At 61.1% G+C, this 44,309-nt stretch carries 38 protein-coding genes, 6 tRNA genes and 2 pseudogenes (1 of these 46 only partly in view); 25 read left to right on the top strand and 21 right to left on the bottom strand.

Annotated elements, in window-relative coordinates:
* Positions 1-354 precede the first annotated feature (354 nt).
* The 4 genes from BLL36_RS27930 to BLL36_RS27915 all read left to right on the top strand — a co-directional run bounded on the left by BLL36_RS27930 (position 355) and on the right by BLL36_RS27915 (position 4,061).
* On the top strand, positions 355-1,158 hold the full coding sequence (locus BLL36_RS27930) for an alpha/beta fold hydrolase (protein ID WP_076954820.1): 804 nt from the start codon (positions 355-357) through the stop codon (positions 1,156-1,158).
* Complete coding sequence (locus tag BLL36_RS27925; protein WP_076954819.1) at positions 1,155-2,009, top strand: alpha/beta hydrolase; 855 nt, start codon at positions 1,155-1,157, stop codon at positions 2,007-2,009. The genes BLL36_RS27930 and BLL36_RS27925 overlap by 4 nt, the downstream gene beginning before the upstream one ends.
* A 102-nt stretch (positions 2,010-2,111) precedes the next feature.
* Positions 2,112-2,927 carry a DUF4892 domain-containing protein gene (locus BLL36_RS27920; RefSeq protein WP_076954818.1) on the top strand — a complete coding sequence of 272 codons (816 nt, stop codon included), beginning with the start codon at positions 2,112-2,114 and terminating at the stop codon, positions 2,925-2,927.
* A gap of 72 nt (positions 2,928-2,999) precedes the next feature.
* Positions 3,000-4,061, top strand: coding sequence for an AI-2E family transporter (locus BLL36_RS27915; RefSeq protein ID WP_076954817.1), 1,062 nt, complete (start codon positions 3,000-3,002; stop codon positions 4,059-4,061).
* A gap of 714 nt (positions 4,062-4,775) precedes the next feature.
* Here the strand turns inward: BLL36_RS27915 and BLL36_RS27905 are convergent.
* Together BLL36_RS27905 and BLL36_RS27900 are read right to left on the bottom strand one after the other, a co-directional pair.
* On the bottom strand, positions 4,776-5,813 hold the full coding sequence (locus tag BLL36_RS27905) for a sensor histidine kinase (RefSeq protein WP_076954815.1): 1,038 nt from the start codon (positions 5,811-5,813) through the stop codon (positions 4,776-4,778).
* Positions 5,813-6,577, bottom strand: a complete 765-nt coding sequence (locus BLL36_RS27900; protein WP_076954825.1) for a response regulator — start codon at positions 6,575-6,577, stop codon at positions 5,813-5,815. Before BLL36_RS27900 ends, BLL36_RS27905 begins: the two co-directional genes overlap by 1 nt.
* Positions 6,578-6,835: 258 nt before the next feature.
* Between BLL36_RS27900 and pyrF the strand changes: the two genes are divergently transcribed.
* Entirely contained in the window at positions 6,836-7,534 is a 699-nt protein-coding gene (gene pyrF, locus BLL36_RS27895) for an orotidine-5'-phosphate decarboxylase (RefSeq protein ID WP_076954814.1), read from the top strand.
* 155 nt (positions 7,535-7,689) lie between these two features.
* Here the strand turns inward: pyrF and BLL36_RS27890 are convergent, their stop codons facing one another.
* Positions 7,690-8,697 carry an NADP-dependent oxidoreductase gene (locus tag BLL36_RS27890; RefSeq protein ID WP_076954813.1) on the bottom strand — a complete coding sequence of 336 codons (1,008 nt, stop codon included), beginning with the start codon at positions 8,695-8,697 and terminating at the stop codon, positions 7,690-7,692.
* A 227-nt stretch (positions 8,698-8,924) separates the two neighbouring features.
* Here BLL36_RS27890 and BLL36_RS27885 point away from each other — a divergent pair, with 227 nt between their 5' ends.
* From BLL36_RS27885 to BLL36_RS31845, 4 genes and pseudogenes are all read left to right on the top strand, one after another.
* Complete coding sequence (locus BLL36_RS27885) at positions 8,925-9,686, top strand: SDR family oxidoreductase (protein WP_076954812.1); 762 nt, start codon at positions 8,925-8,927, stop codon at positions 9,684-9,686.
* 204 nt (positions 9,687-9,890) lie between these two features.
* Positions 9,891-11,303, top strand: a complete 1,413-nt coding sequence (locus tag BLL36_RS27880) for an aminotransferase-like domain-containing protein (protein ID WP_076954811.1) — start codon at positions 9,891-9,893, stop codon at positions 11,301-11,303.
* 80 nt (positions 11,304-11,383) lie between these two features.
* A pseudogene (locus BLL36_RS31850) lies at positions 11,384-12,478 on the top strand (HAMP domain-containing protein); the annotation flags it as partial.
* The gene (locus BLL36_RS31845; RefSeq protein ID WP_394329505.1) at positions 12,467-13,384 is read left to right on the top strand and encodes a methyl-accepting chemotaxis protein; all 918 of its coding nucleotides are present in this window, start codon (positions 12,467-12,469) and stop codon (positions 13,382-13,384) included. The pseudogene BLL36_RS31850 and the gene BLL36_RS31845, both read left to right, overlap by 12 nt.
* Positions 13,385-13,420: 36 nt before the next feature.
* On the opposite strand, the gene BLL36_RS27870 is transcribed toward BLL36_RS31845, so the two are convergent.
* Together BLL36_RS27870 and BLL36_RS27865 are read right to left on the bottom strand one after the other, a co-directional pair.
* On the bottom strand, positions 13,421-14,233 hold the full coding sequence (locus tag BLL36_RS27870; RefSeq protein WP_076954809.1) for an alpha/beta fold hydrolase: 813 nt from the start codon (positions 14,231-14,233) through the stop codon (positions 13,421-13,423).
* 129 nt (positions 14,234-14,362) lie between these two features.
* Positions 14,363-15,121 carry a hypothetical protein gene (locus BLL36_RS27865; RefSeq protein ID WP_186694616.1) on the bottom strand — a complete coding sequence of 253 codons (759 nt, stop codon included), beginning with the start codon at positions 15,119-15,121 and terminating at the stop codon, positions 14,363-14,365.
* Between the two features lie 371 nt (positions 15,122-15,492).
* Here BLL36_RS27865 and BLL36_RS27860 point away from each other — a divergent pair.
* The 4 genes from BLL36_RS27860 to BLL36_RS27845 all read left to right on the top strand — a co-directional run bounded on the left by BLL36_RS27860 (position 15,493) and on the right by BLL36_RS27845 (position 15,907).
* Positions 15,493-15,568, top strand: a tRNA-Glu gene (locus BLL36_RS27860).
* 4 nt (positions 15,569-15,572) lie between these two features.
* A tRNA-Gly gene (locus BLL36_RS27855) sits at positions 15,573-15,648 on the top strand.
* A 104-nt stretch (positions 15,649-15,752) separates the two neighbouring features.
* Positions 15,753-15,828: transfer RNA gene (locus tag BLL36_RS27850), tRNA-Glu, on the top strand.
* A gap of 3 nt (positions 15,829-15,831) precedes the next feature.
* Positions 15,832-15,907, top strand: a tRNA-Gly gene (locus tag BLL36_RS27845).
* Between the two features lie 98 nt (positions 15,908-16,005).
* Here the strand turns inward: BLL36_RS27845 and BLL36_RS27840 are convergent.
* Positions 16,006-17,745 carry a dipeptidase gene (locus BLL36_RS27840; RefSeq protein WP_076954807.1) on the bottom strand — a complete coding sequence of 580 codons (1,740 nt, stop codon included), beginning with the start codon at positions 17,743-17,745 and terminating at the stop codon, positions 16,006-16,008.
* A 393-nt stretch (positions 17,746-18,138) separates the two neighbouring features.
* On the opposite strand from BLL36_RS27840, the gene BLL36_RS27835 reads away from it, so the two are divergent.
* Positions 18,139-19,524: an MATE family efflux transporter gene (locus BLL36_RS27835; protein WP_076954806.1), complete on the top strand. Its 1,386-nt coding sequence runs from the start codon at positions 18,139-18,141 to the stop codon at positions 19,522-19,524.
* Here BLL36_RS27835 and BLL36_RS27830 read toward each other — a convergent pair.
* Entirely contained in the window at positions 19,509-20,135 is a 627-nt protein-coding gene (locus tag BLL36_RS27830) for an alanyl-tRNA editing protein (protein WP_076954805.1), read from the bottom strand. The genes BLL36_RS27835 and BLL36_RS27830 overlap by 16 nt on opposite strands.
* 89 nt (positions 20,136-20,224) lie before the next feature.
* On the opposite strand from BLL36_RS27830, the gene BLL36_RS27825 reads away from it, so the two are divergent.
* The gene (locus BLL36_RS27825; RefSeq protein ID WP_076954804.1) at positions 20,225-21,157 is read left to right on the top strand and encodes a LysR family transcriptional regulator; all 933 of its coding nucleotides are present in this window, start codon (positions 20,225-20,227) and stop codon (positions 21,155-21,157) included.
* 318 nt (positions 21,158-21,475) lie between these two features.
* Here BLL36_RS27825 and BLL36_RS27820 read toward each other — a convergent pair whose 3' ends face one another.
* Entirely contained in the window at positions 21,476-21,883 is a 408-nt protein-coding gene (locus BLL36_RS27820) for a PA2817 family protein (protein WP_017846829.1), read from the bottom strand.
* Positions 21,884-21,958: 75 nt separating this feature from the next.
* Positions 21,959-24,406 carry an acyl-CoA dehydrogenase gene (locus BLL36_RS27815; RefSeq protein ID WP_076954803.1) on the bottom strand — a complete coding sequence of 816 codons (2,448 nt, stop codon included), beginning with the start codon at positions 24,404-24,406 and terminating at the stop codon, positions 21,959-21,961.
* A gap of 145 nt (positions 24,407-24,551) precedes the next feature.
* Between BLL36_RS27815 and BLL36_RS31840 the strand changes: the two are divergent.
* The 4 genes and pseudogenes from BLL36_RS31840 to BLL36_RS27795 form a co-directional block, all read left to right on the top strand.
* Positions 24,552-24,668 (top strand): annotated as a pseudogene (locus BLL36_RS31840) (cysteine protease); the annotation flags it as partial.
* Between the two features lie 92 nt (positions 24,669-24,760).
* Positions 24,761-25,378 (top strand): glutathione S-transferase family protein, encoded by a 618-nt coding sequence (locus tag BLL36_RS27805; protein WP_076954824.1) that lies wholly within the window; start codon positions 24,761-24,763, stop codon positions 25,376-25,378.
* 135 nt (positions 25,379-25,513) lie between these two features.
* Positions 25,514-26,446 (top strand): ABC transporter ATP-binding protein, encoded by a 933-nt coding sequence (locus tag BLL36_RS27800; RefSeq protein WP_076954802.1) that lies wholly within the window; start codon positions 25,514-25,516, stop codon positions 26,444-26,446.
* Positions 26,443-27,222, top strand: a complete 780-nt coding sequence (locus tag BLL36_RS27795; RefSeq protein WP_076954801.1) for an ABC transporter permease — start codon at positions 26,443-26,445, stop codon at positions 27,220-27,222. Before BLL36_RS27800 ends, BLL36_RS27795 begins: the two co-directional genes overlap by 4 nt.
* A gap of 171 nt (positions 27,223-27,393) precedes the next feature.
* On the opposite strand, the gene BLL36_RS27790 is transcribed toward BLL36_RS27795, so the two are convergent.
* Complete coding sequence (locus tag BLL36_RS27790; protein WP_076954800.1) at positions 27,394-27,933, bottom strand: TetR/AcrR family transcriptional regulator; 540 nt, start codon at positions 27,931-27,933, stop codon at positions 27,394-27,396.
* 91 nt (positions 27,934-28,024) lie between these two features.
* Here BLL36_RS27790 and BLL36_RS27785 point away from each other — a divergent pair, with 91 nt between their 5' ends.
* From BLL36_RS27785 to BLL36_RS27770, 4 genes are all read left to right on the top strand, one after another.
* Entirely contained in the window at positions 28,025-29,218 is a 1,194-nt protein-coding gene (locus BLL36_RS27785; RefSeq protein ID WP_076954799.1) for an MFS transporter, read from the top strand.
* A 42-nt stretch (positions 29,219-29,260) separates the two neighbouring features.
* Positions 29,261-29,572 carry a cupin domain-containing protein gene (locus tag BLL36_RS27780; RefSeq protein ID WP_076954798.1) on the top strand — a complete coding sequence of 104 codons (312 nt, stop codon included), beginning with the start codon at positions 29,261-29,263 and terminating at the stop codon, positions 29,570-29,572.
* A gap of 107 nt (positions 29,573-29,679) precedes the next feature.
* Positions 29,680-30,828, top strand: coding sequence for a TDT family transporter (locus BLL36_RS27775; RefSeq protein ID WP_076954797.1), 1,149 nt, complete (start codon positions 29,680-29,682; stop codon positions 30,826-30,828).
* 67 nt (positions 30,829-30,895) lie between these two features.
* Positions 30,896-32,764, top strand: a complete 1,869-nt coding sequence (locus BLL36_RS27770; RefSeq protein ID WP_076954796.1) for an MFS transporter — start codon at positions 30,896-30,898, stop codon at positions 32,762-32,764.
* 117 nt (positions 32,765-32,881) lie between these two features.
* Here the strand turns inward: BLL36_RS27770 and sugE are convergent, their stop codons facing one another.
* The 3 genes from sugE to rdgC form a co-directional block, all read right to left on the bottom strand.
* On the bottom strand, positions 32,882-33,196 hold the full coding sequence (gene sugE / locus BLL36_RS27765; RefSeq protein ID WP_076954795.1) for a quaternary ammonium compound efflux SMR transporter SugE: 315 nt from the start codon (positions 33,194-33,196) through the stop codon (positions 32,882-32,884).
* A gap of 105 nt (positions 33,197-33,301) precedes the next feature.
* The gene (locus BLL36_RS27760; RefSeq protein WP_076954794.1) at positions 33,302-34,267 is read right to left on the bottom strand and encodes a bile acid:sodium symporter family protein; all 966 of its coding nucleotides are present in this window, start codon (positions 34,265-34,267) and stop codon (positions 33,302-33,304) included.
* A gap of 184 nt (positions 34,268-34,451) precedes the next feature.
* Positions 34,452-35,372: a recombination-associated protein RdgC gene (gene rdgC / locus BLL36_RS27755; RefSeq protein ID WP_076954793.1), complete on the bottom strand. Its 921-nt coding sequence runs from the start codon at positions 35,370-35,372 to the stop codon at positions 34,452-34,454.
* Between the two features lie 159 nt (positions 35,373-35,531).
* Here rdgC and BLL36_RS27750 point away from each other — a divergent pair.
* Together BLL36_RS27750 and BLL36_RS27745 are read left to right on the top strand one after the other, a co-directional pair.
* Positions 35,532-35,607: transfer RNA gene (locus BLL36_RS27750), tRNA-Val, on the top strand.
* A 19-nt stretch (positions 35,608-35,626) separates the two neighbouring features.
* Positions 35,627-35,703: transfer RNA gene (locus tag BLL36_RS27745), tRNA-Asp, on the top strand.
* A gap of 212 nt (positions 35,704-35,915) precedes the next feature.
* Here BLL36_RS27745 and BLL36_RS27740 read toward each other — a convergent pair.
* The 8 genes from BLL36_RS27740 to BLL36_RS27705 all read right to left on the bottom strand — a co-directional run.
* Positions 35,916-36,905: an oligopeptide/dipeptide ABC transporter ATP-binding protein gene (locus tag BLL36_RS27740; protein ID WP_076954792.1), complete on the bottom strand. Its 990-nt coding sequence runs from the start codon at positions 36,903-36,905 to the stop codon at positions 35,916-35,918.
* Positions 36,902-37,933: an ABC transporter ATP-binding protein gene (locus BLL36_RS27735; protein ID WP_076954791.1), complete on the bottom strand. Its 1,032-nt coding sequence runs from the start codon at positions 37,931-37,933 to the stop codon at positions 36,902-36,904. The genes BLL36_RS27740 and BLL36_RS27735 overlap by 4 nt, the downstream gene beginning before the upstream one ends.
* Before the next feature lie 2 nt (positions 37,934-37,935).
* Positions 37,936-38,835 (bottom strand): D,D-dipeptide ABC transporter permease, encoded by a 900-nt coding sequence (gene ddpC, locus BLL36_RS27730; RefSeq protein ID WP_076954790.1) that lies wholly within the window; start codon positions 38,833-38,835, stop codon positions 37,936-37,938.
* A gap of 2 nt (positions 38,836-38,837) precedes the next feature.
* Positions 38,838-39,854: an ABC transporter permease gene (locus BLL36_RS27725; protein WP_076954789.1), complete on the bottom strand. Its 1,017-nt coding sequence runs from the start codon at positions 39,852-39,854 to the stop codon at positions 38,838-38,840.
* A gap of 106 nt (positions 39,855-39,960) precedes the next feature.
* A complete protein-coding gene (locus tag BLL36_RS27720; RefSeq protein ID WP_076954788.1) occupies positions 39,961-41,517 on the bottom strand; it encodes an ABC transporter substrate-binding protein in 1,557 nt (518 codons plus the stop codon).
* A gap of 182 nt (positions 41,518-41,699) precedes the next feature.
* Positions 41,700-42,257 (bottom strand): D-alanyl-D-alanine dipeptidase, encoded by a 558-nt coding sequence (ddpX, locus tag BLL36_RS27715; RefSeq protein ID WP_076954787.1) that lies wholly within the window; start codon positions 42,255-42,257, stop codon positions 41,700-41,702.
* Between the two features lie 43 nt (positions 42,258-42,300).
* A complete protein-coding gene (locus BLL36_RS27710; protein ID WP_076954786.1) occupies positions 42,301-43,152 on the bottom strand; it encodes a MurR/RpiR family transcriptional regulator in 852 nt (283 codons plus the stop codon).
* Positions 43,153-43,459: 307 nt separating this feature from the next.
* Positions 43,460-44,309, bottom strand: the 3' portion of a protein-coding gene (locus BLL36_RS27705) for a LysR family transcriptional regulator (protein ID WP_083735348.1). It continues 104 nt past the right edge of the window; only the last 850 of its 954 coding nucleotides appear in the window; the start codon falls outside the window, past its right edge — the gene reads right to left on this strand; the stop codon is at positions 43,460-43,462.

Genomic DNA, 44,309 nt, shown 5'->3' with positions numbered 1-44,309 from the left:
CCGAAGGTACCTAAACCCAAAGAGTGGCTTGAAGGCAAAGCTGCGAATGCCCACGTGTCGACGGATCGGGTGCTCAAGGCCGCTAAAACCAAAAGACCTTGAAAGGGCTGGCCGTAAGGGCGGAACCAATAGCCGCCATGACCCAAACAACGGATATGTACCCGGTCAACCCCAAAAGCCTGGTCGGCCCTAAGGCCGCCACGCAAGCCCCCTCGCCACTCACCGCAGAAAGTCGCATCGAGACCATGCCGCGATAGACATGGCGTGAGTGTCACCCTTCCTGGCAGTTACAGTCATTGCCGTACCCGCCGCGCATGGCGACAATCAACCCCTGCTTCTGTCGATGGATCCGGTATGTCACAGCCTGTGTTTTTCGCCCACGCCAATGGCTTCCCTTCGGCCACCTACGGCAAGTTGTTTGCCGCGCTGGCCCCGGAATACGCGGTAGCGCATCTGCCGCAGCACGGCCACGACCCCAGGTTTCCCGTGGACGATAACTGGCAGAACCTGGTGGACGAACTGATCCATCATCTGGAACAGCAACCGGAACCGGTGTGGGGCGTGGGGCATTCCCTGGGGGGCGTGTTGCATCTGCACGCGGCCATGCGGTGCCCGCAGTTGTATCGGGGTGTGGTCATGCTGGATTCTCCGGTGCTGACCCGCGCCGACCGCTGGGTGATCCGCGCGGCCAAGCGCTTGGGCTTTATCGATCGACTGACCCCGGCCGGGCGCACACTCGGCCGGCGTGAAGAATTCAGCGACCTGGATGCCGCGCGCAGTTATTTCGCCGGCAAGACCCTGTTCCGAGGCTTTGACCCGGACTGCTTCGACGCCTACCTGCAGCATGGCTTGCACCCAGTGGGCGACCGCCTGCGCCTGCGCTTCGACCCGGCCACCGAGATCAGCATCTACCGCGGCGTGCCCCACACCAGCCCCGGCCAGGTGCGCCTGTTGAACATCCCGTTGGCGGTGGTGCGCGGTCGCCAGAGCCGCGTGGTGATGCGTCACCACGCCAGTGGCGTGGGGCGCCTGCCCCTGGGGGAAATGCTCACCATGCCCGGCGGCCACATGTTCCCGCTCGAGCGCCCCCAGGACACCGCGACCTTGATCAAGCAGCTGCTCTCCCGCTGGCAGGCCCGCGAGCGCAGTTGCGCATGAGCACGCCGGTCGAAGAAGTGCGCCTGAGCCTGCCGCATATCGAATTGGCGGCACATCTGTTCGGGCCCGAGGACGGTTTGCCGGTGATCGCCCTGCATGGCTGGCTGGACAACGCCAACAGCTTTGCGCGACTGGCGCCGAAACTGCGGGGTTTGCGCATCGTTGCACTCGACATGGCGGGGCATGGGCATTCGGCGCACCGTCCCGCGGGAGCCGGCTACGCTTTGTGGGATTACGTCTACGACGTGCTGCAAGTCGCCGAACAACTGGGCTGGAAACGTTTTGCATTACTTGGTCACTCCCTTGGCGCCATCGTCTCCCTGGTGCTGGCCGGCGCGTTGCCGGAGCGTGTGACGCACCTGGGATTGATCGATGGTGTGATCCCGCCGACGGCCAGCGGTGAGAACGCCGCCGAGCGGCTGGGCATGGCCTTGCAGGCGCAATTGAACCTGCAGGACAAGCGCAAGCCGGTCTATGACACCCTGGATCGAGCCGTCGAAGCGCGCATGAAAGGCCTGGTGGCGGTCAGCCGTGAAGCCGCCGAATTGCTGGCCCGGCGCGGCCTGATGCCGGTTCCGGGCGGTTACACCTGGCGCACCGACAGCCGGCTTACCCTGGCTTCGCCGATGCGTCTTACCGATGAACAGGCCATGGCCTTCGTGCAAAGGGTGGGCTGCCCTACACAGTTGGTGGTCGCTGCCGACGGCATGCTGGCGAAACATCCCGAATTGCTTTCAAGGCTGCCCTTTACCGTCACCACGCTGCCAGGCGGCCATCATTTGCACGTGAATGATGAGTCTGGCGCGGTCCTTGTTGCAGACTGTTTCAATCGGTTCTTCCGCGCGCCTTGACTTGGGGCGGTCAACTGCCGAGGCTGGGCGGATCGAAAGGGAGTCAACCATGAACAACTTCAACATCGCTATGACCAACGTTGGCCAGGGCTCGTTGATCTTATGAGCGTGCGTAACGGATGTTTCCGTATCCTGGGCTTGAGCCTCCTGAGCCCTTTGGTATTCGCCGCCGACATACCGGGTAGCCAGGACTTGCCCGCCGTGGCCCGTCAGGTCGATTCGCAGATCGTTGATTACCGCCCCGCCGAAGACAAAGAACGCATCTACCCCATGGGCGCGATCCGCAAGATCAGCGGCCAGTTGCGCTATGAAGGCCAGGCCACCGCGCGCGGCCAAGCCACCGCCATCACCTATGAGTTGCCCGCCGAACACAGCGCCAGCGCCGCGTTTACCGCCACGCGCGAAGCGTTGCAGGAAAAGGGCGCGCAGTTGTTGTTCTGGTGCAAGGCCCGCGATTGCGGCGAAAGCAGCCTGTGGGCCAATGAGATCTTCGGCAACGCCAAGCTGGTCGGTGCCGACAGCCAGCAGGAATACCTGTTGCTGCGCCTGGCCGAGAGCGATTCCCTGGTCGCCCTCTACAGCATCACCCGCGGTAATCGCCGCGCCTATCTGCATGTGGAACAACTGGACGCGAGCGCGCCGCTGGGTGACCTGCTGCCCACCTCGGCCACCCTGTTGCGCGAGCTTAAAAGCACTGGCGAGCTGGACTTCCCCGCATTGGGCGCTGAACCGGATGACACCTGGCTGACCCTGATTTCCCGTGGGCTGAACCTCGATACCACCTTGCGCGTAAGTTTGACCGGCCCGAATGCCGAGACCTGGCGCTTGGCCCTGATCGACAAAGGCGTGCGCGCTGCTCGCCTGGAAACCGGCAACGAGGTTGACGCCAAAGGCTTGCACCTGCATCTGATACGCTAGGCGTAGCAAGGCGAGCGGCCCCGTGCCGTTCGCCTAAGCTGTGTTCCTACCGTCTTCTTCTAGAGATACCCCATGCTCAATAATGATCGCCTGCTGGTGCAAATCCTGCTGCTGGTGCTGTTTGGTGCCAGCTTCTGGGTCATGGCGCCGTTCTGGTCGGCGCTGTTCTGGGGCGCGGTGCTGGCGTTTGCCAGTTGGCCGTTGATGGTCCTGCTCACCCGTGGGCTGGGAGGGCGCGAGTCGTTGGCGGCCGGCATCCTGACCTTGGGTTGGATGCTGCTGGTGGCCGCGCCGCTGGTGTGGCTGGGCTTCAACCTCGCGGACCATGTGCGCGATGCCGTGGCGTTGATCAAGGATATCCAGGTCGATGGCTTGCCGGCGGCACCGACCTGGCTCGGTTCTATCCCCTTGGTCGGCGAGCGCCTGGTGGCGATGTGGGACAGCGTCGACCAACAGGGCGCGGCCCTCATGGTCAGCCTCAAGCCATACCTGGGGCAGGTCGGCAATTGGTTGCTGGCGCGCAGTGCGCAGATCGGTGGCGGCATCCTTGAGCTGACCCTGAGCCTGGTGTTCGTGTTCTTTTTCTATCGCGACGGGCCGCGCCTGGCGATGTTCGTGCATCGTTTGTTGGAGCGCCTGATCGGCGATCGTGCCGGTTACTACATCGAACTGGTGGCCGGCACGGTACAGCGCGTCGTCAACGGCGTGATCGGCACCGCCGCCGCCCAGGCCGTGCTGGCGCTGATCGGCTTCCTGATTGCCGGCGTACCGGGCGCGCTGGTGCTGGGCATCGTCACCTTCCTGCTCAGCCTGATCCCCATGGGCCCGCCGCTCGTGTGGATCCCGGCCACGGCATGGTTGGCGTGGAAAGGTGATTACACCTATGCGGTGTTCCTCGGTGTATGGGGCACTTTCATCATCAGTGGCGTGGACAACGTGCTCAAGCCCTACCTGATCAGCCGCGGCGGCAACCTGCCGTTGGTGATTGTGCTGCTCGGCGTGTTCGGCGGCTTGATTGCCTTTGGCTTCATCGGCCTGTTCATCGGCCCGACCTTGTTGGCGGTGGCCTATAGCCTGTTGACGGATTGGAGCGCCACCCAGGCTCAGGGGCGCCGGGAGGATAAACCGTTGTAACTGATCGGTAGAGATCATGTGGGAGCTGGCTTGCCTGCGATGGGCATGGGTATCTACACAACTTTCAACGGTGTGTGGCGAGGAGCTTGCTTGGCGGCCTTCGGGCCGACCGTTTTTTTGGGTTTGACCGAGTACATATCCGTTGCTGCGGTAACGGCGGCTTAGGGTTCCGCCCTTACGGCGGGTCACCTATGTGAATGCACTTTTTTGTAACCCATGTGGTTGTCCCGTACATCGCCCCACCACTTGGTGCCTCGCTTAGGCTCGGCATGCCCGTAATCCGACATTGATTTGGGGGGCCGCCGCCACGCGCCATCCATGGCGCGGGGCGGCTAAACCGGCGTCCTGCCGGTTTACCCCCCAAATCAACATCGAATTACGGCCAGCGTGGTTGACGGGGCGCCTCAGATCAAGATCAAAAACAAAGCGCGGCGGCCTTAGAGCCGACCGGTATTCATGTTGAACTCGGTTCAAAATGTGGGAGCTGTCGAGCCCCAGCGAGGCTGCGAAGGCGGCGGCACTGCTGGAATTTTTTTCGCCTGACCCACCGCTTTCGCAGCCTCGCTAAAGCTCGACAGCTCCCACAGGGGGATTGGTCAACTGAAAGTTGTGTAGATACCCATGCTGCGATGGGGGCCTGTCAGCTAGCCGTTTGAAAGCTGACACTGCGCTATCGCAGGCAAGCCAGCTCCCACATGGGGCAGTGTCGATCCATTAGCTACGCGGCAGCCACATGACCGCCGTCAAGCCGCCCCCTGGCGTTTCCTCAAGGTCCAACCGACCGCCGAGGCGTTCGGCCGCTTCCTTGGAAATCGTCATGCCCAGGCCCACTCCGCCGGAGTTGCGGTTGCGTGAACCTTCCAGCCGGTAGAACGGTTCGAACACCGCTTCACGCTTGTCGGCGGCGATGCCGGGGCCATGATCGATCACGCGGATGACCAGCGCCTCGCGGCTGTCCACCAGTTCGATGCGCGCCGTGCCGGCATAGCGCAAGGCGTTGTCGATGAGGTTATTGAGGCATGAACGCAACGCCATCGGTTGCACTTGCAGCGGCGCGCAGCTGCCGGAAAATTGCACATCGCAGCCCTGGTCCTGGGCGTTTTCGCTCATCGACTCCACCAGCGCCTGCACATCCAGCCAATGCCGGGTTTCGCTGGTGCGTTGTTCGTGCAGGTAGCTCAGAGTGGCATCGAGCATACCGATCATGTCGTCCAGGTCCTGGCGCATCTGGCCTTGCAGCCGGGTGTCTTCGATCTGTTCCAGGCGCAGCTTGAGGCGTGACAGCGGGGTGCGCAGGTCATGGGACACTGCGCCGAGCATGCGCGCGCGTTGGCTGACTTGCTCGCGAATGCGCCGTTGCATCAGGTTGAAGGTCGACGCCGCCCGCTGGGCCTCGCGCGGCCCGGACTCGTCGAGGGGCGGACTGTCCAGGTCCAAGCTCAAGCGCTCGGCGGCTTCACTGAGGCGCTGGATCGGCCGGCTCAGCAGCTTGGCGCCGTACCACGCAGCGATGATCAGCGAGACGAACTGAAACGTCAGCGGCACCAGCGGGCCACCGAACCAGGGGCGGCGATGTGCCTTGGGCAGGGCCGCCATGGACCCGCCCGGTTGCTCCACATAGGCTTCCTGGGGCGGTGGCGGCGGTGGGCCGTAATGGTGAAACCAGATGAATGCCAACACATGGGCCAGCACGATCGCCACCAGCAACACACCGAACAGCCGCCCGAACAGTGTGTTGAACGCGTTGCGCATCAGCCAATATCCCTGGCGTCGAACAGGTAGCCTTCGCCACGCACGGTCTTGATCAACTGCGGTGCCTTGGGGTCGTCACCGAGTTTTTGCCGCAGGCGCGACACCAGCAGGTCGATGCTGCGATCAAAGGCTTCGATGGAACGGCCACGGGCGGCATCCAGCAATTGTTCGCGGCTCAGCACCCGGCGCGGGCGTTCGATAAACACCCACAGCAGCCGGAACTCGGCGTTGGACAACGGCACCACCAGGCCACTGTCGGCCACCAGCTGGCGCAACACGCTGTTGAGCCGCCAGTTGTCGAAGCGGATATTGGCACGCTGTTCACTGCGGTCATCGCGCACGCGGCGCAGGATCGTCTGGATCCGCGCGACCAGCTCGCGGGGCTCGAATGGCTTGGACATGTAGTCGTCGGCACCCAGCTCCAGGCCGATGATGCGGTCGGTGGGTTCGCAGCGGGCGGTGAGCATCAGGATCGGGATGTCCGACTCCGCGCGCAGCCAGCGGCACAGCGACAGGCCGTCTTCGCCCGGCAGCATCAGGTCAAGCACGATCACGTCGAAGGTTTCGGCCTGCATGGCCTTGCGCATCGTGGTGCCGTCGGTAACGCCGGTGGCCAGGATGCCGAAGCGGGCCAGGTAGTCGATCAACAATTCGCGGATCGGCACATCGTCGTCGACGATCAGCGCACGGGTGTTCCAGCGCTTGTCATCGGCGATCACCGCGCCTTTTTGCGCGTCGTTCAAAGAGAAGGGAGGGGTTTGCATGATGCGATCGTCTGCCGTGGGGTTGCGGTCAGCATAGGCGCCCAGCCCCATGGCTGGAAGTGCTGGCGGGTGGGTCGTGCGGGGAGCCTAGGCGTGGTGCGTGTTGTGGGCATGTCGTGAATGTATCAGCTCTGAAACAATTGCCTGAGCGGACCGCCGGACGGCGCCTGGTCAGTATTTACCGATCATCGGATCCCGCAACGGCGCTGCTTGCGCTACAATCCGCGCCGATTTCGACTTGCCTGAGAGCCCACGCCAATGTCCGTCTGCCAGACGCCTATCATCGTCGCCCTGGATTACCCCACCCGTGACGCCGCACTGAAGCTGGCTGACCAGTTGGACCCCACGCTTTGCCGGGTCAAGGTCGGCAAGGAACTGTTCACCAGTTGCGCCGCGGAAATCGTCGGCACCCTGCGTGACAAAGGCTTCGAGGTGTTCCTCGACCTGAAATTCCACGATATCCCCAACACCACCGCCATGGCGGTCAAGGCCGCCGCCGAAATGGGCGTGTGGATGGTTAACGTGCACTGCTCCGGCGGCCTGCGCATGATGACCGCGTGCCGTGAAGTGCTGGAACAGCGCAGCGGTCCCAAGCCGTTGCTGATCGGCGTGACCGTGCTGACCAGCATGGAACGTGAAGATTTGGCCGGTATCGGCCTGGACATCGAGCCCCAGGAGCAAGTATTGCGCCTCGCCGCCCTGGCGCAAAAAGCCGGCCTCGATGGCCTGGTGTGCTCGGCGCTGGAAGCCCAGGCGCTGAAAACCGTGCATCCGTCGCTGCAACTGGTGACCCCGGGGATTCGCCCGGCGGGCAGCGCCCAAGATGACCAGCGCCGCATCCTGACCCCACGCCAGGCACTGGACGCGGGCTCGGATTACCTGGTGATCGGTCGCCCGATCAGCCAGGCGGCGGATCCGGCAGCGGCGTTGGCGGCTGTAGTCGCCGAAATCGCCTGACCGCTAAAGCGCGCACATTCAATGTGGGAGCTGGCTTGTCGGATCGCCGCACCGCTGCGATAGCATCAACCCGGTATGACAGAAAGACCGAGTCGTTTGCATCGCAGGCAAGCCAGCTCCCACAGGTACAGTGGTCACACGGGCCGTTGGGGGTGTCAGCTGACCTTGAGCACCAACTTCCCAAAGTTCTCGCCATTGAACAGCTTCATCAGCGTTTCCGGGAATGTCTCCAGCCCCTCCACGATATCTTCCTTGCTCTTGAGCTTGCCCTGCGCCATCCAGCCGGCCATTTCCTGGCCGGCGGCGGCGAAGTGAGCGGCATGATCCATCACCACAAACCCCTCCATGCGCGCGCGGTTGACCAGCAGTGACAGATAGTTGGCCGGCCCCTTCACCGCCTCCTTGTTGTTGTACTGGCTGATGGCGCCGCAAATCACCACGCGGGCCTTCAGTGCCAGGCGGCTGAGCACCGCGTCCAGAATGTCGCCGCCGACATTGTCGAAATACACATCCACGCCCTTGGGGCACTCGCGCTTGAGAGCGGCGGGCACGTCTTCGCTTTTGTAGTCGATGGCGGCATCAAAGCCCAACTCGTCCACCAGGAACTTGCACTTGTCGGCGCCGCCGGCAATACCCACCACGCGGCAGCCTTTGATCTTGGCGATCTGCCCGGCGATGCTGCCCACGGCGCCGGCCGCGCCGGAGATCACCACGGTTTCACCGGCCTTGGGCGCGCCGGTCTCCAGCAGCGCGAAATAAGCGGTCATGCCGGTCATGCCCAGGGCAGACAAGTAGCGCGGTAACGGCGCCAGTGCAGGGTCGACCTTGTAGAAACCACGCGGCTCGCCCAGGAAGTAGTCCTGAACGCCCAAGGCGCCATTGACGTAGTCACCGACCGCGAATTTCGGGTTGTTCGACGCGATCACTTTTCCCACGCCCAGCGCACGCATCACTTCCCCAATGCCGACCGGCGGAATGTAAGACTTGCCTTCATTCATCCAGCCGCGCATGGCCGGATCGAGGGACAGGTATTCATTGCGCACCAGCACCTGGCCGTCCTGAGGCGTGCCCACCGGGACTTCCTGGTAAGTGAAGGTTTCCCGGGTGGCCGCGCCGACCGGGCGCTTGGCGAGGAGGAATTGGCGGTTGGTCTGGGCGGTCATGGCAGGGACTCTTCTGGAAATGAACCTCAAGTGATAGACCTTGAACGCTTCAGGGGCAAGGTTCACCGGCGGCGCGAATGCTGGCCGATAGGTGTTGCTGATAGTCGGCCCGTGTGCCTTATCACTGCGATCCATGCAGCCATAACCGGCCTTCTGATAGTGCTGACATGTGCGGCGCGGCGTTGGCTAGACTCGGCCCCCGGTTACATTTCCCACAGGACATCCTTATGAGCATGACGTTTTCCGGCCAGGTTGCCCTGGTGACCGGCGCCGCTGCCGGTATTGGCCGTGCGACCGCGCTGGCGTTCGCCGCCGAAGGCCTGAAAGTGGTGGTCGCGGACCTGGATGCGGCGGGGGGCGAGGGCACCGTCGCCCTGATCCGGCAGGCCGGCGGCGAAGCGCTGTCTGTACGCTGCAACGTCACGCTTGAGGCCGATGTGCAGCAGTTGATGGCTCAGACTGTCGCCGCCTATGGCCGCCTGGACTACGCCTTCAATAATGCCGGGATCGAGATCGAGAAAGGCAAGCTGGCCGACGGCAGCCTGGATGAGTTCGACGCGATCATGGGCGTCAACGTCAAAGGCGTGTGGTTGTGCATGAAGTACCAGTTGCCGCTGCTGCTGGCCCAGGGCGGCGGGGCCATCGTCAACACCGCGTCGGTCGCGGGTTTGGGCGCGGCGCCGAAGATGAGCATTTATGCAGCGTCCAAGCATGCGGTGATCGGCCTGACCAAATCGGCAGCCATCGAATATGCGAAAAAGAAAATCCGCGTCAACGCGGTGTGCCCGGCCGTGATCGATACCGATATGTTCCGGCGCGCCTATGAAGCCGATCCGCGCAAAGCCGATTTTGCCGCCGCCATGCACCCGGTCGGGCGTATCGGCAAGGTCGAGGAAATCGCCAGCGCGGTGCTGTATCTGTGCAGCGATGGCGCGGCATTCACCACTGGCCAGGCCTTGGCGGTGGACGGTGGCGCAACGGCGATCTAGGACCTCGCGTCGCCCTTCATTCGAAAAGGTTTGGCAGGGCTGTGGGGCGTTTCCATGGCTGGCGGTGCGCTTTGTCGGAATGTGTATCACTAGGTAAATAACTCAATAAAATCAATAATTTAATAAAACTTGGCGACCGGTTGCCGGAGGCTTCTGTGCTTAACTGTTGAGGGTTGAATAACAAACAGTTGAAGTGAGTGGCGCATGGATTTAGGGATCGATCGACAAGCCCTTGTACCGGTGGTGCAGCAAATCATCAGCGCGGTGGCGCAATGGATTCGCAACAGTGGCGCGAGGCCCGGCACCCGCTTGCCGTCCATCCGGCAGGTGGCTCTCGATAACCTGCTGAGCCAGTCCAGCGTGATCGAGGCGTTCGAGCGGATGGTCGCCCAGGGTTTGCTGGTGTCGAAGCAGGGCGCGGGTTTCTGGGTGGCCGAGCCGCCGCCGTCGCAGGAAGGCCAGTGGTACGAAGGCGCGGAGCGGGATTGGGGAGCGTTCGTCGACAATCCGTTGGGTGAGCTGAAACTGGGCTGCGGTTGGTTGCCGGATGCCTGGCGTGAAAGCGATGACATCAGCTACGCGATTCGCGAAGTAACCCGTACCGACACCGCCGGCCTGTTCAACTACAGCACACCCTTGGGCTTGCCTGCGCTGCGCGAGCAACTGCTCAAGCGCCTGACCCAGGCCCATATCGCCACCGACCTTGATCGTATCCTCACGACCGCAGGCGCCAGCCATGCCCAGGACTTGCTGATACGCACATTACTCAAGCCCGGCGACTGCGTGGTGGTGGAAACGCCGGGGTACGGCAACCTCTACCGGCAACTGGCCTTCCATAGCGTACACCTGTTGCAAGTGCCGCGCACCCGCGGCGGCCCGGACATTGCGGCGCTCGAAGCCCTGTTGCAGCGCCATCGCCCCAAGTGTCTGTTCATCAACAGCCTGTATCACAACCCCACGGGCTCGAGCCTGTGCCGTACTGTAGCCGAGCATTTGCTGGCGCTGGCGCGGCGCGAAAACTTCCTGATCATTGAAGAGGATGTGTTCGGCGACTTGCAACACGCCAGCTGCACGCGGCTTTCGGCATTACCCCACGATGACCGGGTGATCTACGTCGCGAGCTTTTCCAAGACCCTGAGCTCTGCCCTACGCGTGGGCTACCTGAGTGCGAGCACGGCGATCATTGCGCAATTGGCCAGCCTCAAGACCATGACCGGGTTCGGCACCTCGCGGTTTGCCGAGGCGGTGGTGGCGACGCTGCTGGCCAACGGCACTTATCGCAAGTGGGTGCAGCGCCTGCGCAAGCGGCTGAATACGCAAATGGCGGCGACGTTGCAGGTGCTGGAGGATGAAGAGTGGGACGTGTTCGTCGCCCCCGCCGGCGGCATATTCCTGTGGGCGCGGCCAGGGGTGAAGGATCGTTCGCGGCTGCAAGCGTGCGCGCGGCGGCTCGGCGTTTTGTTGTCGCCGGGCGCGCTGTTCAGTCCGACGGGCGAACCCAGTGAGTGGCTGCGCATCAATGTGGCGTACGCCGACGATCAACGGGCCTTGGCGTTGTTCCGCGCAATGGGGCCCGCCAGATCGACCTCGACCATCCTGAAAACGACGGGCGTGTAGCTTTTTGCCATTATTGTGGCGCCGGTGACTTGTGTTCGAGGCCCTGTGGTTGCGAATCTGGCCTATGTAAACCGGGCTTGATGGCATCTGCCATTGCGAGAGGATACAAGGCAATGATTTCGGGCGTGCAACGACAATTCGCCAACCTCGGTATGGCAAAAAAACTGGGCTTGGGTTTTACCCTGGTGCTGCTGTTGACGGCCCTGGTCGCGGCCATCGGCGTGTGGTCCCTGCAAACCGTCGGGCAACGGTTCGAGGGGCTCAAGGCCATGTCATCGCTCAACAGTGGCTTGCTCAAGGTGCGCCTGATCGAACAGGACTATGCGCTGCATGCCGACCCCAAGGCCGTCGATGCCCTGCATGAAAGTGTCGATGCCCTGGCTGCCCTCGCGACCAGCCTCAAGGCTCAATCAGCGGCGAACGTGCCGGTGATGACCGATGTTGAACTCGCCCTGGCCGCCTACCGCAAGGCGTTCGATGAGTTCGTCGAACTGACCCAGACCAAGGACCTGGCGTTGGAAATGGCCAGTTGGTCAGTGTCCAGTGTTGCGAATAACCTCGACGTCTTGCAGGCCGGGCTGGCCGATGACGGCGCCTACGGTTTGAAGGAAAGCCAGGGCAAGGAGGGCGCCGAATTCATCGAGCAGGCAGGGCAGATCAGTCAGGTATCACGCTTGATGTTGCAAGCCATGAACGAGGCCCATGTCCGTCTGGACCAGAGCCGCAAGGTGAGCGACGAAGACGCTGCGCAGGGCAAGATCGAGCAGGCCGATCAAGCCCTGGCCCAGGTCGAGCAACTGAAAACCACGGTCAAGGACTCGGGCTACCAGACCGTGCTCAACGAAGTCTCCGGGCATATCGCCGCGTTCAGCGAAAAGCTGGGCGAGTACACCGACCTGCTGGCGCAGGAGAAGGTCGTCTACAAACAGCTGCATGAGCGTGCCGACCAAGTCGTCAGCCGGGTCAACCTGGCTTACGACGCCGAAGACCAGTCGATGCAGGCACAGTTGAAGAAAAGCGCGCTGCTGATCATTGGTTCTTCTGCCCTGGCGCTGCTGGTGGGCTTGATTGCGGCATGGTTGATTACCCGATTGATTGTCGCGCCGCTGCGCAGTGTGATTGCCGTGGCCCGGCAGATCGCCGCCGGCGACTTGAGCGGGCGCATGGATGTCAGCCGCCGCGATGAAATCGGCCAATTGATGCAGGCGATGCAGCAGATGGGCAATGGCCTGAGCCAAATGGTCAGCGGCCTGCAGGCCGGCATCGAGCAATTGGCCAGTTCGGCGCAGTCACTGTCCAGCGTCACCGAGCAGACCAATGCCGAAGTCAGCAACCAGAAAGAAGAAACCGAACAGGTTGCCACGGCGATGAACCAGATGACCGCCACCGTGCACGACGTGGCGCGCAACGCCGAAGAGGCCGCGCAAGCAGCGCAGACGGCGGACGACAAAGTCGACAGCGGCCAACAGGTGGTACGCCAGAGTTTGCAGCGCATCGAATTGCTGGCCGCCTCCAGCACCCATGCCAGCGCCAGCATCGAGAGCCTGAGCGCAGAGATCCAGCATATCGGCACCGTATTGAGCGTGATCAAAAGCGTGGCCGAACAGACCAACCTGCTGGCCCTCAATGCCGCCATCGAAGCCGCGCGTGCCGGTGAACAGGGCCGCGGTTTTGCGGTGGTGGCCGATGAGGTGCGCGCCTTGGCCAAGCGCACCCAGCAATCGACCGAAGAAATCGAGCGCCTGGTCGCTACCTTGCGCAGTGCGGCGCAGTCCTCGGTGCAGCAGATCCAGCAAAGCGGCGAGCTGGTGAAACTGGCGGTGAGCGACGCACTGGAAACCGAAAGTGCCCTGGGCAGCATCGCGGCGGCGGTGTCGTTGATCCAGCAGATGAACCAGCAGATTGCGGCGGCGGCCGAAGAGCAAAGCTCGGTGGCCGAGGAGATCAACCGTAGCGTGACCAGTATCCGCGCCAGTGCCGATCAGTCGGCGTTGAGCATGCAAGGCAACGCCGCGTCGAGTATTCAACTGGCGCAGTTGGGGGCGGAACTCAAGGGTATGGTGGGGCACTTCCGGCTGTGATCGCCGCGCGTACGCAGCGATCACAGGGGAGGGCGGTCAGGCGTGGTTGGCGAGGAAGGTCAGCAGCGCTTCGTTGACGAAGTCGGGGTTTTCCAGTGCGCTGATATGGCCAGCTTGCGGGATCAGGATCAGGCTGCACCCGATCAAGTCGGCCATTTCCCGGGATTCGGCCGGCGGGCGTGGTTTGTCCTGATCGCCGCACATCACCAGCGTGGTGTCGGCGTCCAGGCGCGGCAGTTGGTCCAGCACATCCTCTCGACTGAAGATCAGCCGGCCCAACGGCACCACGCTGTGTACCAGGCGATCCCGGGAAAAGTTCTGCAGGGCCTGGCGAAAATCCTGGTACAGCGCCGATTCGCGATCGATATCCGGGCGGAAGAAGATCGGCGCGACCACATCCAGCAACGGCTCGGGAATGGCGCCGGCATCCTCGATCATCTTGAACAGCGAGAAATAGTACTGTCGCGTGGCCTCGGGCTCGGCGCCGAGGTAAGTGTCCATCAGCACCAGACTGTTGACCCGTTCGGGCGCCATCAATGCCAGGCGCGCGCCCCACATGCCGCCCACCGACAGGCCAACCAGGTTGACCTGCGCGATGTCCAACTGATCCAGCAGCACCAGGGCCTGGCGCGCAAGGTCATCGAGGGAGCGGGTTTGCGTGGGCTGCGGACCTGATTCGCCATGCCCCCACAACTCTGGAACGATCACGCGGTACTGCTGCGACAGGGCTTCGATCTGCGGCGCCCACATGCCACTGTCCCACAAGTAGCTCGAGCCCAGCAGGACGACGGGACCGGAACCCTGGTCGAGGTAGTGCAGCGGTTGTCCAGCAATGATGGCGACAGGCATGGCGGGCCTCTGACTTCGTGGGAGTAGGGGCACTTTTTTACGCGAGAAACGGGGGGAGGGATAGATCCAAACTGATGGCACTTGCAATGGGCGGGCTCGTCGAATCGTCGACACCGCCCGCCCAGTGCATCAGTCGTAGATGACTTTCTTTTTCCATTCGGCGTCGGCTTCGACTTCCTTCATGCCCTCGTTCAGTTCGTTGACTTCCTCGGCGGTCTGCTTGCTGTTGGCCAGCACCGTGGAGTTGGCGCGGGCCAGTTGGGCTTCCAGCTGCTGCAGCTGTGCGCTGTAAAGCACGGGTTCCGGTTGTTTGCGCAGATACTGCGCGCCGCGTTCGAAGGCCAGGCGCGCCTGGCCTGGCTGACCTTGTTGCAGGGCGTGCTGGCCGAGATTGTTGAAGAACTCGATATGCAGCAACACCAGGATATGGCGGATCTCCTTGATCCAGTGCTTGGCCTCGTTGGCCGGCAGGAAACCGTCCTGGGCGGCACGGGTGACCTGGCCATGCAAGGCTTCGAGCAGGAAGCGCACGTCCTTGGCCTTGGCTTCGGTCTGGATCGGGGCGGGCGGGTTGTTCACCGGGATCGATTCACCCTGGGCCGCCAGCGCATTCAGCTCGGTGATGCGAGCCTTGATCGGTGCACTGTTCTTGTTGAGGTTCAACAGGCGCTGATTGACGTTGAGCTCAAGGCGGGTCAGCAACAGCTTGAGCCCCGGGGTCATCAACTGGCCAGGGAAGGTCTCGGTGATTTCACCGCAACGGCGCAGGCGATCGTTGAGCTCGATCTCGGTGCGCTTCTTTTCCAGCTTGTTGTTTTCCACCACGTGGTTCATATAGCCAATGGCGATCAGTATTGCGATCCCGGCTATTACCAGCAGGGTGATCATGAGTGGTGTCACCGGTGCGACCTCTTTATAGGGTTTACAGTGTGGAGTGTAGTGACTGGGCGACCCGGCGGATAGAACAGATCGACCAGTTGCCCAGGTAGTTTGCTTCTATATAGTCGGATCTCTCGGATGGATGCACATTGCCATCATTTGCCGCAGCGAACTATAGCGTCTTGTCGGGTGCCAGAATATAGGCGTCAAGACCCGGACAGGCACAATCGCCTCGCAAGCCCGCAAAGCGGGGCGAAGTCATTGATTTAAATAAATTTATCCTTGGGGGTTGACGACCTTTCAATCCATCCATAGAATGCGCGCCACTTACAGCGTAAAGCACACAGCGAAACGCGGTAGGGAGTGAATGTTGTACGTGTGTCCCCTTCGTCTAGTGGCCTAGGACACCGCCCTTTCACGGCGGTAACAGGGGTTCGAGTCCCCTAGGGGACGCCAATATGCGGGAATAGCTCAGTTGGTAGAGCACGACCTTGCCAAGGTCGGGGTCGCGAGTTCGAGTCTCGTTTCCCGCTCCAAGTTTAAGCAGTGTGGCTCTCGGGCGGCACTGAGTGAAACCAGGGCAGAATCTTCGGATTCAATCCTTGGGCACTGGAATACACACCATGTATTTCAGTAGCGTGTCCCCTTCGTCTAGTGGCCTAGGACACCGCCCTTTCACGGCGGTAACAGGGGTTCGAGTCCCCTAGGGGACGCCATTTGCGGGAATAGCTCAGTTGGTAGAGCACGACCTTGCCAAGGTCGGGGTCGCGAGTTCGAGTCTCGTTTCCCGCTCCATATTCAAGAAAACGCCGATCAGAGATGATCGGCGTTTTTTTATGCGCAAATTTCATGCAAATTGAAAAAGCCCGCCATCACGACGGGCCCTGCGGCGATCAAAGCTTCGGCAACTGCCCGATGCGTCCCATCATTTCAGTGACGATCTGCAAGTCCAGCAGGAACTGGTCGACGGTCTTGAACTCGTTGTCGGTGTGCCCGGTGTATTTCACTTCCGGCCGTGCGAGGCCGAATTGCACGCCGTTGGGCAGTTCATGCACCGAGGTTGCGCCGGCCGAAGTGCCGAACTTGTGCTCCATGCCCAGATTCTCGCTGGCCACCGCCAACAGGGCCTTGACCCATTCACCTTCCGGGTTGCGGTACATCGGCTCGGCCACGGAGTAGGTGAAGTCCACGTTGACCTTGGATTGCTTGTCCCAGGCGCTCAGCTTGTCGGCAATTTCGGTCTTGAGTTTTTCCGGCGACTTGCCCTTCGGCACGCGCAGGTTCACCGCCAGCTTGAAGGCTTTGTCATCCAGGCCGACAAAGGTCAATGAGGTGGTCAGTGGCCCCATGAACGCATCGGAGAAGCCCACGCCCAGTTTACCGCCCAGGTAATCCAGGCCCCAATTGTCCGACGCATAACGCGCGGCGTCGGTGATGTGGTTGTGCTTGAGGGCGATCTTGCCGTCGACGCTGTGGATCAGCTCCAACATGCGCGCGACCGGGTTCACCCCGGATTCAGGTTCCGACGAGTGAGCGGACACGCCGGTGACGGTCAGCTTGACGTCTTTGCCGTCGACTTTGGCCACGACTTGAAAATCGCCACCGTTGCGCTTGGCATATTCGGTACCGGCCTTTTGCAGGCTGGCGGCCAACTGCGCAGGCTGGTCGCTCACGAACGTAGCCACCGACGCCGAAGGAATCTGGTTGGTCGCCATGCCGCCCGTCATCGAGATGATTTGCGCGCCTTCGCCTTCACCCTGGCGCCGCGGGAAGGTCGCCATCACTGTGCCGTAGCCTTTCTCGGCAATCACCACCGGGTAGCCGCCATCCAGCGCAAGGTTGTACTGCGGTGTCGGGTTCTTTTCGAAGTAATAGGGAATCGCGTCGCCGGAAGTTTCTTCGGTGGTGTCCACCAGCAGCTTGAAGTTGCGCGCCAGCGGCAGCTTTTCTTCCTTGATCACCTTCATGGCATACATGGCCACTACGATGCCGTTTTTGTCATCTTCGGTACCACGGCCATACATGCGATCGCCGATCAGCGTGACCTTGAACGGATCGAGCTTGGTGCCATCTTTCAGCACCCAGTTCTCCGGCGTCACCGGCACCACGTCAGCATGGGCGTGGATACCGACCACTTCGTCGCCGCTGCCTTCCAGGGTGATTTCGTACACACGGTTATCAATGTTGCGGAAATTCAGATTGAAGGCCTTTGCCAGGTCCTGGATTTTGCCGGCGATCTTGATGAATTCCGGATTCTTGTACTGCGGCACGCCGTCGACGTTAAACGTCGGGATCTCCACCAACTCACGCAGGGTCTCGGTGGCCGCCTTGCCGTACTTCACTCGGGTATAGAGGCCCAGTAGCCGATTGATCTCGTTCTGCTGGTCGGCGCTCAGGGTTTTGTCGGCGAGGAAGGCATTGATTGCCGGGCCGACATCGCTGGTCTTGCCCAGGTCGCCTTTGACCAAGGTGCCGAGGAAACCGCGAAAATCGGTGACGGAGGTTTCGTTGAATTGCTTGAGGATCGCCGTGCTCTGGTCCGGGGTGATATTGGCGGAAGCGGGGCTGGTGATGGCCGAAAGGCTCGCCGCGAGCAGGATGGCGGTAGCCAGGTGCTTGAGTGGAAAGTGCATGGAGAGACGCATTCCTTTGCAAGTGAATTGGAAAATTTCTGATCGAAATGTCAGAAACAATTTCACACATTAACACCGCACAGGAGAGGGTAGGGAGCGTTGAATGAGTGAAATATCCTACGTCGATACGAATGCGTCCGGTGCAAAAGAGGCTAGCTGCCAATTTTCAAAAGAACAACGTGACGCCGTGGGTTTTCGGTCAATGCCCTGCCTTGGACAGCGCCTGACGGTTTCGATGGCGGTGCGCAATAAGCCCTGCGGTGGTGCGGGGCAGGCGCGATTAAGCTTTAAGGGATATTTCCTCGCGTGCAATCGGAAACCTCTGACTTGTCGGGTGCATGAGGGGCATTGATAAATGCACGCCTCTTAGTGCTTCAAGGAAATCTGGTTTTTATGTCCGCCACTCGTAGTCCGTTTAACCGTGCGAATTTTCAGGAAATCAATGCCACGGCCAGGTTAGCGTTACCGCTATTGGTGGGGCATGTGTCGGTGGGGCTGATTGCCCTGGTCGACAACGTCATTGCCGGCCATCACGGCACGGTCACTCTCGCGGCGGTGACCTTGGGCACTGCGCTCTTGTGGTTGCCGATGCTGGTGCCCATCGGCACGTTGATTGCCCTGACTGCCCAGGTGGCGAAGTTGTCAGGCGCGGGACGGGAGGCCGAAATAGGCGCCGTATTCCGCCAGGCGCTGTGGCTGGCGCTGGGAATGGGCGGGCTGATGTTCCTGTTTCTCAGCCTGGCCCGGTGCTGGCTTGAGGCTGCCGGTATTGCCGCTGATGTCATTCCGCAGACGCAAGCGTTCCTGTCCGCAGTGCGCTGGGGAAGCCCAGCCCTGACCCTGTTTTTTTGCATGCGTTATTTGAGTGAGGGCATGCGTTGGATGCGCCCGACCATGGTGTTCGGCTTCGGCGGGTTGTGCGTGCTGGTGCCGCTGGGGTATGGCTTGACCCACGGTAGGTGGGGGTTTCCTGAACTGGGCGCGCAAGGACTGGGCATTGCGTCGGCAAGCATGATGTGGTTGCAAGCGATCCTCTTTGCGTTCTATTTGTGCAGTACGACCCGGTTTTCGCATCTGCGCCTGTTCGAGTATTTTGAGTGGCCAAACCTGGCGCAATTACGTGGTTTGTTGAGTGTCGGATTGCCAATAGGGGTTGCGATACTGATGCAAGGCGGCCTGTTTATTGCGACTACGTTATTGATCGGTCAATTAGGCGCGGTGTCCCTTGCGGCGCATCAGATTGCCGTCAACGTGGCGCAGGTCTGTTTCATGGTTCCGGTGGCAGTGGCCGAAGCGACGACTGTTCGAGTAGGGCACGCGCTTGGGCTTGGAGAGCGCACGGGTATTCGACGCGCTGCGAGTGCGGGTTACGTGATTGTCTGTATGACTCAACTGCTTTCTGCGAGCGTTTTGCTGTTTGCCCATGGGGCGATCGCACAGTTGTACACCCAAGATGTCGCGGTCATCGCGCTGGCTTCGACGCTTTTGCTTTATGCTGCACTGTTGCAACTGCCTGATGGCTTGCAGATGCTCGCATCCGGGGCGCTGCGAGGGCTGCAAGACACCCGGCTGCCGATGATGATCGCGGTGGCTTCTTACTGGGGAATCGGCATGCCCCTGGGTGTTTGGTTAGGCTTGGGACTGGGCTGGGGGCCGCAAGGGATGTGGATCGGCCTGATCACCGCGCTCAGTGTTGCAATGGTACTGATGGGCTGGCGTCTTCACCGCAGCAGTCGTCTTCCCGCAGGTGCTGGTTTATCGCGTCAATCGCAGCGGTAGCGCACCGACAGCGCGCCTTTTTTCTCCGACAGCGCCAAGATGGTCACCTGGCCCAGCTCGCCCAATCTCTGCACATGGGTGCCGCCGCAGGCATACGCGGGCAATGGGCCAAAGCCGACTTCGCGGGTGCCGTCTTCCAGGTTCATATGGCGTGGATAGTCCGCAGCGATCCATTGGTCGAGCTGTTGCTGGAGCGCCTCGGCCTCCATGGCTTGCGCCGCCTCGCCACGAATAAAGGTGATCTTGCCTTCGCCTGGCCAGTGATGGGCCTTGATCGGCATCCAACCCAGGGACTCGCCGGCGTTGCCGATCAAATGGCCGGCCGAATGCAGCCGGCTGTGCAACGCGCGGCGCTGTTCATCGACCTGGGCGGTGACCGGGCCGGGCGCCAGTGGCCGGTCAACGTAGTGCACCACTCGGTCGGCTTCCTGGACGACGCGCAGCACGGTGCTTTCGCTGAGCCAGCCGGTGTCGAAGGGTTGCCCACCGCCCTGCGGGTGGAAGATCGTCGACTGCAGGATGACCGCAAACTGCTGCTCGTGAGGGGTGCAACTCAGCACCTCAAGCTCTGCCGTCAGGTGGTCGTGGGTGAAAAACAGGCGTTCGGTCATTATTTACATCCGCATCAGGGGTCTGCGGGCAGTATAAGTTGTGCGTGAATGGGCGATAATCCGCTCATCTATCAATGGACCTGTGCACCATGAGCATCAATCTACCGTTACCACTGCTGGGCGAGATGGCGATTTTCGTCAAGGTGGTGGAAACCGGCAGTTTTTCCGAAGCCGCCCGGCAGATGGGCGCTTCGCCTTCTTCGGTGAGCCGCAGTATCTCGCGCCTGGAAAAAGCCCTGGCGATGCGTTTGCTGCAGCGCACGACGCGCAAGTTGCGCTTGAGCGAAGGCGGTGAAGAGGTATTCACGCGCTGCCAGGAGATGGTCAACGCGGCGCGCTCTGTGATGGAGATCAGCGGCCAGTTTACCCATGAGGCCGAAGGGCTGGTGCGGGTCAGCGTGCCCAAGGCCGTGGGGCGGTTCGTGGTGCATCCGCATATGCCGGAGTTCCTGCGGCGCTATCCCAAGGTGGATGTGCAGTTGATTCTTGAGGATCGGCAGGTGGACCTGATCGATGACAATATCGACCTGAGTATCCGCATCACCGACAGCCCGCCGCCGGGGTTGGTCGGCCGGCAGTTATTGCCCATCGAGCACCTGCTGTGTGCAACGCCGGAGTATCTGGCCGAGCACGGTACGCCGGGCCATCCCCATGATCTGCTGGAGCACAGTTGCATCTACCTGGGGGAAACACCCGGCGACTCGCGCTGGAAATTTCGCCAGGCCGGCAAGTCGGTGACAGTGGCCGTGCGCGGGCGGTATGCGGCGAACCACACCGGCGTGCGGCTGGATGCGGTGTTGCAGCATGTGGGAATTGCCAGCTTGCCGTATTTCACGGCGCGTCATGCGCTGGAGGAGGGGCGGTTGGTGCAGGTGTTGCCCGAGTGGGATTTTATTGCGTCCTACCATGGCGAGGCGTGGTTGCTGCATTCGCCCACGCGCTATCTGCCGCCGAAGTTGCGGGTGTTTATTGATTATCTGGTGGGGTGCATGGCTACTGAACCGACACTGCGCCGTCGGTAGAGGTTGCGCTGGCTTGTTGTGGGCCTGGCTTGCCTGCGATGCGAACGACTCGGTATATCAGTCTCACCGAGGTGATGCTATTGCAGCATCGGTATCACACAATTTCCGGTGAACGCAAAGTCTGCGGTAAATGGGCTTGTTGTGGCGAGCGGGCTTGCCCCGCGTTGGGCTGCGAAGCGGCCCTAAAACCAGGCGCTGAGTTTCTCCAGGATTATCTCAGTGCGTTCACTGGGGCCGCTTCGCAGCCCAACGCGGGGCAAGCCCGCTCGCCACAACGAAATTTGTCAGCCTCTGAAGGAAGTGTAGCTTCCACAGGTATCAGTGCTTGCTCTGGTCTTGCGGCATGGCCAGCAGCTGTTTTTCCTGGTTCCAGTCGAACGGTTCGTCGTTCTGTTCGGCTTCGAAGCGACGCTCTTCCAGGGCCTGGTACAGGTCCAGTTCTTCGTCCGGCATGAAGTGCAGGCAGTCACCGCCAAAGAACCACAGCAGGTCGCGCGGCACCAGGTGGGCAATTTGCGGGTACCGCAGGATGACCTGGCTCATCATATCCTGGCCCAGGTACTGGCTTTCGATCGGATCGATCGGCAGCAGGGCGCGCAATTCGTCGAAACGCTCCAGAAACAGCAGATGGCTTTCCTCGGGTACCTGTTCGGCTTCGCCGACGGCAACCAGGATGCTGCGCAAGTGGTCGAGCAAGACGAGATGATCGGCAACGACGTTGGACACGAGATAAGTCCTCTAAAGCAAAAACGGGCGCGAGAGTATATAGCTCTCGCGCCCGTTTTTATATGACCGTCGGAATCAGCGGACTTTACCCCCGGCCTGGGTCAGCTCTTCCTTGCTGAAGTCGTCCACATCAATGACCTTGCGGCGTGCGGCTTCGGCATCACGCAGGGTTTGCGCCTCGGCAGGTTGCAGTACCCCGGCGTGCAGCGCGGCATCGATGGCGTGCTCCCCGGCAGTCGGTTTGACCTGGCCGCTCTTGAGCGCGGCGTGCAGTTTTTTCTGCAGGGGATGGCTGGCGCCGAGCAGGTCGTAGGCCTGTTGCAGGGCGCCAACCGGATCTTGCGCCGATTGCGGGCGGTAGCAGCCGGCCAGTAACTCTTCCAGGGTCGGATCGCCTTTGGCCCGGCCGATCACTGCGGCGACTTCGGCATCCAGTGCGTCGGACGGCCCGGTGTGGCGACGGCCGAACGGGAACACGATGACCCGCAGGAGGCAGCCCAGGATTTTGTTCGGGAAGTTGCTCAGCAGTTCATCCAGTGCGCGTTCCGATTGACCGAGGCTTTCTTCCATGGCCCAGGCAAACAGTGGCTCCAGGTGATCCGGCGAATCAAGGTCGTGATAACGCTTGAGCGCGGCCGACGCCAGGTACATATGGCTCAGCACATCGCCCAGGCGTGCCGACAGGCGTTCGCGGCGCTTCAGCTCGCCACCCAGCAGCATCATGCTGAGGTCGGCCAACAGCGCAAAGGCGGCAGCCTGACGGTTGAGTGCGCGGAAGTAGCCCTGGCTCAAACGGTTGCCAGGGGCTTTTTCGAAGCGACCCACGCCAAGGTTCAGCACCAGCGTGCTGGCGGCGTTGCTCACGGCAAAACCGATATGCTGCATCAGCAGGCCATCGAACTCCTTCAGCGCCTGGTCGTGGTCTTCGCGACCGGCCAGGGCCATTTCCTTGAGCACGAAAGGATGGCAACGAATGGCGCCCTGGCCGAAGATCATCAGGTTGCGCGAGAGGATATTCGCGCCTTCCACCGTGATGAAGATCGGCGCGCCTTGCCAGCTGCGACCCAGGTAGTTGTTCGGGCCCATGATGATGCCCTTGCCGCCATGCACATCCATGGCGTGGCTGATGCATTCGCGACCACGCTCGGTGAGGTGGTACTTGAGGATCGCCGACAGCACCGAAGGTTTTTCCCCCAGGTCCACTGCATTGGCGGTGAGCATGCGCGCGCTGTCCATCAGCCAGGCATTGCCGCCGATGCGGGCCAGGGCCTCCTGGATACCTTCAAAGGCGGACAATGGCACGTTGAATTGTTCGCGTACCTGGGCGTATTGGCCGGTGACCAGGCTGGTGAATTTGGCCGCGCCGGTGCCCACGGCGGGCAGGGAAATCGAACGGCCGACGGAGAGGCAGTTCATCAGCATCATCCAGCCTTTGCCGAGCATCTCCTGGCCGCCGATCAGGTATTGCAGGGGGATGAACACATCCTTGCCGGAATTGGGACCGTTCATGAAAGCGGCGCCGAGGGGCAGGTGACGGCGGCCGATTTCCACCCCTGGGGTGTCGGTCGGGATCAATGCCAGGCTGATGCCCAGGTCTTCCTCTTCACCCAGCAGGTGGTCCGGGTCGTAGGCCTTGAACGCCAGCCCCAGCAGGGTCGCAACAGGGCCGAGGGTGATGTAGCGTTTTTCCCAATTCAAACGCAGGCCCAGGGTTTCCTTGCCTTCCCATTCACCTTTGCAGATCACGCCGGTATCGGGCATCGCGCCAGCATCGGAACCCGCCAACGGGCCGGTCAATGCGAAGCACGGGATGTCATCGCCGCGCGCCAGGCGCGGCAGGTAGTGGTTGCGTTGTTCGTCGGTGCCGTAGTGCAGCAGCAGTTCGGCCGGGCCCAGTGAGTTGGGCACCATCACGGTGGACGCCAGGTCACCGCTGCGGGTCGCGAGTTTCATCGCGACCTGGGAATGGGCATAGGCGGAGAAGCCCTTGCCGCCATACTCCTTGGGAATGATCAGGGCAAAGAAGCCATGGGTCTTGATGTGCTCCCATGCGGCGGGCGGCAGGTCCATGGCCTGGCCGATCTCCCAGTCGCTGACCATGGCGCAGAGTTCTTCGGTAGGGCCGTCGATGAAGGCCTGTTCCTCTTCGGTCAGTTGCACCTTGGGGTAGGCCAGCAATTTGTCCCAGTCGGGGCGACCGCTGAACAGTTCGCCGTCCCACCATACGGTGCCGGCATCGATGGCGTCGCGCTCGGTCTCGGACATCGGCGGCAGGACTTTCTGGAACCAGCTGAACAGCGGCCTGGTGAAGTATTGGCGGCGCAGGTCAGGCAGCAGCAACGGCGCGGCGACCAGTGCGATCAGCACCCAGAAAACCAGCAGCAGCCAACCCGGTGCGTGGCTCCAGGCGCCCATCGCCAGCAGGTAGACGGCAACCACGCCCAGGGCGGGCAGGGGCGCGACGCGGCGGTGTGCGAGGTAGGCGATGCCGACCACCAGAACCAGTATCCACAACAACAGCATATTCAATCCTCCGTGAAACCAGGGGCGAAACCACCAGGGAGCTTAGTCGGCATCCGAACAAGCGGGGTGATCAGGGTGTTACAAGTTGTACTGCAGCACCTGGCAATAGGCGCCGACATTGGGCCGAATCGGGGCGATGTGCGCCATGGACATGTACTTGCATCCCAGCCGCTTCATCGATAGTGACCACCCTGCGGTGGTGGAGTTCGCCGGAAAACCGCATGGGCCCCGCAGGTATCCAAGTGACCCGTCAGTCAGCGTTGATGGGGCGTTGCTAACCGATTCAAGCCACAGGTAAACCGGCGTATGCTGCTGCGTCATCCAGCCATGTTCATAAACACTAAAGGCGCGGTCATGCTGAAGATCTGGGGTCGTAAAAATTCATCAAACGTCAGGAAAGTGCTGTGGTGCGCCGAGGAACTCGGTCTGGACTATCAAGCCATTGATGCGGGCGGGGCGTTTGGGGTGGTCGATACACCGCAGTACCGGGCCCTGAACCCTAATGGCCGGGTGCCGATGATCGAGGACGGTGATTTTGTGTTGTGGGAATCCAACACCATCGTGCGTTATCTATGCGCCAGGCATGCATCGGACTTTTACCCGAACGACCTGCAAGCCCGGGCCAGTGCCGAAAAATGGATGGACTGGACCACGTCCACGCTCGCCGATCCGTTCAAGGCGGTGTTCTGGGGCATCCTGCGCACACCGGCCGACAAGCAGAACTGGGACAGTATCAACGCCGGGCGCCAAGCCTGTATCGATGCGCTCACCACGGTCGACCAGGCCCTCGCCGAACAGCCTTACCTGTCCGGCCAAGCGTTCGGCATGGGCGATATCCCGCTGGGCTGCTTTATTTACGCCTGGTTTGAAATGCCCATCGAAAGGCCTTCAATGCCGCATCTGGAGGCCTGGTACCAGCGCCTGCAACAACGTCCGGCCTACCGCACAGCCGTCATGACCGCGTTGACCTGATACTGACTATTAATGCAGGTGACTGTACTTGTGCCGCGCGGGCAAGCACCATGCCCGCCATGCACCGCAGGTTGAACTACCTGCGGTTCGCCCTCATCTACTCTTTCTATTCCCTTCTTTGGTGCGTAATCCGATATGAGTTCCGCTCTGTCCATCCGGCAGCTAACCAAAACCTACGGCAACGGTTTCCAGGCCCTGAGTGGTATCGATCTGGACGTTGCCGAAGGTGACTTCTTTGCCTTGCTCGGCCCCAACGGCGCCGGCAAATCCACCACCATCGGTATCCTCTCGACCCTGGTCAACAAGACCAGCGGCACGGTGAATATCTTCGGCCATGACCTGGACAAATCCCCGGCGGCGCTCAAGCGCTCCATCGGCGTGGTGCCCCAGGAATTCAATTTCAACCAGTTTGAAAAGACCTTCGACATCGTCGTGACCCAGGCCGGCTACTACGGCATCCCGATGAAAGTCGCCAAGGAACGCGCCGAGCAGTACCTGACTCAGCTGGGCCTGTGGGACAAGCGTGATGTGCCTTCGCGTTCGTTGTCCGGTGGCATGAAGCGCCGCCTGATGATCGCCCGCGCGCTGGTGCATGAACCGCGCCTGCTGATCCTCGACGAGCCCACCGCGGGCGTGGACATCGAGCTGCGTCGCTCGATGTGGACCTTTCTCACCGAGCTGAACGAGAAGGGCATCACCATCATCCTCACCACTCACTACCTGGAAGAGGCTGAGCAGTTGTGCCGCAACATCGGCATCATCGACCACGGCACCATTGTCGAGAACACCAGCATGCGTAACCTGCTGGGCCAGTTGCATGTGGAAACCTTCTTGCTCGACCTGAAAAACAACCTGTCGATACCGCCGCAGTTGCTCGGCTACCCGAGCCGCCTGGTCGACAGCCACACCCTGGAAGTGCAGGTGGACAAAGCCATGGGCATCACCGCGCTGTTCACGCAGTTGGCGGCCCAGAGCATCGAAGTGTTGAGCCTGCGTAATAAAACCAATCGCCTTGAGGAGTTGTTCGTGTCCCTGGTGGAGAAAAATCTGGCGAAGGTGGCGGTATGAGTTCCGAACTGCAACCCAACCTCGTCGCGCTGCAAACCATCGTCTATCGCGAAGTGAAGCGCTTTACCCGGATCTGGCCGCAGACCCTGCTGCCGCCGGCGATCACCATGGTCTTGTACTTCGTGATCTTCGGTAACCTGATCGGTCGGCAGATCGGCGACATGGGGGGGTTCACCTACATGGAGTACATCGTGCCGGGCCTGATCATGATGTCAGTGATCACCAACTCCTACGGCAACGTGGTCTCCAGTTTCTTCGGCAGCAAATTCCAGCGCTCCATCGAAGAGCTGATGGTATCGCCGGTGTCGCCGCACACTATCCTGATCGGCTATACCCTGGGCGGCGTGCTGCGTGGCCTGATGGTCGGCGTGATCGTGACCCTGTTGTCGCTGTTCTTCACCCACCTGCAGGTGCATCACCTCGGGGTCACCATCCTGGTGGTGGTACTCACGGCGACGATTTTTTCGCTGCTGGGCTTCATCAATGCGGTGTTCGCGCGCAACTTCGATGACATCTCGATCATCCCGACCTTCGTGCTGACGCCGCTGACCTACCTGGGCGGGGTGTTCTACTCCATTACCCTGCTGCCGCCGTTCTGGCAGACCGTGTCGCTGGCCAACCCGGTGCTGCACATGGTCAACGCCTTCCGCTACGGCATCCTGGGGGTGTCGGATATCAAGATCAGTGTGGCGATCACCTTCATGCTGGTGGCGACCGTGGTGTTGTATATCGGTTGCACGAAATTGCTAGTGAGCGGGCGCGGTATGCGTACCTGACCGCTGACGCTCCATAAAAATGGCCTCCCTGTGAGGCCATTTTTTTGGAGATACACAAAACAAATGTGGGAGCTGGCTTGCCTGCGATGGCATCAAATCGGTGTGCCTGATGTACCGAGGTGTCTGCATCGCAGGCAAGCCAGCTCCCACAGTTTGATCTGCGTACGGCCTTTAGTTTTTCAGGGCCAGTTCGATCAGTGCATGCAGTTCCTCGACCGTCGGCGGCGTAGTCGAGAACAGGATGCGAAACACCGTCGGCGCCGCCAACAGGTTGATCAGGTGGTCCACGCTGGGTCGCAAGTCATTCGGGTAGCGATCAACAATCGTCTGCAGCTGCCCGCTCAGGATGCTCACGCAATACCCCGGCGTCACGCTGCATTGCACGTCACGCATCATGTTGCGCCCCGGCTCCGAACTCATTTCATCCAGGTACTGCTCGGCCCAGGCCCGCAAGTCGCCGCGCAGGCTGCCGGTGTTGGCAGGCTCGCTGTCCGGGCGCATGCGTGCCAAAGCCACGTCCGCGAGCAACGCCGAGAGGTCGCCCCAGCGCCGGTAAATGGTCGAAGGCGTAACCCCCGCGCGAGCGGCAATCATCGGCACGGTGACACTGGAGCGCTCATGGGCTTGCAGCAGTTCACGCGTGGCGTTATGCACTGATTCCTGGACCCGGGCACTGCGGCCCCCCGGGCGAAGGCCTTCTTTAATTGCCATACGTAAAACCTTAACACAAAGAATTTGCTTTAAGCGCTCTCGGGTAGCACACTCCGCAAAAGCAAAATATTAGCTTTAGCGGAGCGTGCCCATGTCCAGCCCTGTTTCTCATCGTTCCAGCCTGGTGTTCCTTGCGATCACCTTGCTGACGTTTCTCGCGGCCTCCAGTGCGCCGACGCCGCTGTATCACCTGTATCAGGAAGGCCTGCATTTTTCTGCGGGCATGCTCACGCTGGTTTTCGGGGTTTACGCCTTGAGCCTGTTGGTGGCGCTGTTGACCGTGGGTTCACTGTCGGACCATCTGGGGCGCAAGCCAGTGATTTTTGCCGCGCTGCTTCTGAATATGCTGGCGATGCTGCTGTTCATCAATGAAGGCAGCGTCGCCTGGTTGATTGCCGCGCGGACCCTGCAGGGATTCGCCACCGGCATGGCCACCGCCGTGCTTGGCGCCGCCTTGCTTGACACGGATCGCCAGCAGGGGCCGCTGGTCAATAGCGTAGCGCCTTTGCTCGGGATGGCCTGCGGGGCGATGGGCAGTAGTTTGCTGGTGGAGTTCGCGCCTCTGCCAACCCAGTTGATCTACTGGATGCTACTCGCGCTGATGCTGTTACAAGCCGTGTATGTATGGCGCCTGCCGGAAACCGTCAGTCGCATCCCCGGCGCACTCGCTTCTTTGCGCCCGACCCTGCACGTACCGCCGCAAGCACGCCGGGCACTGTGGCTGGCCTTGCCGGTCGATGTGGCGGTGTGGGCAATGGGTGGGTTTTATTTGTCGCTGGCGCCCTCGCTGGTACGGGCGGCGACGGGATCCACCTCCAATTTGATCGGCGGCGGTCTGGTGGCGGTGCTGACGCTCAGCGGTGCACTGATGATCTTCACGTTGCGCAACCGCCCGGCCGACAAGGTGCTGCGCCTCGGCGCCGGGTTGCTGGCCGTGGGAGTGACCTTGATCCTCACGGCCGTACACAGCGCCAGCCTGCCGCTGTTCTTCGTCGCCACCCTGATCGCCGGCAGTGGTTTCGGCGCGGGCTTTCTCGGTGCCTTGCGCAGCGTGGTGCCGCTGGCCTTGCCCCACGAGCGCGCGGGGCTGATGTCGGCGTTCTATGTGTTGAGCTACCTGGCGTTCTGTTTGCCGTCCCTGCTGGCGGGCAACTTGATTCGCAGCTTCGGCCTGATCGCCACCACCGATGGCTACGGCGCGGTGCTCATTGTGTTGTCCGTCGGTGCCCTGATCGGTCTGCTGCTGCAGGATTCGGCGCGGGCCAGGGCGACGACAGGGGGCTGATGGGTATAATCGGTGCCCCTATCGCCTGGTCGAGATTCAAGCATGAAGATCATCCGCAGCAAGGACTTCACTGGCAGCCGTGCCTGGGAGGCGCTGGACATCGCCACTATGAACGGCATTACCACGCGTTTGCACTGGACGGACCAACCGTATCGCTGGCACATCAACGACGGTGAAGAAGTGTTCGTGGTGCTCGACGGTCGGGTGCAGATGCACTACCGCGACAACGGCTTCGAACAGGTGGCGGAACTGCAAGTCGGCGATATTTTTTACGCCAGCATTGGCACCGAGCACGTGGCGCATCCACAGGGACCGGCGCGTATTCTGGTGATTGAAAGCGAAGGCAGCGTTTGACGATATATAGGTAAAACAGATAGTAGATAGAGATATTACCCGTTATATAGATATTCGATCAGGTTCTACCATGGCCTCACCCTCATACGAGGAAGAGGATTGCCATCATGACCTGCTCGACTACCCTCAGCTACAGACCCTTCAGTCATCTGTCCCGTCCCCGGGAAGTGATCCGCCAGTTCACCCCGAACTGGTTTGCCGCGACCATGGGCACCGGCGTGCTGGCGCTGGCCCTGGCGCAACTGCCCGTCGATTGGCTCGGCCTGTACACCGTGGCCGAAGGGCTGTGGCTGTTCACCATCGGCCTGTTTGTCCTGTTCAGCGGGTTGTACGCGGCCCGCTGGCTGATGTTTTTCCACGAGGCTCGGCGGATTTTCGGGCACTCCACGGTCTCGATGTTCTTCGGCACCATTCCCATGAGCCTTGCGACTATTCTCAATGGCTTGCTGTTGTTCGGCCTGCCGCGCTGGGGCAGCGACGTGATACCGCTGGCCGAAGCCCTGTGGTGGCTGGACGTGGCCATGGCGCTGGCCTGCGGGGTGCTCATCCCGTTCATGATGTTCACGCGCCAGGAACATAGCATCGACCAGATGACGGCCGTCTGGCTGCTGCCGGTGGTTGCCGCCGAAGTCGCCGCCGCCAGCGGTGGCTTGCTCGCGCCGCACCTGGCTGACGCCCATGCGCAACTGGTGATGCTGGTGACCAGCTACGTGCTGTGGGCTTTTTCCCTGCCGGTGGCGTTCAGCATCCTGACCATCCTGATGCTGCGCATGGCCTTGCACAAATTGCCCCACGCCAATATGGCGGCCTCGAGCTGGCTGGCGCTGGGCCCGATCGGCACGGGTGCGCTCGGCATGCTGCTGTTGGGCGGCGATGCGCCGGCGATTTTCGCGGCCAACGGTTTGCCGGGTGTCGGTGAAATGGCCAATGGCCTCGGCCTGGTGGCAGGTATCACGCTGTGGGGCTTCGGCCTCTGGTGGATGCTTATCGCGGTGCTGATTACTCTGCGTTATCTGCGCGCCGGCATCCCGTTCAACCTGGGCTGGTGGGGGTTTACCTTCCCGTTGGGTGTGTATGCGCTGGCGACCCTGAAGCTGGCGAGCCTGTTGCACCTGGGGTTCTTCAGCGTATTCGGCAGTGTGCTGGTGATGGCGTTGGCGTTGATGTGGCTGATCGTCGCCAGGCGCACCGTGCAGGGCGCGTACAAAGGTGAGCTTTTTGTTTCTCCGTGTATTGCGGGACTAGGGAATAAGTAAGCGGGATTAGGTAAAGTCGTGGCCTGAATGCTTTTACAAAAAAATAGGCCACCCAGGAACACGGACGATGAGCCACCCCTCGCAATTCACCTTGCTGCGCACACGGCGCTTCCTGCCGTTTTTCATCACCCAGTTGCTGGGCGCGTTCAACGACAACATCTTCAAGCAATCGCTGATCCTGGCCATTCTCTACAAGCTCAGCATCGAGGGCGACCGCTCGATTTGGGTCAACCTGTGCGCGTTGCTGTTCATCCTGCCGTTCTTCCTGTTCTCGGCGCTGGCCGGGCAGTTTGGCGAGAAATTCAACAAGGACGCCCTGATCCGCGCGATCAAGATCGGCGAGATCGTGATCATGGCCGTGGGCGCCACCGGTTTCCTGACCAACCACCTGGAATTGATGCTGCTGGCGCTGTTTGCCATGGGCACCCACTCGGCGCTGTTCGGGCCGGTCAAGTACTCGATCATGCCCCAGGCCCTGCACGACGATGAGCTGGTGGGCGGCAACGGCCTGGTGGAAATGGGCACGTTCCTGGCCATCCTGGCGGGCACCATTGGCGCCGGGATCATGATGTCGTCCACCCATTACGCGCCGGTGGTGGCGGTGGCGATTGTCGCCGTGGCGGTGTTGGGTTACCTGGCCAGCCGCAGCATTCCGCGGGCGGCCGCGTCGACTCCTGGGTTGCGCTTGAACTGGAACATTTTCAGCCAATCCTGGGCCACGTTGCGCCTGGGCCTGGGGCAGACGCCGGCCGTTTCGCGCTCCATCGTCGGTAACTCGTGGTTCTGGTTCGTCGGTGCGATCTACCTGACGCAGATCCCGGCCTACGCCAAGGAATGGTTGTACGGCGACGAAACCGTGGTGACGCTGATCCTCACCGTATTTTCGGTGGGTATCGCGCTGGGTTCGATGCTCTGCGAAAAGCTCTCCGGGCGTAAGGTGGAAATCGGCCTGGTGCCGTTCGGTTCATTCGGCCTGACCGTGTTCGGCTTGTTGCTGTGGTGGCACTCCGGCGGTTTCCCGCAGAACGTGCAGGCCAACGACTGGCTCGCCGTGCTCGGTTATGGCCAGGCGTGGTGGGTGCTGTTTGATATTCTCGGCCTGGGCGTGTTCGGCGGCTTCTATATCGTGCCGCTGTATGCGCTGATCCAGTCGCGCACCGCCGAGCACGAGCGTGCGCGCGTGATCGCCGCCAACAACATTCTCAATGCCTTGTTCATGGTGGTCTCGGCGATCGTGTCGATCCTGCTGCTGAGCGTGGCCAAGCTGTCGATCCCCGAGTTGTTCCTGGTGGTGTCGCTGCTCAACATCGCGGTCAACACCTATATCTTCAGGATCGTCCCCGAGTTCACCATGCGTTTCATGATCTGGCTGCTCAGCCATTCCATGTACCGTGTGGAACACCGCAACCTTGCCGCCATTCCGGATGAGGGCGCGGCGTTGCTGGTGTGCAATCACGTTTCGTTTGTCGATGCGCTGCTGATCGGCGGCGCGGTGCGTCGACCGATTCGCTTTGTCATGTACTACAAGATCTACCGCTTGCCGGTGCTCAACTTTATCTTCCGCACCGCCGGGGCGATTCCGATTGCCGGGCGCAATGAAGATATCCAGATCTACGAAAAGGCATTCACGCGGATTGCGCAGTATCTGAAGGAAGGGGAGTTGGTGTGCATCTTCCCCGAAGGCAAGTTGACCGCCGATGGCGAGATGAACGAGTTTCGCGGTGGCGTGACGCGCATTCTGGAGGAGACGGCGGTGCCGGTGATTCCGATGGCGTTGCAGGGGCTGTGGGGGAGTTTCTTCAGTCGCGATCCGAACAAGGGTTTTTTGCGTCGGATCTGGTCACGGGTGGTGTTGGTGGCGGGTGAGCCGGTGGACGGGCCGACACCGGCGCGATTGCAGGAGGTGGTGAGCGGGTTGCGGGGGAGTGTCAGGTAGTTTTTTGTTGGATCTACCGGCCTCATCGCAGGCAAGCCAGCTCCCACATTAGACCGTATTCACATGAACAACTCGGTCAAATTTGGGAGCAGGCTTGCCTGCGAAAGCGGTAGTGGCCTAAGTGCTGATCTTGAGACCAATGAGCCCGCAGATGATCAATGCCACACTGGCCAGTCGGAATAACGCCATGGATTCCCCAAACAGGACAATCCCGGCGATCACCGTGCCCACGGCACCCACGCCGGTCCAGATCGCGTAGGCGGTGCCCAGGGGCAGCTCCTTCATGGCCAGGCCCAGCAGGCCGAGGCTGACGGCCATGGCGACAATCGTCAGGACAGTAGGCAGCGGCTTGCTGAAGCCGTCGGTGTACTTCAGGCCGACGGCCCAGCCGACTTCAAACAAACCCGCAAAAAACAGAATGATCCAGGACATGATGACCTCGCTTTTTCAGGCGGGGTCGTCCCCGGATTCAACGCTCGTTGGCACCGCGAGGTCGTCCCCGCGAAGCGCGTAGAGTGCCGAAAATGGATCAGGCGATCAAGTTTTCGAAGTGTTCTCCAAGACGCGACGGTCTTCCTTTTCGCTCATGCGGCGGAAGTAGGTCGACAGCAGTGCTCCGGAAATATTGTGCCAGACGCTGAACAATGCACTCGGCACCGCCGCCAGCGGCGAAAAATGCGCGCTGGCCAGCGCGGCGCCCAGCCCGGAATTCTGCATGCCCACTTCCAGCGCCAGCGACTTGCGCTGCGCCAACGGCAACTTGAACACGCGGCCGGTGAAATAGCCCAGCAGGTAACCGAAGCTGTTGTGCAGCATCACCACCGCCATGATCAACAGGCCCGACTCGGCAATCTTCGCCTGGCTCGCCGCAACCACCGCCGCGACGATGATAACGATGCTGACCACCGAGACCAGCGGCAACACATCCACCGCATGGCGCACCCTGTCACCGAGCACACGTTGCGCCAGTACTCCCAGCACGATCGGCAGCAGCACCACTTGCAGGATCGACCAGAACAATTCCATGAACGACACCGGCAGCCAGGCCGAGGCCAGCAGCCAGATCAGCGCCGGCGTGAGCAGCGGGGCGAGGAGGGTGGTGACGGCGGCGATGGCCACCGACAACGCCAGGTCGCCCCGCGCCAGCCAGGTCATCACGTTGGACGAGGTGCCGCTTGGGCAACACCCGACCAGGATCACGCCGACGGCAATTTCCGGCGGCAAGTGAAAAGCCTGGCACAGCAACCAGGCCACGCCGGGCATGATCACAAAATGCGCGACCACGCCCAGGGCCACGCGCCACGGATGGCGGGCGACCTCGGCGAAGTCATCCATCTTGAGCGTCAGCCCCATGCCGAACATCACCAGGCCCAACAGTGGGACGATGGCGCTTTTAAGGCCGATGAACCAGCCGGGTTCCAGGAAGGCGACGACGGCGAAGATCAACACCCAGTAGGCGAAGGTATTGCCGACGAAGCGGCTCAAGGCGGCGAGTGCGCGCATGGGGGATGTCCTTGTTATTTTGAGTGCTTGAAGTGCAAGCCCGATCGAATGTGTGAGCAGGCTTGTGTGGGAGCTGGCTTGCCTGCGATAGCATCAACTCGATCTAAATCAAGACCGAGGTGCCTGCATCGCGGGCAAGCCCGGCTCCCACACGGACCGTGCCCACATAAGGCCTGTGTCGCCTCTAGATACCCTGTGGAGTCTCTTCACCGCCCAGCGCTTCAACCAACGCCGGCAGGAACTCACCAAACGTCAGCATCATCAGGGTAAAGCTTGCGTCCAACTGGCCCAGGGCTTCTTCACCACCGTCCTGTTCCGCCTGGTCCTGCAGCAGGTCTTCGAACTTCAGGCGCTTGACGGTCATCTTGTCGTCGAGCATGAAGGACAGCTTGTCCTGCCAGGCCAGGGACAGTTGGGTCACGACCTTGCCGGTGGTCAGGTGCAGCTGGATCTCTTCGCCGGTCAGGTCCTGGCGCTTGCAACGCACAATGCCGCCGTCTTCGTGGGTATCGCGCAGCTCGCATTCGTCGAGCACGAAGAAGTCATCGGCCGGCTTCTGGGTGGTGACCCAGTCGGTCATGATTGCGGTTGGCGCGGTTTTCACCGTAAGTGGGCGAACCGGCAGGGTGCCGATCACTTCACGCAGGGTCGACAGCAGGTCTTCGGCGCGTTTCGGGCTCGCCGAGTTCACCAGGATCAGGCCCTGTTTCGGCGCGATGGCGGCGAAGGTCGACGAGCGACGGATAAACGCGCGCGGCAGGAAGGCCTGGATGATTTCGTCCTTGATCTGGTCGCGTTCCTTCTTGTAGACCTTGCGCATTTGCTCGGCCTCGATCTCTTCGACCTTCTCCTTGAGCGCGTCACGTACGACGCTGCCCGGCAGGATGCGTTCTTCCTTGCGCGCGGCGATCAGCAAGAAATCTCCGCTGACGTGTACCAACGGCGCGTCTTCACCTTTACCAAAAGGCGCAACGAAACCGTAAGTGGTCAGTTCCTGGCTTGCGCAAGGGCGCGCCAGTTTGGTGGCCATGGCCGCTTCCAACGCCTCGGCATCAACAGGCAGATCTTGGGTCAGGCGATAGATAAGCAGGTTCTTGAACCACATGGGGTGAGTCTCTCCTTTATACAAAGGGGGGCATTATTCTCTTGATAACGTCCCAGGCCAACCCTGCCTAAGCCATTGGAAGCTATCAAAAAAAAGATTTAAGAAAGTGCTTGCCAGACCCAGGGTCGCTCCGTAGAATGCGCGCCACACCGAAACGAAGGGTGATTAGCTCAGCTGGGAGAGCATCTGCCTTACAAGCAGAGGGTCGGCGGTTCGATCCCGTCATCACCCACCATTCGCTTCAAGTGTTACGCGCAGCGGTAGTTCAGTCGGTTAGAATACCGGCCTGTCACGCCGGGGGTCGCGGGTTCGAGTCCCGTCCGCTGCGCCATATTCGGTTACCTGGAACGCTGAACGCCAGGTACCACAGGAAACCCGCTCATTGAGCGGGTTTTTTTTCGTCTGCAGAATTTCACTGGAATCCATCTCCAGCCACGCTACCGTGGGCGGGTGGCGGCGCCAACCCCGTGGGTTGTCAGGCCAAGCGGGAACAAGCCCCTTCGCCACAAAGAGATTCCTCAGCCGTAGACAGTGTGTAAATACCTATGCCTGCGCTTCCAGATGACAGCGGACATGTTCGGCGCCACCGGACGCTCTGGCCGGTAGCAGCGCCTGGGGCTGATCGCAGCCCAGGGTCGCCTTCGGGCAACGGTCGCGGAAAAAGCAGCCGGTGGGCAGGTTGCGATTACCGGGCAACTCAGTCGGTGCCGAGGCATGTGCATCGTCCACGCTGACGCCCAGGCGGGGCACGGCCTCGAGCAGCAATTGCGTATACGGATGGCGCGGGTGCTCCAGCACTTGCGCCGCGCTGCCCAGCTCTACAATTTGCCCCAAATACATGACGGCCACCCGTTCAGCCATGTGGCGCACCACGGACACGTTGTGTGAAATCAGGATGTAGGTCAGCCCGCGCTTGCGCTGCAGCTCGCTTAAAAGATTGAGGATTTGCGCCTGCACGGAAATGTCCAGGGCAGAGGTCGGCTCATCAAGCACGATAATGTCCGGATCCGACGACAGCGCCCGCGCGATCGCGATGCGTTGGCGTTGCCCTCCGGAAAATTGATGAGGGTAGCGGTCCAGGTACTCGGTCCTGATGCCGACTTGCGTAGCGACTTTCGCGGCGATCTCGCGCATCTCGCGACGAGGCATGCGCCCCTGTACGAACAGCGGCTCAGTGATGATTTTCCAAACCGGCAGGCGCGGGTCCAGCGAGGACTGCGGGTCCTGGAACACGATCTGGACATGATTGCTGCGTTCGCTGTCGTTGCGGTAGACCCAATCGAGCTTGCCGGCCGTGGGTTTGATCAAGCCCATCAACAGTTGCGCCAGGGTGCTCTTGCCGCAGCCCGATTCGCCCACGATGCCCAGGGTTTCACCGGCTTGCACATCCAGGTCAATGCCATTGAGGGCGTGGGCGACCGCTTTAGGCCTGCCCAGCCAGTCAGTGCCCATCGGGTAATGAACCCTGACGTCCTGCAACCCCAGGAGGGCGGGGCGAGTGGCGGGGCAAGGGGACGCGGCGACATCATTCATGATTGCAACTCCAGGGAGGTCCGGGGCGTCTCGACCAGCCAGCAGGCGCTCTGATGGCCCGTCTCGGAATCGAGGCTCTGCATCGGCGGCCGTTCGGCACAGCGCGGCATTGCATAGCCGCAGCGGTCGCGAAACGTGCAGCCCTCGGGTAATGCCGACAGGTTGGGCACCTGGCCGGGAATGGTCATCAGGTCCTGGCCCGGCTCGACCTGTTCCGGCAGGCCGAGGAGCAAGCCCTTCGTATAGGGATGACGCGGGTCAGCCATCACCTCGGCGGTCGTGCCTTGCTCGACCACCGCGCCGGTGTACATCACATACACACGGTCGCAGAACTGCGAAACCAGGGCCATGTCGTGGGTGATCAGCAGAATCGCAGTACCCCGCTGGCGGGCCTTTTCGCGCAGCAGCAGCAAGACCTGGCGCTGCACGGTGACATCGAGCGCGGTGGTCGGCTCGTCGGCGATCAGCAACTGCGGATCACAGGAGAACGCCAAGGCGATCATCACCCGCTGACGCATGCCGCCGGACAGTTCGAAGGGATAACTGTTCATGACCTGCTCGGGGTCGGCAATGTGCATGTCCCGCAGCAGGGCGATGGCTTTCGCGCGGGCATCGTACCTGCTCAGCTGCTGGTGATGGATGATCACATCGAGCATCTGGCGGCCAATGCGCCGCGTCGGGTTGAGCGCTGTCATAGGCTCTTGAAAAATCATCGCGACGTCTTTGCCACGCACCTTGAGCAGGTCCTTTTCTGGCGCGGCGAGCATGTCGCGTCCGAGAATGTGCAGCGCGCCGCTTTTCACTTCGTAGGCACGCTCGGGCAGTAAGCGCATGCTCAGCATGGCGGTCACCGATTTTCCCGAGCCGGACTCTCCGATCACGCCGACAATTTCGCCGGCTTTGACTTCCAGGGAGACACCGTTGAGTGCTTTCACGGTGCTGCGATAGGCCGGGAATTCAATGCGCAGGTTGTCGATGGACAGCACGGATTCGCGCGAGGAAGCAATGACGGGTGATTGACTGGACATGTTCATTTCCCCTGCTGGCGCGGGTCGAGCAGGTCGCGTACACCGTCGCCCAATAAGTTGAATCCGGTCGCCGTTATCAGGATCGCGACCCCTGGAAAGGTGGAATACCACCATTGGTCCAGAATGTAGTTACGCCCGGTCGCGACCATTGCGCCCCATTCTGCGGTCGGCTGCTGCGCGCCCAGACCGATGAAACCCAGTGCGGAGGCCATCAATATCGCGCTGCCGATATCCAGGCTCAGTTGCACCAGCAGGGGCGGCATGGCGTTGCGGGCAACGTGCCAGCTCACCATATGCCAGCGGCCCGCACCGAAGGTCTCGGCGGCTTTTACATAGCCCATCTGTCGAATGCTCAAGGCCTGGCCGCGCGCCAGGCGTACGTAGAACGGGATGCGGACCAGGGTAATCGCCAGCATCGCATTGAACAGGCTGGGCCCCAGCGCCGCGGCCAGTGCCATGATCAGCACGAGTGAGGGCACCGAAAGCATGATGTCCATCATGCGCATCATCAGGCTGTCGAAGCGCCCGCCGATGATCCCGGACAGACAGCCGAGCAGGCCACCGGCTAGGCACGCGGTAAATGCCACGAACAGGCCGACGCCCACTGATTGCTGGCTGCCGTACAAGACCCGGCTGAACAGGTCGCGACCGACTTCATCGGTACCGAACCAGTGTTGCGCCGAAGGCGCCGCCAGCCGTTGCGCCAGGTTCAACGCGTTCGGGTCATGGGTCGCCAGCCAGGGCGCGAACAGCATCACCAGCAGCACCGCGAGCGTGATCAGCAGCCCGGCCATGGTCAAAGGGCTGCGCCGCAACTGGTGGGCCAGGTACGCGAGTTTGTCCTGCCAGCGGTTCATTTTCGGCAACGGCGTCACCGCGGGCGCCATAAGGGAATCAGTCATGGTCAGTTGACCTCGCCAATGCGTGGGTCGATCAAGCGATACAGCAGATCGATCGTCATGTTGAGCAGCACGTAGATGAACGACACCAGAATGGCGAAGCCCATGACGGCGGGAAAATCCAGGGATTGGATCGATTTGACCACGTAGGCGCCCATGCCCGGCCACGCGAAGACGGTCTCGGTCAGCACGGCGCCATACAACAGGTCGCCGAGGGTCAAGCCCAGCACGGTGATCGACGGAATCAGAGCATTCGGCAGCGCGTGGCGCAGAATCACCGTCCATTTCGACAACCCGTAGGCGCGTGCCGTGCGTATGTAGTCCTCGCCGAGCTGATCGAGCATCGCCGAGCGAATCTGCCGCGCGATGACCCCCAGGTTGACGAACCCCAGGGTAATTGCCGGCAGGATGAGGTGCTTGAGCGCATTGGAAAACAGTGCCCAGTCCCCGGCAATCAGTGAATCGATCAGGTAGAAGCCGGTGAAGGTCGGTGGTGGGGTCAACCCTTCATCGAGTCGCCCGCTGCCGGGGAGCCAGTTCAGGTGGCCGTAGAACACCACGATCAGGCCCAGGCCGAGCCAGAAGGCCGGGGTCGAAATGCCGGTCACCGCCAGTGTTCGCGCGATCTGGTCGATAAGGCGATTGTGGTAGACCGCCGACAACACGCCGAGCGGGACGCCCACCAGGATCGACAACGTCAGCGCCGCGAAGGCCAGCTCCAGGGTGGCGGGGAAGAACGCCTGCAAATCCTCGAGCACCGGTCGGCTGGTTCTGATCGAGGTGCCAAGGTCGCCATGAAACAGGTCGAGCATGTAGCGCCCGTATTGCTGATACAGCGGCAGATCCAGGCCCAATTGATGCCGGATATTCTCGACAATCGCATCCGTGGCCCGATCACCTGCGATCAGGCGTGCCGGATCGCCCGGGATCAGGTGTGAAATCGAAAAGGTGATCAGCGAAACGCCGAACACCACCAGGAGGAGGCCGCCGAGGCGTTTTCGCAGGATATTCAGGAAGGCCATGAGGCACCTCGGTCACACGGTGAATGGGCAGAGCAAAAAGTGTCTTGCGGGCATGGCGTTGCAGCGGCCCCGCGCGCACTGCGGGACCGCTGTCAGCGACAGTGCCTTACTTGGTGATCGTGCCGATGTTGAATACTTGTTCGAGCATCGGGTTGAACACATACCCTTTGACCTTGTCGCTCATCGGCAAGGTGTAGGCTTTCTGGTAGAGATAGGCGTAGACGCTGTCGTTGAGCACGATCTTCTGCGCCTGTTGATACAGCTCGACACGCTTGGCCATCTCGTTGGTGGTGGCCGACTCACGAATGAGCTTGTCGACCGCCGGGTTTTCGTACATCGAACGGTTGCCCGCCAGGCCCTTGAGCTTGGAGTCGAAGAAGAAGTTCATGAACATGTAGGGGTCGGCAAAGTCCGGGCTCCATGAACCGATGGCAATGTCGAAATCACCTGAACCCAGGCGTTCGCGCATGCTGGCGTTGGCCAGCTTTTCCATCTTCAGGTTGACGCCAAGTGACTGCAGGCCGGCTTGCAAGGTCAAGCCGATGGGTTCCCAGTTCGGGTCTTTGTCGGAATACATGAAGGTCAGGTTGCTGACCTTTGGCGAGACCTTGGCCAGGTCCGCCTTGGCTTTGGTCAGGTCTTGTTTCAGCGCCGGCAGCGTTTCGTCATACGCCCACATGCCTTGAGGGATAGGGCCGTTCAGCGGTTTTGCCTTGCCCCCCAGGATGCCCTGGATAATCCCGTTGTAGTCGACTGACTCGATAATCGCGCGACGGGCATCCGGGTTGCTCATCGGTGCTTTCTGAGTGTTCAGATAGAGCATCGTTACGCGCAGCGACGGGTAATCGCCGATCACGATCCCGGGCTTTTTCGCCAGGGCCTGGAGCTGGTCCTCGGGCATGTCTTCGATGATATCCAGGTCGCCATGTTCGAGTTGCAGGCGCCGTACCGAGGCTTCGCCGATGATTTTCACGACCACTTTGTTCAGGGTTGGCTTGGGTCCGGCGTAGTAGCTGTTCTGTTCCAGGGTCAGGGCCTGGCCTTTCTGCCAGTTGACCAGTTTGAACGCGCCGGAGCCGGCGGTATGCGTCGACAGGTAGGTTTCGGCACCTTCAGGCTTTTTGGCGACGGCCGGGTTGACGATGGCCGCGCCGTTGTGTGCCAGTGTCGACAGGAACGGTGCGTATGGCGCTTTCAAGGTAAAGCGCACGGTCATCGGGTCGACGGTGCTGACGACCATGTCCTCGGGGAAAGCGCCCGACGGCCCTTGTTTGAGTTTCATCACGCGATCGAAGGAAAACTTGACCGCCTCTGCATTCACCTCGGTTCCGTCATCGAACTTATTGCCGGGCTTGAGCTTGAACTCCCAGGTCAATTTGTCCGGCGAGGTCGACCAGTTGGCGGCGAGTTCACCCTCGACTTCGGTGCTGCCTTTGCCGTTCTCGGTCTTGTAGGTCACCAGGCGCTGATAAGCGGGGTAGGTGATTGCCCAATCGTTATTATCGATGGTTACCGCCGGGTCGAGCGTCTGCGGATCGGACGGTTTGCCGATCATCAGCGTGTCCTGGGACACGGCCGCGCTTGCCGATTGCCAGGTGCCGAGGCCCATGGCCGTGACGAAAACAGCCATCGCCAGATGACGAGGTGCAAGGATTGATTTCATGCCGGTTCCTTTATCGTTCGATGTATGGAATTTTTCCAGGTTTATTATTGGTGCTATACCGGGCAGTAAAAATGGGAGGCATCAGCGCATCCCAGGCGTGCTATCCACGTTGGTCCGTGAAGTGGCAACGTGTTCTAAGCCGGGATTCATTGATGTCCCGGTCGAGTGTCACGGTTATTGGGTCAATGGGCCGGGGCAATTGACTGATCGTCGATCAGTGGATAGTGCTCCGCGTCAGGCAGTTCGTAATGCCACCACTCGCTGTCGATATAAGTGAATCCCGAGGCGAGCATGATGCCCAGCAGCATCAACCTGTTGCGTTGCACCAGCGGTGGAAGATCAGCATAAAACTGGTGCGACTTTTCTCGCATATCGTCAAACCCCGTGCCCATATCCAATGCCTGGCCGTTCGCGTCGATCAACGTCAGATCGACCGCCACGCCGCGACTATGGTGCGAGCCCAGGGCCGGGTCGCGGACGTATTCAGCATTGGGCAGGGCGGCCCACAACAGGTATTGAGCGTACGGCGGCCGGTAGGCGTCGAGAATGCGCAGGCTCAAGCCGGCCTGATGGGCCAGTTGGCAGGCCTTGCGCAGACAGGCTTCCGCATCGGGGTGTAACAGGCAGCGCGAGTCCTGATAAATCTGCTTGCCCGCCAGGTTATCGGCACCGGCATAGATCAGATCGATCTCGATTCTCAACGCCTGGGCATCGATTTCGATGAGGGGGGTGTTATTCACTTCACGGCTCCAACGCAGGCGTTAAATGCGGCACGGCTATGCCTTAATCAAATTGACCAAACAGTTTCTGCAACTCGCGGTTTTTGGCCAGGCGTTCATCGAGCTGGTCACCCAGTTTTTCGGCCACGGCGGAAACGATGAGGTTGAGCAGGCAGGAAAGCGGCGCCAGCGAGTCCCAGAACTGCCCCACGTCCGAGTCCAGTTGAAGCAGGTCATGGGGATAATCACGCGCCCAGGGGCATTGAAAATCGGTAATGAATGCCAGCGGCAGTTTTTGCTGATGGGCCACATCGCAGAAGGTCCGGGCCACGGCCGAGTACATTCGGAAATCGGCAATGACCGCGTAGGGATTGTCGAACTGAGAGTTCAGTGACTCGGCGTAGGTGCCTGACAAACCGTCCACGTAATAGACCTTGGGCCGGATGTATTCCAAGTGGCTGAAGAAGGCATTCAGAATGCCGCGGGTCGACTGAATGCCGACAATGAACACAGCATCTGCGGTGCACAGCTTGTCTACGATCCGAGAGAACGTCGTGCCACGCGCCAGCGCATAAACCCGCTGGATGGCCTCGACTTCTCGCTTCATCGAACGTTCGAGGGGATCGCCATGAATCTTCTCTTCGCGAAAAGCCCCGAGCCTGTCAGTGATGACCCAGGCACTGTCATCGTCGTCACGCAGGCTTTTCTTCACATCATCGATGTTGCGGTAACCCAATGAGCGCAAGAAACGCCCGACCGATATGCCCGTGGTTTCGGTCTGCTGGGCAATGCTGTCGGCGGTCTCGAAGGGCAGCTTTTGCGGGTTGGCCAGCAGGTAGCCGGCAATCCGTTTACCGGTCGGCGTAAGGTCGGCAAACCGCTTGTCCAGCATTTCCAGGAAACCGGTTTTGTCCATGGGAATCCGCAGCAGAATACGTTGATGAATGTTATTAAACGATCATTTTTGCTCGTTGTGTTATCAACATAACATGTCAAAAGAATGATGGCATAGTGTTTTTTTACGGCTCTAATCGTTCTGTTTCAACGTGCCTCATGGCAGTGCCTGGGCGGGGGGAATGTGCAGGCACGGTGCAAAAAACCTGGTGTTAACTAAGTAAGCGCGGCTAGGCGCGACCGTACTTCCAAAGCTGTAGTGAGCGGGCTTGCCCCGCGCCGGGTGGCGAAGCCGCCCCAATCGGACCGCCGTGGTGTGTCAGGTAAAATTAGGGCGACTGGTTTTGGGGCGGCTTCGCCGCCCGGCGCGGGGCAAGCCCGCTCACTCCAAGGGATATGGGTCCGTGCTTAAGCCCCCACAAAACATCCAGCACATGTTGCGTAGGCCGTTCGACGTCGCCACTGCGGTGGGCGATCCCCAGTTGACGCCAGAGCGAGGGCTGCAATGGCCGCATGACAATTCTGTCGTCGGGCAATGGCGTGCACGCTTCGTGCGGCAACAACGTCGCGCCATATCCTGCCGCCACCAGGCTTTTGATCGCATCGTTGTAGTTCAGTTGAATGCGCGGCACGGGCTGCGGTCCCTCACTGGCGAACCATTGCGCCGTCAGTTGCGATAGCCGCGTGGTGTTGTCATTCAGGATCAAGCGCTGAGCGGCCAGCCATCCCGGTGTCACGCTATCCGGGCATTCCCAGCGAGCGGGCAGGAAGGCCATGACCGGGTCGCGCCGCCATGGCTCTATTCGCAAGTGTTTCACCGGCGTCTGCGGCAGCGCGACCAGGCCGATCTCCAATGAGCCCTCGGCCAGCTTGCTCAATGTTTCCTGCGAGGTCAGCACCGTGACCTGCACATCGATAGCGGGACGGCTCTGGCCCAATGTTTCCAGCGCTTGCGGCAGCAGCTGTGCGATGACGCCGGTGGATGCGCCCAGCCTTACGCGCCCGGCCAGACCCTGCACCTGACGCTCCACGTCTTCGAGCGCTTGCTCGGCATCCGCCAACAGGCGCCGTGCGCGCTCCACCAGTGTTTCGCCAATCGCCGAAGGTTGAATGCGCCCACGCGTACGCGACAACAGCTTGCCGCCCACCCGCGCCTCCAGCTCGGCAATATGCAAACTG

This window comes from Pseudomonas cedrina subsp. cedrina (assembly GCF_001983175.1).
GTDB classification, from domain to species: domain Bacteria; phylum Pseudomonadota; class Gammaproteobacteria; order Pseudomonadales; family Pseudomonadaceae; genus Aquipseudomonas; species Aquipseudomonas cedrina.
Note: the sequence above shows the minus strand (reverse complement) of the source record. Positions and strands in the feature narration are given on the sequence as shown.

Coding starts and splice junctions, on each gene's coding strand:
- BLL36_RS27800 (WP_076954802.1), top strand. CDS start 25,514: ATGAGTTCCGCTCTGTCCATCCGGCAGCTAACCAAAACCTACGGCAAC.
- BLL36_RS27880 (WP_076954811.1), top strand. CDS start 9,891: ATGGATTTAGGGATCGATCGACAAGCCCTTGTACCGGTGGTGCAGCAA.
- BLL36_RS27805 (WP_076954824.1), top strand. CDS start 24,761: ATGCTGAAGATCTGGGGTCGTAAAAATTCATCAAACGTCAGGAAAGTG.
- BLL36_RS27865 (WP_186694616.1), bottom strand. CDS start 15,121: ATGATCACCCTGCTGGTAATAGCCGGGATCGCAATACTGATCGCCATT.
- BLL36_RS27905 (WP_076954815.1), bottom strand. CDS start 5,813: ATGCGCAACGCGTTCAACACACTGTTCGGGCGGCTGTTCGGTGTGTTG.
- BLL36_RS27835 (WP_076954806.1), top strand. CDS start 18,139: ATGTCCGCCACTCGTAGTCCGTTTAACCGTGCGAATTTTCAGGAAATC.
- BLL36_RS27740 (WP_076954792.1), bottom strand. CDS start 36,905: ATGAATGATGTCGCCGCGTCCCCTTGCCCCGCCACTCGCCCCGCCCTC.
- BLL36_RS27885 (WP_076954812.1), top strand. CDS start 8,925: ATGAGCATGACGTTTTCCGGCCAGGTTGCCCTGGTGACCGGCGCCGCT.
- BLL36_RS27775 (WP_076954797.1), top strand. CDS start 29,680: ATGACCTGCTCGACTACCCTCAGCTACAGACCCTTCAGTCATCTGTCC.
- BLL36_RS27720 (WP_076954788.1), bottom strand. CDS start 41,517: ATGAAATCAATCCTTGCACCTCGTCATCTGGCGATGGCTGTTTTCGTC.
- BLL36_RS27930 (WP_076954820.1), top strand. CDS start 355: ATGTCACAGCCTGTGTTTTTCGCCCACGCCAATGGCTTCCCTTCGGCC.
- BLL36_RS27825 (WP_076954804.1), top strand. CDS start 20,225: ATGAGCATCAATCTACCGTTACCACTGCTGGGCGAGATGGCGATTTTC.
- BLL36_RS31845 (WP_394329505.1), top strand. CDS start 12,467: ATGGATGTCAGCCGCCGCGATGAAATCGGCCAATTGATGCAGGCGATG.
- BLL36_RS27920 (WP_076954818.1), top strand. CDS start 2,112: ATGAGCGTGCGTAACGGATGTTTCCGTATCCTGGGCTTGAGCCTCCTG.
- BLL36_RS27725 (WP_076954789.1), bottom strand. CDS start 39,854: ATGGCCTTCCTGAATATCCTGCGAAAACGCCTCGGCGGCCTCCTCCTG.
- BLL36_RS27925 (WP_076954819.1), top strand. CDS start 1,155: ATGAGCACGCCGGTCGAAGAAGTGCGCCTGAGCCTGCCGCATATCGAA.
- BLL36_RS27900 (WP_076954825.1), bottom strand. CDS start 6,577: ATGCAAACCCCTCCCTTCTCTTTGAACGACGCGCAAAAAGGCGCGGTG.
- BLL36_RS27795 (WP_076954801.1), top strand. CDS start 26,443: ATGAGTTCCGAACTGCAACCCAACCTCGTCGCGCTGCAAACCATCGTC.
- sugE (WP_076954795.1), bottom strand. CDS start 33,196: ATGTCCTGGATCATTCTGTTTTTTGCGGGTTTGTTTGAAGTCGGCTGG.
- BLL36_RS27815 (WP_076954803.1), bottom strand. CDS start 24,406: ATGCTGTTGTTGTGGATACTGGTTCTGGTGGTCGGCATCGCCTACCTC.
- BLL36_RS27830 (WP_076954805.1), bottom strand. CDS start 20,135: ATGACCGAACGCCTGTTTTTCACCCACGACCACCTGACGGCAGAGCTT.
- BLL36_RS27710 (WP_076954786.1), bottom strand. CDS start 43,152: ATGGACAAAACCGGTTTCCTGGAAATGCTGGACAAGCGGTTTGCCGAC.
- BLL36_RS27890 (WP_076954813.1), bottom strand. CDS start 8,697: ATGACCGCCCAGACCAACCGCCAATTCCTCCTCGCCAAGCGCCCGGTC.
- BLL36_RS27760 (WP_076954794.1), bottom strand. CDS start 34,267: ATGCGCGCACTCGCCGCCTTGAGCCGCTTCGTCGGCAATACCTTCGCC.
- BLL36_RS27840 (WP_076954807.1), bottom strand. CDS start 17,745: ATGCACTTTCCACTCAAGCACCTGGCTACCGCCATCCTGCTCGCGGCG.
- BLL36_RS27915 (WP_076954817.1), top strand. CDS start 3,000: ATGCTCAATAATGATCGCCTGCTGGTGCAAATCCTGCTGCTGGTGCTG.
- ddpC (WP_076954790.1), bottom strand. CDS start 38,835: ATGACTGATTCCCTTATGGCGCCCGCGGTGACGCCGTTGCCGAAAATG.
- BLL36_RS27770 (WP_076954796.1), top strand. CDS start 30,896: ATGAGCCACCCCTCGCAATTCACCTTGCTGCGCACACGGCGCTTCCTG.
- BLL36_RS27735 (WP_076954791.1), bottom strand. CDS start 37,933: ATGTCCAGTCAATCACCCGTCATTGCTTCCTCGCGCGAATCCGTGCTG.
- BLL36_RS27870 (WP_076954809.1), bottom strand. CDS start 14,233: ATGCCTGTCGCCATCATTGCTGGACAACCGCTGCACTACCTCGACCAG.
- BLL36_RS27790 (WP_076954800.1), bottom strand. CDS start 27,933: ATGGCAATTAAAGAAGGCCTTCGCCCGGGGGGCCGCAGTGCCCGGGTC.
- pyrF (WP_076954814.1), top strand. CDS start 6,836: ATGTCCGTCTGCCAGACGCCTATCATCGTCGCCCTGGATTACCCCACC.
- rdgC (WP_076954793.1), bottom strand. CDS start 35,372: ATGTGGTTCAAGAACCTGCTTATCTATCGCCTGACCCAAGATCTGCCT.
- BLL36_RS27780 (WP_076954798.1), top strand. CDS start 29,261: ATGAAGATCATCCGCAGCAAGGACTTCACTGGCAGCCGTGCCTGGGAG.
- BLL36_RS27785 (WP_076954799.1), top strand. CDS start 28,025: ATGTCCAGCCCTGTTTCTCATCGTTCCAGCCTGGTGTTCCTTGCGATC.